Here is a 55771-nt window from a genome sequence, read left to right on the forward strand (position 1 = left end):
GCGTTAGTGCGTTAGTGCGTTAGTGCGTTAGTGCGTTAGTGCGTTAGTGCGTTAGTGCGTTAGTGCGTTAGTGCGTTGGTGCGTTGGTGCGCCGGCTCGACACCGGCGGTTGAAACCGCTGCAACAACGGCGGGAAGCCTGCCTTCGCAGGCTCCGCGGGGGCGGGACCGGTGCGGAGGCGGGCACGGGGTCGGCGGCGCGGTCGCCGGGGGCTAAAGCCCCCGGCTGGAACCACGCGAAGACGGCTGAAGCCAGCTCGAGAAACGCTGGTTCCGCGTAACGACGTACATCGGGCCCCGGCGCGCGTAAAGCGTGTGCCGGGGCTCGTTTCGTTGGCGCGGCGAATCCCTCCACGCTCCCCCGCCGTACCCCATGAAGAGCCCGGGCGCGCATCCGGGTCCGTTGCGTGCACAGAGGCAGTGAACGCACTCACGCACTTACGCACTCACGCACTTACATCCATGGCCAACCCCTTCCGCGATCTCTTCTTCCCCGGCGGCCGTCCCGACGAGCTGGTGGAAGCGCTCGTCCCGCGGCGCACGTTCGCGGACGTGGTGCTGCCGCCGGCTACCCGGCGCGCGCTGGACAACGCGCTCGTGCAGATCCAGAAGCACGACGTGATCTTTGGCGAATGGGGGCTGGGAGAGCGGCACGCTACGGGGCTGGCGCTGGCCTTCAACTTCGCCGGGCCGCCGGGGACGGGAAAGACGATATGCGCGGAGGCGGTGGCGCACGCGCTCGGGAAGCGCCTCCTCGTGGTGCGCCACGCCGAGCTGGAGAGCCAGTGGGCCGGCGCCACGGCCAAGAACGTCGCCGCGGTGTTCCTTTCCGCGCGCGAGCAGGACGCGGTGCTCTTCTTCGACGAGGCGGATGCCATCGCGGGACGCCGCTTCACCTCGGTGGACCAGGGCTACCAGCGCGAGGCCAACGCTGTCGTCAACGTCCTGCTGCGCGAGCTGGAGGAGTTTCCCGGCGTGGTGATCTTTGCCACCAACCTCGCGGCCAACTTCGATCCCGCGTTCGAGCGGCGCATCCGCACGCACATCCTCTTCGAGATGCCAGGGGCGGAGGAGCGCGAGCGGATCTGGCGCGCGCAGATCCACGCCCGCAAGACGCCGCTGGCAGACGACGTGGACTTCCAGGCGCTCGCCAACCTGTACCCCGCCAGCGGCGGCGACATCAAGAACGCCGTCCTCAAGGGCGCGCAGATGGCCATTGGCGAGCCGGGCCCCGACACGGAGAAGAAGATCGCCCAGCGCCACTTCGCGGAGGCGATGCAGGAGGTGGTCGCGGCCAAGCGCGTCATGGAGCAGTCGCTCTTCTCCGACCCCGCCATGGCCGCGATGGCCGGCAGCGCCCTCACCGCATCGGACGGCGTGCGCGACGAGGTAGACGCGCTGGCGGTGCGCCTGGTGGAGGTGGAGGACGCCGTCGTCCCGGTGAGCGAGTCGCTGCGCCGCGTGGAGGCGTCGCAGGCCGAAACGCGCCGCCGCCTGGACGAGGTGCACGCCGCCCTGGCCGCCCAGCGCGAGTCCACCGAGGAGTCACTCCGGCAGACGGGAGTCGTCCTCGGCGGGCGGCTGCGCACCCTCTTCTGGGTCTCCGGCAGCGCCCTCGCCGCCGCCGTCGCCGCGCTTGCGGCCGCGCTCTGGTAGGCGCGGTTCAGGTCGCGTCCATCGACGGGAGATCGCCGGGGCGCGCCAGGTAGCGTCCGTGCACCCAGCCGCGCAGCCCGTCGCGGCCCCCGATGCTGTCCAGCACGTCCACCCGGCGCCAGGCGTCGCTTTCCTCCCGCACCTCCAGGCGCGTCCCGGCCGGCAGCGTGGCGACGAGCGGCTGCTGTGCGCCGGGGCCCTCGCGCAGGTTCAGCTCTTCGCGGTTGATCAAAACGTCCCGCTGCTCTTCGGACGGCGCCAGGTAGCGGCCGTGCACCCAGCCGCGCAGCTCGTTTCGCCCGTGGACGCTGTCCTGCACGACGACGCGGCGCCAGCTCCCGTTTTCCTCGACGACTTCCACGCGCGTCCCCATCGGGAGCGCCTCGACGAGCGGATGCTGCGCGCCGGGGCCGCCGCGGAGGTTGAGCTCCTCGGTGGTGGTGAAGGTGGCGGGCTCTTCATCGCCCCCGCCCATCACCTTCTTGCGAAAGGATGCCATCGGGAAGCACGGCCCCGGGTCCTGCTTGCGGCCGGGGGAGATGTCTTCGTGGCCGACCACGTCCTTGATGCCGTAGGTGCGCACGAGGAGCCTGGACAGCTCCAGCGCGGCGTCGAGCTGCTTCGGCGCGTACTCGTGCCAGCCGCGCGGCGTCTCCTCGTTCTTGTGCTGCGCCTCGCGCACTTCCGCATCCGGGTACGCGCCGCCGAAGCAGGAGATCCACTTTCCGTTGGCCCCGCGCTTCATCCACCCGGCGTTGTCCAGCTCGATCCCCAGCGAGTAGGCGTTCAGCCCCACGAGCCCCTGCCACTTGCTCTTCCCCGCATGCCAGGCCGCGCGATCGAACGGCACCATCTGCGTGATCGCCCCATCCCGCCCGATCACGATGTGCGCCGACGCCTTCGCCTTCAGCGTCGCCAGGAAACTGATCGACTCGCGCGCGTTGCGCCCCGCCGTGTAGTGGATCACCAGATACCGCGGGTCCACCTTCTTGCCCACGTTCGGCGAGCTGACGAACGGGTAAGGTGTGCCGTCGTCTTTGACCAGACGGTGGTTGACGATCTTCATGGGTGGGCCGGTGTGCGGGGAGGTGCGGGGCTCGGAGGGATGCAGATAGATGCCTCACCAGCATCCGAAACGCAACGTGCGCGAAACGGCTCAACCGCGAAGGAGGCGATCCGGGGTATCTCGTTAGGTACGCACGCTCCTAACGGCCCTCACGATCTCCCCTCATGCCCTACTACCCCGACCAGCACCACCGCCGCTCCATACGCCTGCGCGACTATGACTACAGCATGCCCGGCGCCTACTTCGTCACCATCTGCGTCGAAGGGCGGCGGTGTCTCTTCGGCCAGATCCACGACGCCACGCTGATCCCGAATGACGCGGGGCACATGGTTCATTACTGGTGCGACGAGGTGGCGAACCGCTTCAACGGCGTACGCGTGGGAGAACGCGTGATCATGCCGAATCACCTCCACGCGATTCTGTATCTCGGCACCGATGCGGTGGATTGCGTAGGGGCAGACCTGCGTGTCTGCCCACCCTCTCCCCCGCCCCGATGTCCGCCTGACGCACGACAAAATCCGTTGCCACACCCAGGCACCTGTGCGGACGCGGCGGAGGGCGCACACGCAGGTGCGCCCCTACCAAGGGTCGTGCAATGGTTCAAGACGATGACGACGAACGCGTACATACGCGGGGCGCGGGACCACGGGTGGGCGCGGTTCGATGGGCGGCTGTGGCAGCGCAACTACTACGAACGGGTGCTGCGGGACGACGATCGGCTGGCGCGGGCGAGGAGGTATGTGGCGGAGAACCCGGTGCGGTGGAGGGATGACCCGGAGCGGTGATGGGCCGCGCGTGTTCCGCCCCTGGCATCCTTTCTGCGCCCCGTGCCATGTCCCGCGGGGGCTGTGCGTGCCCGGCGGGGAACAAGATGGGACCCCCACGATGGTGGCGAACATGTACACGTCACGAGACGAAAACGACCGGCGCGACGCCCCGCGCGGCGACCGCCCCTACGGTCGGCGGATCGACTGCGCGGAAGACGGCACGCGCGCCGTCGCCGCCACACCCGCGCGTGGCGGCGGCCGACCCGCGCCCGAAGCATGGGCCGCCCACGACTCGCGTAGCTGAGCCCACACACCCCGCCCTGACCGTACAAGCTTAATGGCTGAAGCCCAACTCCAGGCCGCGGCCGTGGACCCGGACCAGCTCCGCGTCTCGCGGCTGCGCGCCGTTCGCGGCCCCAACTTCTGGCGCCTCGCCCCCGTCATCGCGTGCGACGTGCGGCTGGGGACGCTGGAAGACGTACCCTCCAGCCAGTTCCCCGGCTTCGCCGAGCGGCTGGTGGCGGCCCTCCCCACGCTGCGCGAGCACCCGTGCTCCCGCGGCACCGAGGGCGGCTTCGTGGCGCGCCTGGAAGAGGGGACCCACCTCCCCCACATCCTGGAGCACGTGTCGCTCGAGCTGCAGACGCTCGCCGGCTCCGACGTGTCGTTCGGGCGCGTGGTGGCGTCGGGCGACGAGGGGGTGTGGTGGCTGATCGTGGAGTACGAGGAGGAGGACGTGGGGCTGCAGTCCGTGCGCGAGGCCGTGCGGCTGGTGAAGGCGTGCATGACCGGCGAGGAGATCGACGTCGAGGAGATGATCGAGGACCTCCACGACCTGCTGGAGAGCGTCCGCCTGGGGCCCTCCACGGCGGCAATCGTGGAGGAGGCGCGCCGGCGCGGCATCCCCGTGCGGCGCCTCAACTCGTACTCGCTGGTGCAGCTGGGGCTGGGGAAGAACCTGCGCCGCGTGCAGGCCGCCATGTCGGACTACACCAGCGCCATCGCGGTTGAGATCGCGCAGGACAAGGACGACACGCGGCGCGTGCTGGGCAACATCGGCCTTCCCGTGCCGCAGGGCGGGATCGCGAGTAGCGTGGAGCGCGCCATCGAGCTTGCGGAGGAGATCGGCTATCCGCTCATCCTCAAGCCGCTTGACGCGTCGCACGGCCGCGGCATCAGCGGGCGGCTGGACGACCACGATGGGCTGCGCCGCGCCTGGGAGGCCAACAAGGACATGGGGCGCAGGATGGTGATCGAGCGCTTCGTGACCGGCCGCGACCACCGCGTGCTGGTGGTGGACGGCAGGGTGGCGGCGGTGGCCGAGCGCGTCCCCGCCCACGTGATCGGCGACGGCGCCAGCACGGTGCGCGAGCTGATCCGCAAGGCCAACGAGGACCCGCGCCGCGGCCGCGGGCACACCAAGGTCCTCACCCACCTGCCGGACGACCGGCAGACGGACGCCTTCCTGGAGAAGAGCGGGCTGAGCGTGGAGCACGTGCCGGCCGAGGGAGAGCAGGTGCTGCTGCGCGCCACGGCCAACCTCTCCACCGGCGGCACCTCGGTGGACCGGACGGACGAGATGCACCCCGACAACGTGACGGCGTGCGAGATGGCCGCGGGGATCGTCGGGCTGGACATCGCGGGGATCGACGTGCTCTCGCCGGACATCTCGGTGCCGTTCCGCGAGAACGGGGCGGTGATCATCGAGGTCAACGCCGCGCCGGGGCTGCGCATGCACTCGCACCCCAGCGAGGGAACGCCGCGCAACGTGGGCGCGCCCATCATCGACATGCTGTACCCGCCGGGCACGCCGTTCACCATCCCCGTGATCGCCATCACCGGCACGAACGGAAAGACGACGACCACGCGCCTCACCGCGCACCTCTTCCGCCAGACGGGGAAGACGGTCGGCTTCACGACGACGGACGGTGTCTACCTGCAGAACCGGCAGGTGATGGAGGGGGACATGACGGGCCCCTTCTCGGCCAACATCATCCTCAGCAACCCCACCGTGGAGGTGGCGGTGCTGGAGACGGCGCGCGGCGGGCTGCTGCGCGCGGGGCTGGGCTTCGACGAGGCGGACGTGGGCGTGGTCCTCAACGTCTCGGCCGACCACCTGGGGCTGCGCGGCATCCACACCGTGGAGCAGCTCGCCGAGGTGAAGGCGGTGATCGCGGCGGTGGTGAAGCGCGAGGGACACGCCGTGCTCAACGCGGACGAGCCGCTCGTCTACGCCATGCGCGACAAGACGGGGGCGGACATCGTCCTCTTCTCCACGCAGCAGCCGGGGGAGAACCGGCAGTTCGAGGACCACATCACGCGCGGCGGGATCGGGGTGCGGATCGAGGACAGCGAGTTCGTGATCCGGCGCGGGCGGCTGCGCATCCCCATCGCGCGCATCACCGAGGTTCCGCTGATGGTGGGCGGGGCCGCGCGCTTCCAGCAGGGCAACATCCTGGCGGCCATCGCCACGGCGTACGTGCAGGGGGTGCGGTACGACACGATCCGCGCGGGGCTGCTGTCGTTCTTCCCATCGCCGTCCATGACGCCGGGCCGGCTCAACATCATCCGCGTGGGCGAGGCGCGCGTGCTGGTGGACTACGCGCACAACGCCGCGGCGCTCGAAGGGCTGATGGAGATGGTGGCCAACATCCCGGCCCGCCGCCGCATCGGCCTGATCACCGCCCCCGGCGACCGCCGCGACGAGGACATCCGCGCCGTGGGCCGCATCTGCGCCGGCCTGGACCTGGCGGTGGTCAAGGAAGACGAGAATCCGCGCGGCCGCGGCAACCTGGAGATCACCGGCCTCATCGTCGACGGCCTGCGCGAGGGCGGCATGACCCCCGACCGCATCGAGCAGATCGTGGACGAGATGGAGGCCCTGGAGCACGGCCTGGAGATGCTGGAGAAAGACGACCTGATGGTGGTTCTGGCCGACGACGTGCCGGGCGTGCTGGCGGCGGTGCAGGCCCGGGTCGGCGAGCCGGCGGCGGCGTGATGCTGGGTTCGGAGCGCGGGCTGGCGGCGGTGGGTGGGGGAATGGGGACTGGGGAATGGGGAATGGGTGAACTGCCCGCGGTGCCGGGCTTCGCGGCGGAAGGCACGCCCCGGAGCCGCGCGCGCGCGTGCCTGGCCTCCGCCCACGGACCCGGGCCTCTGTCCGCTTCCGTGCGATTCCCCATTCCCCATTCCCCATTCCCCGGCTTCCCGCGGTTCCCCAGTCCCCATTCCTCATTCCCCGCTTTCCCGCGGTTCCCCATTCCCCATTCCCCATTCCCGGCAGTCCCGTGACTCGCCCGGACCCCTATGCCGAGATCCGCCTGGTCTCGCTGCGGTCGCTGCGCGGCGCCAACTTCTGGTCCACGCGCCCGATCACGCGGCTGGACGTGGCGGTGGGCGAGTACGATGAGATCTCCTCCGCCGAAGTCCCCGGCTTCACCGACGCGCTGGTGAAGGCGCTCCCCGGCCTGCGCGAGCACCGCTGCAGCATCGGCGAGCGCGGCGGCTTCATCACGCGCCTGCGCCGGGGTACGTACGCGCCGCACATCGCCGAGCACGTGGGGCTGGAGCTGCAGACGATGGTTGGGCACGACGTCGGCTTCGGCCGCGCCCGCGGCGGCGACCGCGAGGGGGAGTACACCGTCGTCTTCGAGCACCTCCACGCCGAGGTCGGCACGCGCTCCGCCGCCCTCGCGCTGGAGGTGGTGCAGCGCGCCTTCGCCGGCGAGCTGGAGACGGTGGACTACGCCATCGCCGAGCTGGAGTCGCTCACCACGACGCCGGACATCCCCGCGCTCCACCAGTCGGTGCTCTGCGGCATCACCGGCGGCGACGGCCGCGCCGAGGTGCGCGACGAGATGGCCCGCCGCGGCATCGGCGGCGACGAGCTGGTGGTGGACGTGGCCCCCGCCTACATCCTCAACGCCGGCCTCCCGTACGACCGCTCCGAGCTGGCCATCGTGCTCGACTCGGACCCCGTGGACGTCCCCGAGCGCTACCGCGAAAAGGATCGCGCGCGGCAGCTCGTCTCCGTGCTGGCGGACGGGGTGCGGCGCGGCGGCGTGGTGGTGTGCCCCGCGCGCGAGTGGGAGGTGCAGGACCGCGCCCGTGACGCCGGGTGCCTCGTGGCCGTCTTCGCCACCGACGACCGGGTGCGCCCGCGCGACACCCGCGTGGCCCACTCCGTCGCCCTCGTGCGCGACGGCCACATCCTGGTGGACATGGGCGGCGAGACGATGGATGACGGCGAGCTCCTCCCCGACGTGCCCGTCGCGGCGCAGGTGGCGGCGGCGCTGGCCGTGCGCTCGCTGCGGCAGCTCAAAGGGGAAAGCTGATGTCGGTTGAAGTTTCGGAAGACAACGAGAGCTCGCAGCCGGAGATCCCCACCCGCCGGCGCACGGACCGCCACACGGGCGTCCTGGTGCTCATCGGCGGCGCGTGCGATCCCGAGGGAGCGGCGTTCAAGTCGTTCATCGACCTGTGCCGCTCGCGTCCGGGTGGCGGAAGCAAGATCGTCGGCCTCACCACCGCCTCGCACGAGCCGGTGGAGTCTGCCAACGACTGGATACAGGCCTTCGCCACCGCCGGCGTGCGGGACGTGGCCATCCCCATCGTCGACTCCCGCGACCGCGCGCAGGACCGCACCGTCGCGCGCATGATCTCCGAGGCCGACGGCGTCTTCCTGGGCGGCGGCGACCAGGTGCACCTGGTGACGACGCTGGCCGGCTCGCGCGTGGGCCACGCCATCAACGACCTGTACGGGTGCGGCGGCGTCATCTGCGGCACCAGCGCCGGCGCCGCCGCCCTCACCGAGACCATCCTCGCCGGCGGCGAGCCGGACGAGTACGGCCAGATGCAGCAGCTTCACCTGGGCCCCGGCTTCGGGCTGCTGGGCTTCCGCGCCGTCATCGACACGCACTTCACGCAGCGCCGACGCCTGCAGCGCCTCTTCATGGTCATCGCCCGCAACGCCGAGCTCATGGGCCTGGGCATCGACGAGGACACCGGCATCATCATCCGCGGCCACCTGGGCGAAGTCGTCGGCCGCGGCTCCGTGACCTTCGTCGACGGCCGCGGCGTCCGCTTCGACAACGCCGACCAGTGCATGGAGGGCGTCCCCCTCACCCTCAGCTACCTGCGCGTTGGCATCGTCGGCGCCGGCTACACCTTCAACCTCCGCGAGCGCGAGCTGGAAACCCTCCTCGAGGCCCGCACCGCCAACACCGCCACCGAGGTGCTGCGGGGGGACGGGGCGGCGGGGTAGCGGCACAAGAGCGTACAGCGGGGAGAGGACCGCTCGACGGGCCCTTGCCCTGCGGGGCTCGCGCACTTTGAACCATTCGCGTACACCGCGTTTGGCGGGGGATGTCGGTCAGCGCCCATGTTCTCAAGCTTCGTCGCTCGGCGGCGTCCCGGTGGGAAGAAGACGCTGGTGGAGATAGCGCGCACTCGGGGAAAAGAAACCCGGGAGCGCGCAGATGCCGCTGAGGCACTTGCCAAGGGACTCAGAGGCTGGCAGTTGTCTGCCGCCGGTGCAGCGGCTGACAATCGGCTGCACGGGATACGCGCCCATCCGTGCATTCGCCGGACGAGCGACTGCCGTGGCACCGCACTCCTAACCCTTGCTCGGTTAAGCCGTTGTGCGCAGGTATCGCGTTGCCTACTTCTCTCCACGCAAGTACTGCGTAGCGAAGATCTCAGACGCTGCGATTGAATAAAGAAACGGCCGTTGCCGAGTTCCGAGTCCTGCGAGACAAATATGCGAGGCGACTAAAGTTGTTGGTTGCTCAAATAGTGAGCTTGCAATCTGGACGGACCCGTGCGAGATAATCGCGAATATGCCCAATTAGCAGTTTCAGATCTGTGCAGTATACGGACGGTTGGGCAAAGCCCAAGCTAGAACTATACCTATTGATAGGGCTTCCACCCCCACAGACTGGAAAGTATTCGCAGCGGATACATTCTTCACACGCCCCGCTGCCTTTATCGCGGAACGATCTTGCTAATGGAAGTTGTTCAACGCTGCGCACTGGGGAATCGAAGACGCTCATCCCGGTCCTGCTGGCGCCCTCGAAAGTAGTCTTCAGCGCGTCAGCAATGTGGTAAGAGCCGTCCGTTTCAATCGCGAGTGCACCCACGGTGTGGGCGCCAAATTGATCTGTACCCCGCTGCCCCCCAAGAAGGAGGTCGATTAGCAGTAAAAACGTTCTAATGTATATTGAGCCTTCACGCTCGCTCCACGCATTAAACAGTTTAATTAACCACGTTCCTGTCTCGCCAGCTTGAATACCAGAATTGCCCATCGTGTCATGGTTTAGTTCGGGAAGCAAGAAGTCGCCCCGTTCGACGCCGAGTGATTCAATCGCGTCCAGTATCTCGGTGGGGTTAGTTCGGGGATTAATTACAGACAGAATGCTTCCAACCAACTCCGGCGCGCTGTTCCGCATAAGATTCAGCCCCTGAACAACCTTGTCGTAGCTTCCCTCCCCGCTATGCAAAACACGAATGCGGTCGTGAGTTTCACGCGTTCCATCCACGCTGAACCCAACCCCTACATTATATTTTTGAAGGATGGAGATTTTGTCAGATGTCAACAAAGTCCCGTTCGTTTGCAGCGCAAAACCCACATGGCGACTCTTAACACTTCGCGATATCTCGCCAAAAAAGAAATCAAGGTCCGGATGCAATAGCGGTTCACCCCCATGTGCAATTACCAATAGACTTTGCGAGCGCATAGTGCGGGCATGTTCCTCCAACCGGTACGCGACGGCGCGGATCGTGTCGCGGGAGATGAGCTTCGGTTGCTGCCGCCATGATTGATCCGCGTGTTGATACATATAGCAATATGAGCATGCGAGATTGCAGCGGCTCGCAACCTTGATTACGAAGATTTCGGTCCACCCTGGATCTTCAAGTCTGTCGCATGCCTGATCCATTTTAGCTCAATCGACTTAGATACGAGGTGAGGCTAGTGACGCGAGAGTAAACAGAAATGCTCAGGCGCATCCGGTCTGAGGCGCCTGTTCGGTTAGCCTCCGTGATGATGGGGTCAGCGACGGCGGTCTGCCTTCCCCCACGCCTTCCAAGCTTCGAACGCCGATCTTGAATCCGTACAGCCGGCAGCAAACGCGGCAAGGGCTTCGCGCACATGTAAATTAACGACTCTGTCCATGCGCGAACTCGCACGGTCATCGAAGAATGGCCCAGGACCGGGGACATCGATGTCTGTTGAGTTTGGACCAGTCATTTAGGTCTCCAAAAGGTTTCGGGCTTATTCCTCACTCAGCATCTCGCTGGGGGAGATGAGTTCCAGAGTGGGGTACAAGGCTTCCCTCTGCACGACGTGCTCCGGGAGTGTGGCTAGAAACGGAAGAGCCTTAACATACCGATCTCCCATAGTATCTACAACTCGTATCGAGAATGCAAGATATTTGATGAAAATGAGAGCTTCAGGCGCGAAGGCAGCGAATTCAAACCCCTCAGTCGGCTGCTTAACGATTCCCAAGGGGGTACCAGGTGTTATATGCTCTAGGTGAAAATCTAGGTTGCCCCGCAACCGGCATCTACCGAGGAGCGATATCACGTCTTGCAGAGATCCATCAATGATCTCGCCGTCACCCATCGCGCTGTGTACTTGTAACGAATACCAAATGCCATCGACGTAGGCCAAGCCTGGCCCAACATTGGCTATGTGGACACACCACGCGGACTTATCCAGCACACGGCTCCGACATTGTTCCGAAGAGAACAGTAGATTCGGGCGGAGTGCCCTAGCATATTGTTCCCTAGCAATAATTAAGCTGGTGAAGAGTCCGCATAACGCCGCAGTGGGACCCACTCCGAGAAACGTTAGACACCAAGGCCATTCAGTCCCAGAAACATTAATGCGCACTACCTCCCAGATCAGCAACAGCAACAAAATACATAATGCACACATCGGGGCTAGGGAGAACCGCCAGTTCCGGCTTACGCGGCGCTGGCGAGATAGTGTCGCGATCTCGTCGGGGTGTGCTTTCAAGTTTGAACCCAACATCTTCGAGATTCTTGCGGGTATTTGCCTTAATGTATGCCTAGATTCTGCCTGATTGCAAGATTGCCGTAGTTGGCTCGGGTCGGTTAATCGGTTGCGGAGCCGGACACAGGAGTAGAGGACACCAGCCGTTCCGGGTGTTCGGGCACTAGCCTCTAGCGCCCGATGGCTAGCAGAAGGGCATCTCCACGCCGGAACAAAGCGGCTGAAAGCAGACGCGTCCTTCCTATGAGGCGCCGTGGGCGTGTCGTACCTTGGTCCCAAAGGGGCAGACATCGCTGGCTACACGGGTGTGCCGCGAAGCTCTGAGTGTTTACTGGGCTGCGGCGTTTCCACGAAACATTGTGGCCGGCGCAGCAGTGGTGGCGGGGTGCCAATAACCCAATATAGCCCCACGCGTGCAAACCCGGACCCCGCCCACTTAGGAAGTCGTTAGGCAGGTGTCCGGTATCGGCGTAGGGGGCCTTTTAGGTTCAGGTAATCTTAGTTCTCTTGCGCGCATTACTCGAGCGACCCATAGTTTTATCGTCCTCAGACGGCTGCTCACTTCTCCCTGGAGCTGATCATGTCGAAACCCCTCCCTCGTACGATTCTGCTCGGAGCGGCGCTGGCTACACTCGCGCCTAATCCAGGATCTGCACAAGCAATCCACCTGCCGCCTATGTACACCAATCCTATACCGGGCGGTACCCCATTGCTTACCTTTAGGAACATAGATCCCTCAGAGTTCCCCGCTGGGACCCAGATCGTCATCGATGATGACCGACTTGTACTTATGATTCCTAGTAAAGGAGACGAAGTCTATCCGCTCAGTAATACGACTCTCAATCAACTCGCCGACGCGATTCGAGCACGCCACCCTAACAAGATCGAAATCATTGTCGCTTATCCCTTCCGCCCTGCGACTAATCTAACGCCCAATCCCAAGCCAACTGCTATCACAGTACCGTTATCGGCAGCCACGCCAGGGCCTTATGTCGGTTTGGGGTTCGGCGTCGTTTTTGCAATGACCGATGCGGACGATGACTCCGAGGATGATGATGGCCTTCTCGGCCAGACTGGGTTCCAACTTGATTTGATAGGCTCGCACCAACTCTTAGGTCCTCGCAACAACAATAAGCCACTTTCCGGGTTCTTCGGTAATGACATCTATGCGCAGGTTCGTCTTGGCCTGAACTCAGATCAGCGCCTGAACGTCGTCACTTCGCAGACAAATGTTGAAAATCCTGCCTCGGACCAGTTTGAAACTGCCATCGGCCAAGCCGACCAAGTCGCACTCACTGGTCAGCTAGAATTCGTCTGGCCCCTAAAGGGCCAGCCGGTAGAGGTTTCCATAGTACCTGAATATGGAGTTGCGTGGACGCAACTGGAGCCATTCGCGTTCCCCGCACTGCCCCGAGTTCTCGGTGGAGACCCGGAGCCCTCGGAAGGGTTTTTTGACGAGGACATCCGAAGGCCCGTGGTCCGCGCGCTCAATCAGACGCTTCCGCTCGGGGCCGGTGGTGTATCCGCGGTCTTCCGGTTCCGGCGCAGTGATCGGTTATCGTTTTATGTTGGTGGTGGGCCACTCTGGAAAGAAACGGTCGAACGCGGAATCCGCTATCAGCGTCGGCCACCCAACCAGGAGATCGCTCGGACTATTCTAAGCCCCGTGATCAGCACGCCCGTAAGTAAGTTTTGGCGGGCGCAATTCGGAGCGCGTATGGCAGGCACAGTCGACCTGCGGGTAGACGCTGTCGGACCTCTGAGTCGGGACATTGTACCTGGGGAGTCAAACCGCAAGAGCTTTCCCCCTATTCTGCGCCTGGTATTGGTGCGCAATTTTCCGATCACGCGCTGATCCTATGGAATACGGCTACTATCGTATCCCTGTCGCTTGCCGACCAGCTTGCCGACTACGGTTTTTGCCCGCTCCCCGCGGCGGCTCACCGGCAGTTCGAAGCGTGCCCTGGCCCGGTCGATCTCCCGCTGCACCGCCTCCAGATCCCGCGCGGCAACCTCCCGATGTCGAGGTTGTTGACCCAGCCCGGTGCTGAAGGCCATCTTCCACTTCGAGGCACCGAGCTCGAACGCGATGCAGAGCACGAGATCGAGAACGGCAGTGACAGCGTTGGGGGTCGTTGCGGTTGCCATGGGCTCCTCCTGGTTGAGTGATGACCTTCCACGGAGAGCTTAACCGCGGCGGCCCCCTCTTCCATAGGATCTAACAATCGGCTGCAGGGGATGCGGGGCCTTGCATGCTTTCGGGCGGAGGTAAGTCTTGCGAGCGGCCCCGCACCCCTAACCCTTGTGTCGTTAGGCCGCTCGGCAAGCATCGCGGCAGCCGCAGGTGAATCGTCTTCACGAGTCTTGGTTGGGACTTGGGGGCCGTAGACGCTTTCGCGCGACGCACGCGCCCCACACCGGCCTCGCACGCTCACGCTTGGTGCTTATGAATCCGTCGCAGTGGTTGCTTCGCGGACGCCAATTGTTCGGCTTCCTTGTCCCTGGCGCGGTTTGGGTGCTTTCGGGCGTATTACTCATGAACTTCCCTTCTGACCCAGTAGAACTCATCTCAGAGATGCGGCCAAGCTGGGTTGAAGCGACGGCCTTCTTTGGGTTGAGCTACGTTGCCGGATTCGCCATGCGAGAATTCTCATCGAGGTTCGCGGAGTGGACGAGCAAGGCGTTCGCGTGGCTTACTGATGCTTCATTGATCCGACGGACCGAGGATCTCGAAAAACGAGTACTCCAGATCGTTGATCATCGTTACGGAACGATCGCTGAGTACGTCGGCCCGAGCAGTGACCGAGTCTTCGGGTTCTGCAAGCGGATTTTGCGGGGTTCAGCGCCAGAATTGTATCGACATCTAGATATCTACGAAGAAGAGATCAATCTACTTGGGTTGATACCTCTCCCTATGATTGTCTTCTGCGTTGCGTGGCTCGCGAGTTGGTACTACGGCTTGCGGCCCGGTTTTGAAAAATGCAGTGTGTGTCTCATGGTCGCGCTCACGATACCCGCTACTGCTATCTTCTGCCTCGCTCAGTTCCGCCCACTTCGCCAAGCAGAGCGCAAAGAGGTGTTTGAAAGCTTTATTGCATTCCACTTCGAACAGACGGTTGCGTCAATGCTTGCGAAGTCCCGGGTGTTCTAGGCCAGGTGGCTGCGACCGCGGAGACGAGCTATAAGAGGGCGTCGGTGGCGCGGCCTAAAAATCGGCTGCGCGGATGCGGGGCCGTGCCTGCTTTCAGCCGAGGAAAGTCTTGCGCGTCAGCCCCGCAACCCTGACCCTCGTGTTGTTTGACGGCTTACTTCCACGAACATCATGACTCCGATGGCTACTTCGGCGACGCGGCCGCAGCTGACGTCCCTCGCGCCCCAGTTTTTGGTGGATGACCTGGCGCGCTCGATGGCGTACTACCAGAAGCTCGGCTTCGCGTTCGGCGAGCCGTGGAACGGGTTCTACGCGATCGGGGAGCTGGACGGGCTGGAGCTGCACCTGAAGCAGGCGAAGAAGTATGACGCGGAGCGCCGCCACCGGCGTGAGCACGAGCACCTGGACGCCGCGGCGGGTGTGGCTGGCATCGAGGCGTTCTACGCGCGCTGTGTCGCGAACGAAGTGACGGTACTCCGGCCGCTGGCTGCGACGGCGTGGGGCACGAAGGACTTCTACGTCGAGGATCCAGATGGATACGTGATCGCGTTCGGGGGTCGGCCCGCCGAAGGGTGACCGGAGCGCCGGACGCGCCCGGCCGCCATCTAACGCGCGCAGCGTCCCAACCGAGGGCATAGCTCCAGCCCCGCGCGCTTGCAGCTTCGCTCGAGCGTCAGGACTCCCCGCCCGCATCCACCAGTCTCCACCATCCGGTGCTACATCGCGAAGGTGCGTGCCTGGAATCTCGTTATCTTCTCACTTCAGCGACGAATTGTCCCTGCTCGATCCCGCCGCCCTTCTCGCTACTCGCGCTAGATTGCCTACCGGTGCATCCAGGGCATTGCTTCGGCGTGCCGTCCGAAGCGACACGACGACCGATCTCACGCTGACCCGCTCCGCGTCTGGCCGCGAGCTCCTGCGTCTCGAGATCACCGCACCCGTGCAGGTAGTCCTTGCAGTCGCGGCGGGTGCGTTGCTGAGCGCCGGTTACGCCCTTCATCCGGTGTGGTGGGCACCGTGGTTCGCACCTGTCCCGTTGCTCATGGCAGCCTCGGGTTCGCGCCTCTCGGCGCGTTCTATCGGCGCCATTGCCGGGGCGGTGGCGATGACGAGCCTGTTGTCCTACTACGTTGAGTTGATTGGCTGGCCGGGCACACTGCTGACCACCGTCCTCCGAGCAGCCTCGTGGATGCTCGCGATCCGGTTGACGGTCGTAGCCGCCCGGTATCTATCGCTGGCGGGAGCAGTGTTCGTTCTCCCGGCCACCATCGCAGCCTGCGAGCTGATGGCGCTGCAACTGTCGCCGCACGGCGCGGCAGGGAGCCTGGCGTACAGTCAGATGGACGTGCCGGGAGTGGTTCAGATCGCGGCGCTCGGCGGGGTGTGTGCGGTGGTCTTCCTTGTGTTGCTCCCGGGTTCGCTGGTGGGCCTTTGCCTCTCCAGGCGCTTCCCTCGCGCGGAGCATCGTTCGGCGGGCGCTCTGGTAAGCGTGATCATCCTTGCCATCGCGCTATTCTCCGTTGCGCGGCTCCGTACCCCGCATTCGGGAAACACCGTGCCGGTCACTCTCATCTCGACGAACCAGTTCGATCGTGTCCGGGCTGATTGGGAGGATGTGTGGAGGACGTACCGCCCGGCAGTCATCGGGTCTGCCACGTCCGGCGGGCTCGTGGTGCTGCCCGAGAAACTCGTCCTGCTCGATCAGGAGGATGCGGCCCGTGCCGCCCAGGACGTCATCGAGGCAGCCCGCGTGACCGGCGCCGCGATCATCGTGGGTGTCGAGACTCGCGACCGCAGAGTCTACCATAATCGCGCGTTGCTGGCGGCGCCGGATGGGCACGCTACGTGGTATGACAAGCAACGGCTCGTTCCCGGGTGGGAAGATCGCGATACCCCCGGCGAGTCACCGGTTTTTCTTGGGGTGATGGATACGCGGGTGGGCATTGCCATCTGCAAAGACATGCACATCCCGGCGATTGGTCGACAGTACGCGGGAAATGCGGCGATCATGGTCGTACCGGCCTACGACTTTGGCCGGGATGGGTGGATGGGGGCACGAATGACCGCAATGCGAACCGTAGAGAACGGCTACGCAGTCGCGCGCAGCGCGCGGAACGGACTGGTGAGCGCGTACGATCGAACGGGTCGCGTGCTCGTTGAGTTTCCGGTGGGCGATAGCATCACGGTTGCGACGACGACGCTCCCAGCCGATGGATCATCCACCCTCTATGGGCGTGTGGGGAACGTGTTCGGGTGGCTCTGCTTGGGTGGAACCGTGGTGCTGTGGATCTGGCTCTCGCTGGCCCAGCGACGGGAGAACAGCCGCGGTTAACGAACGGTGAAGCGTTCATTCGTCGTGCATCCGGCTCGACGATGTGGCCGATGTATCTGCCGCGCTCAGCCCTGCTCTGCACCGCCACATTGCGAGCCACTTCCTCTCAGGCGCCGGGGCTCGGGTGCCCCTCGGTCCACCTTCTATCCGTGTCAGCTCAAAGGCCGATCACCTCATGCGCGTAGTTGCCCGTTGGGCGAGTCCAAGGGAAGCGCGGAGCGAGGTACCCCATCTAACAACAGTCGGCCATCCGAGCCCAACCGGCAGCAGCGAGGGCCCTCGCACCCGCGCGTGCGCTGCCACGCAGCCCCTACCTGCTCACGAAGCCTGAGCGTGCCCACCTTCAGGATGGCGCCCGCCGGCGGCGTGCCGTCTCCAGGTACTTCCAGAACTCGACGAGGAGCTTCCTCGCCAGCGCGACGATGCCGATCTCGCGCAGCTGTGTGCCGCCATGTCCGAATCGTCGCTCATACCATCGGCTGAGCGCGCCCTGCGGCTGGTAGCGCAACCAGCCCCACGCGATCTCGATGGTGATCAGGCGGATCCAGCGGTTGCCGGCCTTGCAGATCCCCTGCTCGCGTGAGTCGTTACCGCTCTGATACGGCGTGGGCGTGAAGCCCGCCAGTACACCGACCTCCCTTCGGTTGCAGAACTTCCGCCAGGAGTAGAACTCGAGCGCGAAGAGCCAGGCCGACTCGGGGCCGATGGCACTAAGGCGGCCACCTCCCCAAAGCTTGAGTGCGAATCGTCGCGCCCGAGTCCGACTAGAAGGACAGTTCACTGTACGTGGTGCCTACTTCAGATCTGGAGGTGCTGGATGGCTACGGAGAAAAAGAGCTATTACGTGAACGACAACGCGCAGACGAACGGAGATCATGAAGTGCATCGGGAAGGGTGTCAGTACCTCCCGACACCCGCGAATAGGACATACCTCGGCTCGTTCGACAATTGTAGCGACGCAGTTACCGCCGCTAAGAAGCACTACAAGCAGGTGAACGGTTGCTACACCTGCTCGCGTGCGTGTCACACGTCATAGAACGACCGAACCTCGGGGAGAACGCCCCCGGTATCGGTGTGATCAAGATCAGACGCCGCGGCAGCACGGTTTGGATCTACACGAACACTGAAGCGATCCGACGCTGACGAGAAAGGCCGCGCCGTCAGTCTGACAATCGGCTGCTGGGATGCGGGCCTTCGTCTGCTTTCAGCGGAACGGCCCCGCACCCTTGCCCATGTGTAGTGATTCGGGCTCTCCAGGCAGTCGATTCCTACACGCGAGATTGGAGCAGAAACGCATGGCGATGACGCGCTGCAAAGAGTGCGGTACCGAAATCGGCACCAAAGCGGAGGCGTGTCCCAATTGTGGGGCGAAGGTCGCACGGACGAGTGTGGCAAGCTTGGGATGCCTGGGGATCGTCGCGCTCATCCTTGTATCGGCGGTAATTGGCGGGAGTGATCGCGGCGGATCTTCTCCTTCCCGAGCTTCTTCAGCGATGTCGACTGCGCCGACAGGGGGTACGGAGGCAACCGCCGGTGCTGCGGCTGCCCCTTCAGCCTCCGACCGGGACGGCAACCTTACAGCGGCCCAGCGGAATGCCCTCCGTTCAGCAAAGTCCTACTTGGCGATGTCCGGATTCTCACGTCAAGGTCTGATCGACCAACTATCCTCGGAATACGGCGAGAAGTTCAGCGTGGCGGACGCGACCGCCGCCGTCGACAACCTGAACGTCGACTGGAAAGCTCAGGCAGCGAGGTCTGCCGCAGCGTATCTGGAGATGTCCGGGTTCTCATGCCGGGGCTTGATCGACCAACTTTCGTCGCCGAGTGGAGAGCAGTTCACCGTCGAACAAGCGACCTATGGCGCGGGCCGCGCGGGCATCTGCTGAGCAAACGTCACGTCTGGCCGACGATCTACGCCGCCCTGCACCGGCCCGTCGCGACTGAGCTGGTAGCGCTCACATCGGTTCCGCATCGCCTTGCGCAGCACTCCCGTAATCAGATCCCGCCACCGCGCTTGCGCGTGATGGCGGGATCTGATTACGCTTAGGTTATCCCCCGACCGCGGTCCCCCACCCCCCGAGCTCTTTCGATGCGCGTAGACGGTACGCCGTACCAGACCGTCTGGATGGACGGCGCGACGGTCTGGATGATCGAGCAGAACCGCCTCCCGTTCGAGTTCGCCGTGATCTCCTGCCCGGACCACCGCGCCACGGCCGAGGCGATCCGGGTGATGACCGTGCGCGGCGCCCCCGCCATCGGCGCGGCGGCGGGGTTCGCGCTGGCGCAGGCGTTCACCGAGGCGCCGGCGGGCGATCCCTGGGGCTACGCCCGCGCCGCCCGCGCCTTTATCGAAGGCACGCGCCCCACCGCCCGCGACCTCTTCCACGCCACCGAGCGCGTCTGGGCCGCCGCCGAGACCGCCGTGCACCCCACCGGCGCCGCGGACGCGGCGGTGGAGGCGGCGCGCGCGCTGGCGGCGGAGAGCGTGTCCAGCTGCCGCGCGCTGGGCGGCCACGGCGCGGCGCTGGTAGGCGACGGCGCGCGGGTGCTGACGCACTGCAACGCCGGGTGGCTGGCGACGGTGGACTACGGGACGGCGCTGGCGCCCGTCTACGTGGCCGCGGGCGCGGGGAAGCGGGTGCACGTGTGGGTGGACGAGACGCGCCCCCGCGCGCAGGGCGCCCGCCTGACGGCCTGGGAGCTGGGCCGCGAGGGCATCCCCCACGCCGTCATCGCGGACAACGCCGCCGCCTATCTGATGAGCCGCGGCGAGGTGGACCTGGTCATCGTGGGGGCGGACCGCGTGGCGGCCAACGGCGACGTGGTCAACAAGGTGGGGACGCTCGCCAAGGCCGTGTGCGCCAGGGAGTTCGGCATCCCGTTCTACGTCGCCGTCCCGCCCTCCACCTTCGACGCGGCGGTGCCGGACGGCCCCAGCATCCCCATCGAGGAGCGCTCGGCGGACGAGGTGCATTACCAGACGGGCCCGGACGAGGCGGGGGTGATGCGCCGCGTGCGCGTCACCGCCCCGGGCTCCGCCGCCCGCAACCCCGCGTTCGACGTCACCCCCGCGCGCTTCGTCACCGGCTACGTCACCGAGCGCGGCGTCTTCGGCCCCGGCGACCTCCCGGCGTGCGTCTTTCCCGCCCAGGCCGTCATGACCCAATGAGCATCGCCACACCCGGATCCGTGCGCGCGTCGAGTCCGTCCGCAGCCGACCCGATCGACGAGCTGGTGCGCTTCTCCCGGATGGTGGGGGCGGACCCGTCGCTGGTGCTGCGCGGCGGCGGCAACACCTCGGTGAAGGTGGAGGAGCCCGACGTGCTGGGGCGGCCGACGCGCGTCCTCCGAGTGAAGGGGAGCGGATCGGACCTGGCGTCCATGAAGCGCTCCGACTTCTCGGGCGTGCGGCTGGACGACGTGCTCCCGCTCTTCGACCGCGCGGACATGACGGACGAGGAGATGGTGGCGTACCTGGCGCGCTGCCTCACCGATCCGGCCTCGCCCCGGCCGTCGATCGAGACGCTGCTGCACGCCTTCATCCCCGCCGCGTCCGTCTTCCACTCGCACGCGGACGCGGTGCTGGCGCTGGTCAACACGCCCGATCCGAACCGCGTGCTGGACGAGGCGTTCGGCGACTCCGTGCTGCGCATCCCCTACCATCGCCCGGGCTTCCTCCTCTCGCGCGAGGTGGGCGAGGCGGTGCGGGCGCGGCCGGACGCGCTCGGCCTCGTCCTCCTCAACCACGGCGCCGTCACCTGGGGCGCGACGCCGGCGGAGGCGTACGAACGGCACCTGGAGATGGTGGAGCGCGCCCGCGAGTTCGTCGCGGCGCGCTCGGGGGCGGCGGTGTTCGTCTCGGAGCCGCGGCTGCGGCTGGATGGCGATGCGCGCCGCCGCGTGGCCGCCGCGCTGGCGCCGGCGATTCGCGGAGCGCTCTCGGGCGAGCGGCGAGTGATCGCGAGGTACACGGACTCGCCGGAGGTGCTGGAGTTCGTGGGATCGGAGCGCGCGCGCGCCGCCTCGGCCGCGGGCGCGGCGACGCCTGACCACATCCTGACCACCAAGCGGCTCCCGCTCTGGGTGGACGTCCGCGATCCGTCGGACGTGGAGGAGGTGGCGGCGCGATTCGGCGAGGCGCTGGACCGCTGGCGCGCGGACTACCTCGCCTACGTGGAGCGCTGGCGCACGGACGAGCCGGTGCTGGAGGCCGCGCCGCGCGTCGTCCTGGTGCCGGGGATCGGGATGTGGACCGCCGGCCCGAACCCGCGCGCGGCCACGCTGGCGCGCGACATCTATCTCCACACCATGGGGATCATGGCGGGGGCGGAGTCGCTGGGGGGCTACCGCTCGCTGGATGAGGGGGAGGGTTTCCGCGCGGAATACTGGCCGCTGGAGCTGTACAAGCTCACCCTGGCGCCTCCGCCACGCGAGCTGGCCGGCCGCGTCGCGGTGGTGACGGGCGGCGCGCGCGGGCTTGGACGCGAAACCGCGCTCCGGCTCGCGGCCGCGGGCGCGCAGGTGGTGGCGGCGGACCTGGACGGCGCGGGCGCCGAGGAGACGGCCGCCTCCATCCTGGAGCGAGAGGGTGCGGGCGCGGCGATGGCGTTTCCGCTGGACGTGACGCGCGAGGCGGAGGTGGACGCGGCGATGGAGCACGCGTGCCTGGAGTTCGGTGGTGTGGACGTCGTCGTCTCCAACGCGGGAATCGCGCACTGCGCGGCCATCGAGCGGCTGGAGCTGCGCGACTGGGAGCGCAGCCTGGCGGTGAACGCCACGGGACACTTCCTGGTGACGCGCGCGGCGCTGCGGCTCTTCCGGCGGCAGGGGATCGGCGGAAGCATGGTGTTCGTGGCCACCAAGAACGTGACGTCGCCGGGAAAGGACTTCGCCGCGTACAGCGCGTCCAAGGCGGCGGAGGCGCAGCTGGCGCGGGTGGCGGCCATCGAGGGGGCCGAGATGGGGGTGCGGGTGAACGTGGTGAACCCGGACGCCATCTTCGGCACCGGCCTCTGGTCGCCTGAGATCCGCGAACAGCGCGCCCGCGCGCACGGCATCGATCCCGCGCAGGTGGAGGAGTTCTACCGCAAGCGCAATCTGCTGGGCGTGGAGGTCCGCGCCGAGGACGTCGCCGAGGCCGTCCTGTTTCTCGCCTCCGACCGCTCCTCGCGCACCACCGGCGCCATGATCGCCGTAGACGGCGGCATCCGCGACGCCTTCGTGCGGTAGCCGGGCCGGTTCGATTCGCCGGAACGACTCTGGGATCGGCAGATGCGACAGGTAGCGCCGCGAATCCTCCTCCACCCTCGGCTAGTCTCGTCAGGTCGCCCCATGAGCAAACTCCAGGAGATTCTGGTGCGTGCGACGACGGATCTCGCGCCGTGCCAATCGATTCCGCGTGACCGCTGGAAGGGGATTGCCGCGGAGTGTGGGCCAGACGAAGTCAACGAGATTCACGAGCGAATGGAGGCGCTCCGTTCAGAGTTGAACTCCGTGGAGTCGTGGGATGGCGATACAAGCGACGACATCCATCGAGCTTTGGAGTTCTTTGCAGAGCTTCTCGCGCTGAAACAAGGCACAAGCGGGCACTCACCCTCCTGAACAATCGACTGGAGGGAATGCGGGGCCTCGCATGCTTTCGGGCGAACTAGAGCCTTGCGTACCGGCCCCGCACCCCTGACCCTTGTGTTCGGTAGGTCGCTGGACAAGAATTGCGGCAGCCGCAGATCATCTCTCCTCGAGTGCCTTAGCCAAGCTTAGGCGGCTTGCCGCCTCACCACCGTTTCCGCGCCACGACGAGCTGGTCCGCTCGGGTCCAGAGTCCCCTCCGCCAAGGCATTCCATGCCTCTGATTGAGTTAATCGTCACGGGATTGCTGTTCGTACTCTCCTCCGGAATCCTTTTCAACGACCAACATCGCCGCAACAAGTTGCTGGTGGGGATTGCCGCCGTTCTCACCATCGGCTCCACGATCTCACTCCTTGCGGCGCTTAGCAACCGCCGGTCCAACGACACGTCCACTGACAGTGTCAGCGTGAACACTGATACCACTGCTCCGCGACTGATCTCCTCCACGCACGCCCCTGAGGTACGAGCCCTCGCCAACGGCGACTACACGCTGGCTCTTCCACAGCCGCTCTGGGACGCCGTGAATGCCTACTTGCGACCGCGAGACGCCATCCGGCTCGCGACCTGGTCAGACGCGAGCAAGGATGGGAAGGCCGCGATGCGGCAAGGACAGCTACAATATCCGTTCGCGCTCTGGCGAGACCTGGATGGCGACGGTGACCTGGATATCGCACTCGTCTTCGTCTCGGAGAAACGTACGAATTCGTTCGCGTGGCGCGACTGGAACGTTGTGGTGTTCCGCCAGTGGCCTGACGGGAGGTTCCAGGACTTGCCGGTTACGACTATGAATGGCTCGTGTTTCGATGGGATGATCTATGTCCCGGAGTTTGACCACGTCGAATACGGATGCTTCGAGGTAGCCGTCGGTTCGTTCCGATGGGCCGGGCATGGGTTCTTCATCGACGGCGGGATCGGCGACTGAAGAGTTGCACAAGTAGCATAGCCCTTTGCCTTGTCATGGCGCGGGCTAACAATCGCCTTCAGGGAGTGCGGGACCGTCCATGATTTCGCCGTCAGGCCGCTCGCGGACGATCAGCCGTCCCTCGTGGTCACCGGAGACGATCCTCGATCCGGCGAAAAGGCGGGGGCTTGATCCATCCACCGTGTCCACCTACAGTCTCGCCCTGAACGATGCGCATCGCGTCTCCAGAGGTGTGGTCCATGCCGGCGTCTCACCGATGTTCATCCCCGCACTCCCCGCCGGAGCGCCCGTCCACCGAACGCCCCGGCGTGTGCAAGCTCACTCGGCAGGCAGTTCCGCCACCGCCGCCGAACCAGCTTTGCAGCGGACAAGGGGCCTGGGCTACAGTATCTTCACGAGTACCATCGCGGCCCCCTGCGGCTGAACCGGGTGCTCCGCCGCTCTCTCGGACGTGCGGCCAGTCACCTCGTAAAGTACGATATGTGCCGGGCCGCACGCGTCTGGACCCTGGTTGTACAGGTGGCAATCACCCTCCCGATGGATGTGGAATGGCACGAATGATCGTGATCTACCGGACGCCGAAAGATCCGGCGGCGTTCGACGCCCACTATTTCGGAGTGCATGTGCCGCTCGCCAAGCGACTGCCCGGCCTTCGGAAGTACGAGGTAAGTCGACGGCCGATCCTCACGCCTGCCGGTGATCCCGAACCATACCTCGTGGGGACGCTCTACTTCGACGACCTGGAGGCCATCCGCCACGCCTTCACGACGCCCGAGGGGCAGGCTTGTGCGGCAGATCGGCGCGCGCTGGCGCCCGAGGATGACGATGTGCAGATGTATCTGTTCGACGTTGCCGAGGTGTAGCATGCGGCGCAGCCGCGTGAACGAGAGCGATTCGGCGCGGAGCGCGGCCCGCAGGTTCTTGTCTCGCGCGCAGGGCGGCCTAACAATCGTCCGCAGGGGGTGCGAGGCAACGCATGCTTTCGCGCGGATGAAAGTCTTGCGCGGCGGCCCCGCACCCCAAACCCTTGTGTCGTTCGCCGGCTGCCTGCAGACTATCGGGTGTCTTCGTCACGCTGCTGGTCCTCCGCCGCAAACTGTCCATCCCTATTCGCGCCTCCTCGATAGCTCCGGGTATGCTGCTTCGCGCTTTGGCGCCGCTCGCGCTGATCCTGCTGCACACACACTCTGTGGAGGCGCAACGAGGTGGACGCTTCCGCATTTCGGGGGATGGGTACGCCACCACGGCTCGCCTGCTGCCCGACAATGGCGACCCAGCCGGCGAGCTGAGCTGGTACTGCAGCAGCGGCCAGGAGGTGGAGGTGCGGCTCGGACCGGAGGGCGACCGCCGTCCACTGGTGTCCTACGTGATCTGGCGATTCGACGGGCTGAAGGCGGATACCGCCTTCCTGATCCGCTCCACCCTGCGCCGCGGAGACCGCCTCCACTTCACCTCGCGCGCGGCGACCGCTGCGCGACTCACGATCCGGCTGCTGGGCACCGATCCGGGTCAGCCAGGCGTGGAGTACGGCTACGGCCTGGCCTCGGCGGGAAAAGTGCTCAGCCGGCTGCCCTGCGCCCCTGGCCTGGACTCTCCTCCCCGCGAGCGTAGCGCAAACTGGCCGCCTCCGGAGGGGCTGGTGCCCAATCCGCCTGACTCAATCTCGCGGGGGACCGCCAGGAACTCGTCAACGGGGGGCGTTGAGCTGAGCCAGGTGGAGGAAGCGCCCGCGGTGATCAACGCGGCAGAGATGCTGCGGCAGCTGTCGCGGCTCTACCCGGTGGCGCTGCGCGATGCGGGGGTGACCGGGCAGGTCGTGGCGCGGTTCCTGATCCTGGAAGACGGGCGGGTGGATCCGGCCAGCATCACCATCAGGTCCGCGCCCCACGAGGGGTTCAGGTCGCCTGTCCTCGAGCTGCTCCCGGTCCTCCACTTCCGCCCGGCGCGGATCAAGGGACGCCCCGTGAAGGTCTGGGTCGAGCAGCCCATCATCTTCGCCCTCCCGGTGTAGAGCAAGCCGGGGCAACCGCAGTGGTCGACTCTCGCGTCTACGGTTCGGATCGAATCGCGGGTGTTGACTTGTGGCACCGTTAGGAGAGGCGCCAGTCTGGCCGAGACGATCCGGATTGCCACAGTGACAAGCGATGAGCACACTCGAACGGGCGATCGCGATCGCGGCCGAGGCGCACATGGGGCAGGTGGACAAGGCGGGCGCGCCGTACATCCTGCATCCGATGCGCGTGATGCTGCGCGTCGAGACGCCGGTCGAGCGGATCGCCGCGGTGCTCCACGACGTGGTAGAGGACACGGCGTGGACGCTGGAGGGGCTCGCGACCGAGGGGTTCGCGCCGGAGGTGGTGGCCGCCGTGGATGCGCTCACGCGACGCGAAGGGGAGAGCTACGAGGCGTTTGTCGCGCGCGCCGGCGCGGACCCGGTAGCCCGTGTGGTGAAGCTGGCCGACCTCGCGGAGAACATGGACCTGGGGCGGATCGCGTCGCCCACGGCGCCGGACATCGCTCGCCTCGACCGCTATCGCCGCGCCGTCGCGCAACTGACGGGCGAGCCCGCGTGACGGAGCAAACCTCCTCTACGGCCGTGTAGCAGCGGGTGGCGATCGGCTGCAGAGGATGCGGGTCCGAGCACCTTTCGGCCCAACGAAAGTCTTGCACTCAGGCCCCGCACCCTGACCTTTGAGACGTTTGGCCGCTCCCGTTGGTCCGACCAGAGGTGGGGATGAATCCAGCGCGACGCACAGACTGGAAGACACTGGAGATGCCCGCGGAAAGGGGGCACCTCGAGATCGACCGCGTGTTCTCGAACGACGACTTTGCCAGGCTCTGCTTCGGGGTCGTGCCCGGCTCGATGGAAGACAAGTGGTTCGTCTTTTACGAGCGCCCGTGGCTGAACCTCCACCGCAGCTGGACCGGGGAGTGCATTTACCGAGTCCGGTTCGAGCGCCGCGGCGGGGGTGTGGCGATCGTCGAGACGGTCGTCAGCCGTGCAGGCGATCCGCGGGCAGTACCCGATCCGGGCGGCGACGCACGGCGACTGCTCGACCTGTTCGAGAGCATCGTGCGCCGGAATTTCCGGTATGGCAACGTGCGCCTGTTTCCCGTCCTTCCCGTGCCCCCTGAGTGATGCGGCGGCCGCGAGCTCTCCTCCAGCTCAGGGGCGATGCGGGCGCTTCGCGGCCTGGATGCTCCAGTCTTCCAATTGAGCGTGTCACGCATTCCCACAGGACTGCATCCTAACTTGAGCGATTCAACGTCGGATCAACCTGCGGGTGCCGTCCTCCATAGCGAGAGACTGCGCGGCCTGCGCAGCGAATGTCCCGCCTGCGGTGAATGGGAGCACAGCACCGGTTGGCTCCTGTCCCGGGAGGGTGATCCTCACCGCTGGTACGTCGAGTTGAAATGCACCGGCTGCCTTGCCCGCGGGGCGACGTGGAAGCGCGAGTGGATGCCACTGATCGAAGAAGTCCTCGAGGCCGAGCGGGGATCGTTCACGGCGGCTGCGGCAAAACCCTGCACCGATTGCGAAGGCGCGGGTACATGCAGTGCATGTGGCGGGTCAGGGATCGACGTCGGTGTGGCGGTGCTGTCCGGGTACGAAGGGAATTGCGAGAAGTGCGGCGGGACGGGCGCGTGTCCGGCTTGTGGTGGATCAGGTGAAGTTCGGTGAGATCTTACGAGGCCGGGTATCCTGGCGCGCGGGGGATGCCTCTGCTGTTGTAGGGGTGTGACGAACGCCCCTGGTCCTCGATGAAACGTCGAGGGCCAGGGGCGCTTACTGGAAGGACGGGCGCTACTTCTTCTTGCTGCCGGTTTTCTGCGAAAGGGCGCTGCCTGCCGCGGACTTGGATGCCGCGCTCGTGCGGCCGTCCCGGAGCGTCTTCGACGCGGCGGTCGCGGCTTTGCTCGACGTCGTCTCTGCCGGAGAGTTGCGCTGCGTGAGCGCGCTTCCCGCGGCCGACTTGGACGCCTTGCTGGTGGATTCGCTAGACAGCGTCTTTGAAGCCTTCGATGCGGCGGCTTTGCCAGTCTGCTTACCAGCCATATACGCCTCCTGTAAGGGTTCACCGAGGATCGTCGAAAATCCCGTGCCGGTGGCTTACCCAGAGGACAGATGAACCTTTTCGGTTGGTTGTGGCGGCCAGCGCGCGTGCCCGCCCGGACCGACCCGCCGATCCCTGAAGGCTGGACGGCCGATATGTCCATCAGCCTTGCGCCTCACCATAGCATCGAGGATGTAGTCGACTTCATCCTCCGCGCAGAGGTTCGCCATGTTGGCTCGGAATCGATCACCGGCGAGCTGACGACTCGCTTTGGATTATCTGACGAGGATGCTGCGCTCGCCTGGGATCGTACCCTTGGCGGTCTTACGCGAGCAGCAACGGGCAATCCAGCGAACTGCCCCGTCCGCGACAAGGATCCTGTAGCGTGGGCAAGCTACCGGCGATGTTCTGACGATCCGGCTCTGATCGCGGCGATCAGGCCGCAATACGAAGCCGGGGGCACGTCCTTTGACTTGCTTCAACACGCGTATGGCTTGGCCGATGACATTCCGGCTCTTCTTGAGCGCGCCCGCAACGCACCGGCGCCCGAGACGTACCGTGACGAGCCGTGGTTCAGCCTCTGGAGTTCGTTGTGCCACCAGGGCAACGTATACACGGCGTCGTACGCTGCAGTCCCGGAACTCATCGAGATCGCCGTTGCGCGCGCGGCTGAAACGCGGGTAGCTTGGGCGTGCCTTCTGCTGGCGGGCACCATCGAGTTGGAACGTGCGCTGCCCGAGGGTGCAGCTCCGCCAGCGATGCCGTCAGACCTGGCGCGGGAGTATGCCGCCGCGCTTCACCGAGGGGCAGAGCTGGCTTCAAGGCAACTCGCGGGGACATCGGACCGGGAGCTTCAGCGCGGGTTTGCGATCAGTTACGCCGCCTTTCGTGGCGACGTCGCGGAGGCAAGGCGCCTCACGAACGACGCGGAGGACGCAGAGAACACGGAGTAGCAGCGACTCTCCACTGCTGAATAACCGCTGCGCCCGACAATTCGCTGCAAGGGGTGCGCTGCCATCCATGGTTCGCGAGATGAAAACTCTTGCGCGCCAGCCCCGCACCCTGACGCTTGTGTCGTTAGCATCCACTCTTTTGAGAGGCATTATGGCCGGAAAGCGAGTCGTGGTGTTGGCCAACAAGTGGTGGGAAGCGGACCCCCTGTGTGCCGTACTGATTCACGACAGAGCGCGGCCTCGCGGCTTTGCCAACTTCACCTACCCACACTATCCAGCGGCCCGACCCGTCAAGCCGGCTCAAGGTGCCCCTCGCCCTGCTGATCCTACTCCGACTCCGAGACTCACGTTTGACTGTAATGGGGACACCATCGAGGTATGGTGCCTCGAGGAACTCATGAACCCGGCCGAAAGCTCATCGTCTTCGCTGGAGAAATCGCGCGTCCTGCCGGGTGTTATCGCCTACGGTGCCGCGCCTGCCCTCGTGATCGCATTTGGAACGGCGGGGATCCGTGAGGGGGTGAGCGCGAACGGCGGCGTGGTGGTCGGCCGGCGCACCTTTGTTCATGACCCGCTCGCATCAAAGTCGAATCGCCAAGGCTTGTGGAGCCCGCCCAGCCCAGACCAGCTGGTCGACTCTGCTTTCCAGTGGCGAAGCTCGGACAGCTCGATGAACAGGCGAGACATGCCGCTGAATCCCGATTCCTCAGAGCACCTGTCGCACCCTCTGAACCACCGATGTTATACATAGGGAACGGCTTTGCTTCGCTCGGCGTGGTCAACATCACCAATTATGACGATTACGTTTGGGCGGATCGGAGTGCCGTGGAGGCTTTTAGCAAATCAGGCGCACCGGCCCAGATCGCCTCGATCGAAACGACCCACGGTATCATTCGGAGTGCTTCAAACTCCCCGTTCCTATACATCTCAGGGATCACCGACACAGAAGGTCAGTTTGACTTTCAGGTCACGCCGCGAGTGTATGCTCAGAATACTGTGGCCGCCCACAACGCTGGAGTAGCGATTGCGTGGCTGCTCCCGAGCATTCTCGCCGCGCTGTGACCAGTGCGCCAGCTTCGGCTCAGGTGCAACTTGCAGTAGGACTTGGACTTCGCACCGCCCAACACCCGCTGCGGGATGCGGGGCCGCCCAGGCTTTCGGGAGAGCCTCGTGCCCGCCCGCACCCCTGACCATTGTCTCGTTCGGCGGCTTACCGCTCCTACGAGCACCGGAGCACTTTGATCTTTGTGACGCCCTCAGCGTGCTGTCGGCGCCCTCGGCACTTGCCAGCACCGGACACTACAGGGCGCCGAACCGGCGCGGCAGCGTACGCTACTGAACGAGGCTGGATGACACGACCCCACGCACCCGAAAGCCCTGCCGTGGCCGCCTTGCTCAAAGCTGGCGAACCGAGGGATTGCCGATGATCCCGCGCTGGGTGGAGCGCCTCGCCGGGCTCGGGATGATCGTGCTCGGGGCGTGGCTCGTCACCGCCTCGTGGCGCGCGGCTCATACCGCCGAGCGCTTCCTGGTTGTCGGCCCGGCGTTTGGTCCTTTCGCGGTCGGTGTCGGGCTCGGACTCCTTCTCTTCCCGAGCCCGCGTTCCATGGTCGCCTCGCGCGGGGGAGATCCCTCGAAGATCGGGTGGTCCGACCTGACGCTGGGGTGGAAGATCCTCGCCGGCGGTGGGGGCGCGCTGGGCATCGCGTACCTCCTCATGCTCATGAGCGGCCTCGTCTGAGGCTGGAGCCCCGGCGTCCATTCGGTCCCCACCAGCGACCAACGCCGCCGGGCCACCTACGTGACTGGCTGAATGCAGATCCCCGGTCCATTCTGGCCCTTCTACCTTCGAGCCGGCGTCGCGCTCGTCGTCCTGGTCCTGCTGATTCGGGCCGGGTGGATCGCGGGGAGACGAACGAGATCGGGCGCGCAAGCCGCGGCTGCTATTGCGGCGCTCGTCACGGTTACGGCAGCGTTCTGGTTGCTGGTTCCACACACGTGTACCCTTGGCTGGAGACTGGGCATAGAGCTCCCGGGCTGCGACTGGGAGTACTCCCCGCCTCCTGATGGTGCCGGAGCGCTCACGACGTGGATTCTGGCCGGCGGGGTTTTTCAGGTGGTCACATTGGGCTTGCCTCTCGTAACCGCTGCCGTGGCGGCGGGAGCTGCTCGAGCCGCGTGGATGAGGCGGAGGGAAGCAGTCGCCGCGGTTGGACCGTGAAGCCGAGGCAGATCCGCAGCCCGGATCGCGAGCAGCTCTGGCAGCGTCTATCCGCCACGTGGGGTGTGGGCGGCGGATACTGGCACCCTCTCGCTGAAGCGCCGCGGCGGGACGTCCTGGCTTTCCAGGCGCCCTACTTCAATCAGGCCCTGGTAGCGGGCGGGAGACTGCACGCCATCCTCGATGCTCGCAAAGTTGAGCGCGTCTTTGAGCTCCGGGAAGACGGTAGTGCGTACGAGACTCGCCTCGCTGATCTGGACCCTGTGTACACGGGTGACGAAGGCTTCTGGTGCTCGGAGGTGATGGACTGGGTGCTGTACGCCTCGCACGAGAACTCGCTCACCGTGGGAGGAGAATGGCTCATCGTCGCGGTGAAGTCCGCATGGCCTGAATGGGCCCAGCATGTATGGACCAATCCATTCTTCGAGTAGCGCCAGGGCGGCGGGTCTCCGCCAAATGCAGGTGGGTGCGGCCGCGCCCTCGCCACCCAGGATGGGCATGAGGTCAGCTTCAGAGTTCCTGCTGGCGCCTCTAACCTTCGCGGTCCTCGCGGTGCTCACGCACCGCGTGCTGGGCCGGCGTGGGGTCGTCGCGCTCGCGGTGGCGTGGACCGCGGCTCTCTCTGCCTACATCTGCGCCTCGGTACCGGGCCCGGAGGTTGCGCTCCATTCCTTCGAACGCACGCTGCTTCCGGCGATCATCGCGACGATCAGCGGCACTCTCGCCGCAACGACCCTGCTGCTTCGCGGCCCAAGCAGCAGGCCCTGGCCTGCTTCCCTGGCTGCCATGACGGGCGTTTATCTGCTCGTAGCCGTACCGGTGAGCGCCCTGGTACTCCTCTGGGAAATGAGCTAGAGGGCACGCATGCAACGCTTCGCATGGTGCCGCACACGTTCTGGCTCGCCATTCTCGCCGCTGCCCTCCTCTCGTCGTGGTTCCGGTGCTCCGCAGCGTGCTGCGCGCCAACTCGGTCCGCGCTCAGCTGGAGAGCACGGACCTCTGCCACATCTTACTTGAGAGAACGGTAAAGAATGATCTGGCTCGGCGAATCACGCGGGCATCTGAGCGATTACGTCACCCAGCGCTGGGTCGAGGTGACCGGCAGGTCCGTCGATCTCGGCGAGCATCCATGGCTCGCGGGGCCGGTCGGGGACGTGCGCGGGATCGGGCGCGAGTTCTTTGCGGAGCTCGCGCGTCGCGAGGGTCTCGAGCTTCGGCAGGGCGCGGATTCCGGCGAACGGGGGCTCATCGTCGACTTCGCGGCGCTCGCCGCTCCCGACTTCGATCCCGGGCAGGTCGATCCGTCGGTCATCGACTTCTACGCGCGCACGTCCGCCTACGAGCTCGATGCATGGGCGGAGTGGCACGGCGCCTTTCGGCCCTTTGGGCGCCTGCTCGGGCATCTCTTCAGCCGAAGACTTCAGCAGCTCAACGTGCCGCTTTCGTCGCTGGATACCAGCCGCGGGGTCACCAGCGACGTGATTCAGCTCGTGGAGCCGGCCACCGGCAAGGTGCGCCGCACGGCGTGGGTGCGCGTGCTGCTCGGCACGGGCAACGTCCTGTACGCGGGCGAGTATTCGCTCGCGGCGGCGCCGGGGCGGCGGGGGCAGTGCTTGAAGGTGGTCTTCCCGCTGCCCAACGGGAACGCCATCTTGCTGATGCGCCCCGAGGCACACGCGGACGGTTCGCTCTCGGTGGTCTCGGAAGGTGAGGGGTTCGGGGAGTCCGGCTTCTACTTCACCGTCCACGACCGTCGCGGGCGGGTCCGCGCGCGCTACGTGCGCGCGATGCAGGAGCGCATCCGGGTGTACCCGGCCGAGCACGGCGCAGTGCGGGCGGACCACGTGCTGACGCTCTGGGGCGCGACGTTCCTGCGCCTGCATTACCGGCTGCGCAGAAAGGCGCCCGCAGCGGAGGTGCTTGCGGCATCCTGAGGTGCGGCATCCCGCCGGAAACCTTCTCCGGAGAAACATCCCTCGCCGTTTTGTCGTTGCGGGAAATGGATCAGGCTTGCGCGTATCGAGGTTTGTTTAAATTTTTGGCGTACACTCCAGATGTTTCGCGGACGCTTCGAACGCGTCCGTTGCCGCACGTGGGGGCGCGAGGTATCCGTACTCGCCGCCCACCGGAAGCTCCCTTCATCTGATTCTCCCGCTTATCCCTGTGCAATTCGTTACGATGCGAATGAAGAGCCTCGCGCGCCTGCTGATCCCCATCTCCATACTCCTCGCGGCCGGGTGCGGAAAGGATGGAACCGGAACGGGGGGCGGCCAACAAAAGCCGGTCGAGCCCAGCTTCGTGGAGATCGCCAGCGACCCGGGCGACTTCATCGGGGGAGGGCGATCGTACCGCTACACCAAGGCGGACGCCGAGCTGACGGTGCAGGCCACCGGCGGCCACATCTCGGTGCGGATCACGGGGGACCAGCGGTGGGAGGGAGATTTCGTGCTCCCCAGCAGCCACGCAAAGGTCGTCGCGGGCAGCTACACCGGCCTGCGCCGCTATCCGTTCCACGATCCGGTCGCCGGCGGGCTGAGCTGGTCGGGAGAGGGGCGTGGCTGCAACGCGCTCTCGGCCACCTTCACGGTGGAGCGCGCCACGTACGAGGCGGCCCAGCTCACCGCGCTCGACCTGCGCTTCGAGCAGCATTGCGAGGGGGGTGCGCCCGCCCTGCGCGGCAGGATCCAGTGGTCGGCCGCGGACCCGACCCTCCCGCCCGGTCCCGTGAACCCGCCTCCGGGCACGCTCTGGCGCGCGAACGCCGGCTCGCTCCCCGCCACCGGCAACTACGCGGTTCTGCAGAGCGATGCCGGGGACTACATCGCGGGGGGGAGGTCGTACACGTACACGGGCAGCGCGCTGTCCGTGACCGCCGCGGGGGGCATGCTGACGGTGGGCGTCGCCGCCAACGAATCGTGGCGCGGCGATTTCAAGGCGATGAGCAGCCTCGGCGAGCTGAAGCCCGGCTACTACGGAGACCTTCGCCGCTACCCCTTCCACAACCCGTTGAAGGGCGGCCTGTCGTGGAGCGGGCAGGGGCGCGGGTGCAACTCGCTCACCGGCTGGTTCGTCGTGGACCGGGTCACCTACACCGGCGGGAACCTCAGCGCGATCGAGCTGCGGTTCGAGCAGCACTGCGAGGGTGGCGGCCCCGCGCTTCGCGGCCAGATCCGCTGGTCCGCGGCGGACGTCCCCCCGCTCCCCGAGCCGGTGAACCCGCCGCCCAGCACGCTCTGGCGCGCGGACGCCGGCGCCGTGCCGGCCAGCGGCAGCTACGTGTACCTGAAGAGCGACGCGGGCGACTTCATCGGAGGAGGGAGGACGCACCTCTACCAGACCGGCGCGTTCTCCACGAGCGCCAACGGCGGCCTCCTGACCGTCAACGTCGCCGCGGACGAGAACTGGCGGGGCGAGTTCAAGGCGATGAACCACCTGACCGAGCTGAAGCCGGGGTACTACGGCGACCTCCGCCGCTATCCCTTCCACACCTCGCTGGCGGGCGGCCTGTCGTGGAGCGGAGAGGGGCGCGGGTGCAACACGCTCGCGGGCTGGTTCGTCGTCGATCGCGTGGTTTACACCGGCGGCAGCCTGACCGAGATCGAGCTTCGGTTCGAGCAGCACTGCGAAGGCGGCGGTCCCGCGTTGCGCGGCCAGATCCGCTGGTCCGCGGCCGACGTCGCCACGCCGCCCGAGCCCGTGAACCCGCCGCCGGGCACGCTCTGGCGCGCGGATGCCGGCGCGGTCCCGGCCAGCGGCAGCTACGTGTATCTCAAGAGCGACGCGGGCGACTTCATCGGCGCGGGAAGGACGTACCTGTACCAGACGGGTGCCTTCACCGCCACCGGCAACGGCGGCCTCCTGAGCGTCAACGTCACCGCGGACGAGAACTGGCGGGGCGACTTCAAGGCGATGAACAACCTGGGCGAGCTGAAGCCCGGCTACTATGGCGACCTCCGCCGCTACCCCTTCCACAATCCGCTGAAGGGGGGCCTATCGTGGGGTGGCCAGGGCCGCGGGTGCAACTCGCTCACCGGCTGGTTCGTCGTCGATCGGGTCACCTACACCAGCGGGGCTCTGACCGCGATCGAGCTGCGGTTCGAGCAGCACTGCGAGGGTGGCGGCCCCGCGCTGCGCGGCCAGATCCGCTGGTCCGCATCGGACGTCGCCACGCAGCCGGAGCCGGTGAACCCGCCGCCGGGCACGCTATGGCGCGCGGATCCGGGCGCCGTCCCAGCCAGCGGCAGCTACGTGTATCTCAAGAGCGACGCGGGCGACTACATCGGCGCCGGAAAGACGTACCTCTACCAGGGCGGCGCAATCTCCGTCAGCGGCAACGGCGGGCTCCTGACCGTCAACGTCAACTCGACCGAGAGCTGGTGGGGCGACTTCAAGGCGATGAACAACCTGGGGGAGCTGAAGCCCGGCTACTATGGCGACCTCCGCCGCTACCCGTTCCACAACCCGCTGAAGGGCGGCCTGTCGTGGAGCGGGCAGGGGAGTGGGTGCAACACCCTCGCGGGCTGGTTCGTCGTAGACCGCGTCGTCTACACAGCGGGCAAGGTGAGCGAGATCGAGCTGCGCTTCGAGCAGCACTGCGAGGGGGGCGAGCCCGCCCTGCGCGGCCAGATCCGCTGGACCGCCCCGGCCGCGATACGCACTTCCCGCAGCGCCGCCGCCAAGCGGGGGTGATAGGCCTCGGCATCGACGAGACACCGGCGCCATCATCCGCGGCCCGCCACGCTAAGTGGTGGGCCGCAGCCCTTTTCACCTTCGTCGAGGCCGCGGCGTCTTCTTGGACAGCGCCGACGCGCACACGGGAGGCGTCCCCGTTGCGCTCAGACCACCTGCGCGTAGGGATCGTCACGCCCACTACGCCCAACCTCCGCGAGCCCGGATCTAGACACTCCTCGGAGCCTCCGCAAACACGGCCAACTAGACGCCGCGGGCAAACCGGGCGGCGGGATAGCGTGCAAGGAGGGAGGGCTCACCCGATAAGAAAACTCTTGTAGAATGCGCTCCGATGGAGCAGCTTCTTCATGCATCGTTCTGCCCGCCGTACACCCTTCCAGACGCCGACATCGCTATAAGCATTCTCGCCACAGCAGTGGACGCCGGAATCCATCCGGCGGTAGCGTCGTTGGACTTCACCAAGCTCGATGGAAGCTGACGCGCGCAAGGAGAGCGGATTCCTTTATTGGGAGCTCGTAATCTCACCCTCGCCAAAGGAGGTTGTCATGCCGACTCTGGGCTTCGGTAATACGAACTGGCAAAAGGCAGATTGGGCGAATCACAACGTATTCAACGTAGGTTTTCGTCCGGACCATGTGAGACTGGATCAACAGCGAATCACTCTGACGTTGGATGATCAGGATTCACACGGTTATCCGTTTACCTCTGGAGAGTACCGTACTCTCAAGGTATTTGGTTATGGTCGGTACCAGGTTCGGATGAAGGTCCCTCGCGGGTCCGGTATCGTCTCCAGCTTTTTTGTCTACACCGGTCCGTCCGAGGGTACGCCGCATGACGAGATTGATATCGAGTTCCTTGGACGTGACACCACCAAGGTCCAATTCAACTATTGGACGAACGGCAAAGGCGGCAACGAGAAGATGCACAAACTTGGCTTTGATGCCGCAGCCGACTTCCATGAGTACGGGTTCGAGTGGCGACCCGATTACATCGCCTGGTTCGTTGACGGCGTCGAGGTTCATCGGCTTACCAAGGCGATCACGGGTGTCCCGATCCCGACGCACCAGGGTAAGATCATGATGAACCTCTGGACGGGCACCCCGGAAGTTGAGGATTGGCTTGGACCGTTCAAGTTCGAGAAGCCTTTGAAGGCCCATTACGAAGACGTTCGGTTCACCTCGTAGCCACAAGGGCTGACGAGATCCCGCCGCCGTCCTTCTGTTCGATTTGCGCAAGGGAGGGGTACTCCTCCGCGGCGATACCGCTCGGCAGACAAACTTCCAGTGCGCCCGACGATTCCATTGGCAGCCTGGCGCATAGCGGTCGATCTGGGGGCCGTGCGCTTACTCGCATCCCACGTCCCGGACCCGCCCTGCGGCCGCGGGTGTCCGATGTGCCGCAACTGGACAGCGGCGGCCGACGAGACGCTCCCGCCCGAACTGCAGGGGCAACTGGCGCGGCTCGGAATCGATCCCGCGGCGCCTTCCGATCTGTACGGCAGTGGAAGCGCCCCAGGCGTCTACCGGTACCGCATCACCTACCACACGGCGGGCCGCATCCTGAGTGGTCCACACAGCATCTTCCGTATCCCGCGCGGCATCCATCGGCACTACCACACGATTCGTGAGACCCCCTGGCTCGGCCTCTCCGTCGCGTACGAGCATCTCGTCCACGGGCAGGTGGACTGGAGGCCGACGGGGACGTCATCGGTCGTGCAAGTAGACCTTCGCCTGGATGTGCCGTGGTGCCTGTCCGAAGCCGGTCCAGCGGACTTCATAGCGTCCGATGCGCCGACGTGGCGCGACACTCCCTGGGCGCGTGCATACCGCCGAGCCGGGCGCCGCGGGTGACACCGGGCCGTGCTGTGGTGCGACCGCTGCGAAAGGAACAGGAATGCGTCACCAATACGTACATCTGCTCCATCGCTCCCCTGACCCGGTCCGCCGCACTCCCCCGGTCTTCGCCGTGCGGCTGCGGCAGCTGCTCTTCATCGGAGTCCTTGCCGCCGCCGGATGCAGCGACGACGACGGATCGGTGGGTGCGCCGGAGCACTTCAGCCCGATGGTTGTCGATTCGCCGGTCGGGCCGCTGCGCCTGCAGCTCTCCATCTGGCCGAAGAACGTGGTGTTCCGCCGTCCGAACTTGATCATGATCCACTACCGGATGGTCAACCCGGGTCCGGGCGATCATGCCTATCGGGACGCCGCGGAATACTACCACTTCCGCGTGGTCCGCCCGAATGGGCAGCGGCTCTATCCCAGAGTCGTGTCGGCGACGGAGGGTATGGGCGAGGCACAACGAATCTTGCTATACCCTGGTGAAGCAGGGGAAACGCATACGATCAACCTTGCCTGCATGCCGTACCACGCATACTCCTTTGAGCCCCTCTTCCGGGCACCCGACCGATACGGCTGCGAAGCCTCCTTTCAGTTTCGGGAAGCAGGAGTGTACCAGGTAATCGGCCAGCGAGTCCCGCCGCCCGCTTTTGGGCCGGAGGATGATTGGACGCCCGAGGCTCGCCGCGCCAAAGGCGAGGATACGCTGCCCTCCCGCGCGGATACGCTCGAAATCAATTTCCAGCCCTCAAGCCGCTGGTGGCCATGGTAGTCTCCTCGCGAGCCTGCGCACGTCCCTCCTGGCACAGCGCCCCATGAGACCTCCGCCTGAGATGGACACTCCAGGCAAATCCTCGAATCGGTTCGGCCGCGGGCTTGGCGTGCTCCTGGTGCTGATCGGCATCGGGATACTGGCGGGTGGGATCGTGTTCCGAGCCCTCAACACCGCCCTCCTCGGCGGCGCGGTGGTAATGAGCGGGCTCATGACCGCCACGGATCCGAAGCGCAACCTGCCTCGCCGCCTCGCTTTCGCCGCCGTGGGCGTGCTGCTGATGGGCCTGTACATGCTCAACCGCTAGAGCCGCGGAATGGACATTGATTCGATCGCTGAGATCACCATCGACGGGGACGGGCGCCTCTGTGTCAGGCCGGCGACCGTGGTCCTGCCGTACATCTGGCGGGAGGCGATGCAGGTCCAGTGGGACGATCAGAAGGGCTGCCTCTACTCTCCCAAGCCGCGTGAATGGAGCTACGCAGACTGGTACCGGCAGATCCTGGCCGCGGCTCGTGAGCAGGGCTGCGATCTGCGCATCACGAGCGACACGGTCTGGACCGACGTTCCGGAGGGTGTACGGGAGGCGATTCTCACGGCGGGCCGGCTGACAATCGGTGGACCGGCCTTGCTCTCGCGCGACGAAAGTCTTGCGTGGCGGCCCCGCAGGTCCAACCCTGGTGCCGCTCGGCGGTCTGTCGTCAGAACCCCGCCGGGCACCGCCTCCCCCTCCTCCGCTGGCCTGGCCCGGCCTCGCCGCTTCCCTTCACCGCGTACCCTCATGACCCGCATCGCATCCTGGCGTCCCCTCCTGTTCGCAGCCGGCGTCCTGATGATCGCGGGCTCCGCGACGCACCCGCGCGATCCGTCCATGCAGCAGATGCTGATGAACCCGATCTGGGTGCCGTCGCACGCGCTGATGCTCGCCGGCTACGTGTCGCTGCTGGCGAGCCTGTGGCTGCTGCACCGCTCCGGCGGCGGGCCCGCGGGACGGTGGATGCAGATCGCCCTCGCGGGGACGGCGCTGCAGACGCTGGAGGCGTTCTTCCACCTGATCGCGGTGGTGGATGCGGATCGCATGCAGGCGGGGCACGCCACTCCCGTGTACACGGTGCACATGCTGCTGGGCGCGGTGGGGTACCCCGTGTTCGCGCTGGTGGCGATGGCGCTGGTCGTCGCCGGTGCCCGCACCCGTACGCTGGGCAGGTGGTGGATCGCGCCGCTGGGCGTGTTGGGCGCGCTGCTCCCCGGCCTCGCGGCCGTCTTCGTGATCTGGATGGGGGCCGATGTGGGGGTGCTGTTCGCGGGGATCGCCTTCTTTGGGCTGTGGGAGATCGTGGCCTCGCTGCTCCCCATACGGGTCGCGGCGGAGTCCTCGGCGGCGCCGCGGAGCGCCGCGCTGGCCGGCGCCTGACCACTTTCGGCGGGAGAAAAGCATCACACAGAGACACGGAGGGGAACGGAAAGGGCGCAGAAAACCCTTCTGCTGTTCTCTCCGTTGCCTCTGTGGCTCTGTGTGATGCCATCTGTTCAGCGTCTGCGTCAGAGGACCACGACGACCTTTCCTCGGGTCCGCCCGGTTTCCACCTGCTGGTGAGCGGCCGCCAGATCGTCAAAGGAAAATTCCCGCGCGATTTCGGGGCGGATCACGCCGCTCTCGAGCAGCCCCGCCAGGTGCCGCATGTCCGTCCCGCTCGATTGCACCAGGTACGTCGATGCGGAGACGCCTCTGGCCGAGGCTTCCGCTTTCACTTCGTCCGTGACGCCGCCGGCGATCGCCACGAGCCGGCCGCCGCTTTTCAGCACGTCCAGCGCCCGCCGGGGCAGGTCGCCACCCACGGCGTCGAATACCACGTCCACGTCCTTGATCACCGTCTCAAAGGGCGCCGCATGGTAATCGACGTACATGGACGCGCCCAGACCTCTGACGAATTCCTCGTTGGCCGCCGAGCCGGTGCCGATGACCACGGCACCCAGGTGCCTCGCCACCTGAACGCCGAAGTGGCCCACGCCTCCGGCGGCCGCCTGCATCAACACCGTCTCGCCTTCGCGAACGTTCGCCGGCCCCACGAGCACCTGCCAGGCGGTCAGGAGCGCGAGAGTCGAGGCGGCGGCCGCGCTGTGGGACAGCCCCGCCGGCTTGTGCGCCAGGTGCGTGGCCGGGGCAGTCACGTATTCCGCGTAGGCCTTTCCGTGCCCGGGAAAGCGGACCATGCCGAATACCGCATCGCCCACATTGAACTCCGTCACACCATCGCCGACCCCCGTGACCACGCCGGATACGTCCCAGCCCAGGACAACCGGCGGCTGCTCATTCAGGCTGTTGTAGAGGGCGAGGCCTTTTCTGGTTTTGACGTCCACCGGGTTGATGCTGATCGCGCTCACCCGCACCAACACCTCGCCCGGCTGCGGCTCGGGGACGGGCAGCTCCTCCATCACCAGTTGCTCAGTACCGCCCGCTGCTTTCAGGATGATTGCTTTCATCGTTCGATCCCTGTTCGACGTTCGTTTGTCCGAGGCAAGGTACGCGGCCCGGTGAAATTCGCCAGTTGCTCGCGCTGGCGATGTGCGGCCTGCATTGCTCCAGGGTAGATTACGGCTCCCGCTCCCAGACCGCGACGTACGGGTTAGGTTTCCAGACAATGAGCGACTCGACCACGGACGCGGCTCCACCATCTCACGAAGACCCGGACGCGCTGGACCGCGCTGCCGCGCTACGGCTGCTCGTGGTGATGAGCCGGGCGCTGCGGGCGGTCACCGAGCCGGCGCGCCACCAAGCGAAGCAGTGGGACCTCTCGTCTACCGAGCTGGGGGTGATGGAGGCGCTGTACCACAAGGGGCCGCTCCCCCTGAGCGCGCTGGCCGAGCGCATCCTCCTGACGGGCGCCAGCACCACGTACACGGTGAAGCGCCTGGAGCAACGCGGACTCATGCGCCGCCGGACGTCCACCGAGGACCAGCGGTTCGTCTTCGGCGAGCTGACGGAGGCCGGGCGGGCGCTCATCGAGGAGATCTTTCCCATACACGCGGAGCAGATCCGGCGCACCATGCAGGGGCTCACGCTCGAGGAGAAGCACCAGGCGGCCGAGCTGCTCAAGAGGCTCGGACGCGCCGCGGTGGCCGGCGACGAGCATCGGGATCGCTAGGCGCGCCGTCCGGCAGATCGAAGGCGGGAGTACTTCCATTTCTAAGTATCTACGCTTAGAATTCAAAGTACCTCTTGACGATCTGTAAGATCGCCGATCCATCGCCCCGGAGACGCCATGTCGAGCCACGCCACCGCCATCCCCGCCCTTCCCGCCCCAGCGCGCGGACGCGCGGCCACCGTCGCACTGTGGGCGCTCCAGATCGCTCTCGCCGCCGCAATCGGAGCGGCCGGGGCGGCCAAGCTCGCGGGGGCACCGGAGATGGTGCAGCTCTTCGACGCCATCGGAATCGGGCAGTGGTTCCGCTATGTTACCGGAGCGCTCGAAGTGCCCGGCGCCCTCCTGCTGCTCGTGCCGGCCCTCGCCGGGCGCGGCGCGCTGCTCCTGGCGGGCGTGATGTGCGGCGCCGTTGTGGCGCACCTGCTCGTGCTCCACACCTCCCCCGCGGCGCCACTCTCGCTCCTCGCGGGGCTCGCCGTCGTCATCTATGCCCGCCGTGCGGAGATCGCGCGCGTCCGTGGGTGAATCGTGCGCTGAACGCGATCCCACGCCATCCAAGGCACACATGACCGCGCACCTGGACCGCGACAACGACACCGCTGGCGCCGTACGATGCCGGTGAGCCTCGGCTGGATCCATACCGTCGCGGCGGTCGGCGCGCTGGTGGCCGGCGCGGCGGTGCTCCTGACCCGCAAGGGCACGCGGCGCCATCGGCAGCTCGGGTGGGCCTACGTCGTGAGCATGCTCCTGCTGAATGGCACGGCGCTCCTGATCTACCGCCTGCTGGGGCGCTTCGGGCCCTTTCACGTGGGCGCCGTCTTCAGCTTCGTGACGGTCGTGGCGGGCACCGCCGCGGCGATCGGGGCACGCCGGGCGCGAGCGCGGCGCGACGCGGTGGAGCGTGCGCGTGCTCTCCATCGCCACTACCAGTGGATGACGTGGTCGTACGTCGGGCTCGCCGCGGCGGCCGTGTCGGAGACGGCGACCCGGGTCCCCGCGCTGCGGCCGCGGCCGGACCAGGTGCTGGCGTTCGGGGTCACGGTGGCCGTGGCTACGCTCCTGGTCCTCGTGGTTGGGGCGCGGCTGATCCGGCGTTACCGATCCGCGCTCCTTGCGCCCTATCGGACGGCGGCGGAGCGAACTCCGCGCGGCTCCGCTGTCTGACCTGGACGTCGCACGTTATCTACCGCAATCGCTCAACAGCCTTGCGCGGCGGCCCCGCGCCTCTGACCTTGGTGCCGTTCGGCGACCCCGGTCTGCTTGCGGATCCGTGCTCCAGAGGCGCCATGCGGCTTCCGTGCATCCTCGCGTTCGTGGTGCCGCTGTTCGCCGCGGATGCCGCACACGCTCAGCATTGCTGGCCCATCGAGGTGCGGGTAGAGGTGAGAGACTCGGCCGGCCGCCGCATCAGCCCGGTCGTTCTCGACAGCGTCGTCGCAGTCGTAGCTCGAGGCTCCAACGAGGTCCCGGTTCGATCGCGCATGGACCTTCCGCGCGACGGGACGGCATCCGATACGAGCGGCACGCTCCAGTGGCTGACCGCCGCGTGCCGCCTGCGGCTGCAGCGGGCGACGCTCTACGCCTCCGGGCGCGCGCTGCACCTGGACTTCAACATCGACATCAACACCTTTGAGAGGCCGGGTCCCTCCGCCTTTCTGATCGAAGCACCTCCCCTCCAGTCCGCCGCATTCAGATTGCGCTTCGATCCTGAGCTACGAGGCGGCCATTCATCCGCTCCACGCCGGCTCGACGCGAGCTGGTGGGAGCGCGCCTCGAACGCGAAAGGCGCCGCCCCAGACGCGCCACGGAGCCGTTGCACCCGGCACCGGCCAGGTTGTTCGCGGGCCTGAAAAACCACTCGGCGTGGCGTACGCCGGGCTCACAATCCAATGGAGAACCCAGGATGGCGAAGCCGGCAAAAAACACGATCTGCCTATGGTACGATGGCGGCGCGGAGGAAGCGGCGCGGTTCTACGCCGAAACCTTTCCCGATTCATCGGTCGACGCGGTGCACCGCGCCCCGGGCGACTTCCCGTCCGGGAAGGAGGGCGACGTGTTGACGGTCGAGTTCACCGTCATGGGCATTCCCTGCCTGGGGCTGAACGGCGGCCCCGCGTTCAAGCACGATGAAGCCTTCTCGTTCCAGGTCGCGACCGAGGACCAGGCCGAGACGGATCGGTACTGGAACGCGATCGTCGGCAATGGCGGGCAGGAGAGCGCCTGCGGGTGGTGCAAGGACAGGTGGGGACTGTCGTGGCAGATCACGCCCGTCGCCCTGACGCAGGCGATCACCAACCCGGATCCCGCCGTCGCCAAACGGGCGTTCAATGCGATGATGCAGATGCACAAGATCGACGTCGCGGCGATCGAGGCGGCGGTCCGCGGCTGAATCCCGCACGGCCTCACACAGAGCCACAGAGGAACCCGCGAGAACGACGAAGAAGGTTCTCTCTGGTGACATCCACACGCGGAGATCCAGTGAAGCTCGACGTTTACCTGAACTACGCCGGCACCTGCGAAGAGGCGTTCCGCTTCTACGAGCAGCACCTGGGAGGCAGGATCACGGGCATGCGCCGCCACGGCGACCAGCCGAACGGCAGGATGCCGGAAGGGTGGAAGGACGCGATCCTCCACGCGCGCATCGAGATCGGGAACACGGTGATCATGGGTGCGGACATCCCGGGCGCCGAGCCCATGCGGAGCGCGTACCTGGCACTGACGCTGGACAGCGCCGAGGAGGCGGAGCGCGTCTACGCTCTGCTCTCCGAGGGCGGGCAGATCTTCATGAAGATGGAGGAGACCTTTTTCGCCTCCCGCTTCGCCCAGCTGCGAGACCGGTTCGGCACTTCGTGGATGCTGCTGCACGAGCGTGGCGCCGCCTGACCCAGCGCCGCGGACGAAGCAGGTCGCTGGGCCCGGAGCTGGGATCGAGCAGGCTGACACGCAAACCGCTGAGGAGGCAAACGATGAACACCCTGTTGTGGGTGCTGCAGGGCCTCGCCGCTCTCGTTTACGGGGCGTCCGGCATCATGAAGGTCTTCATGTTCGACAAGATCAAGGAAGGGGTGCCGTCCTTTGGCGCGCTGCCGCGGGGGGCCTGGCTGGCGCTCGGCATCGTCGAGCTCGTCTGCGTGGTGGGGCTGATCGTCCCGGGCGCAACGGGGTGGCGGCCGGGGCTCACGGCGGTGGCCGCGGCGGTGCTGGCGGTCGAGAGCCTCGTGTTCATCGGGGTGCACGTCACGTACAACGAGGTGGGGTCCATCGTCATGAGCGCCGTGCTCGGCCTCCTCATGGCGTTCATCGCGTACGGCCGCATGGTGCTGAAGCCGTTCGTCTGACCTGTCCTGGCCGGTCCTCCTCGAACTCGCGCGCAACCGTTGATCTCTTCCATCGTCACGCGCACCAGTGCCGCGGCCCTGCTGGCCGGCGGGCTGGCGCTGCTCTTCGCCTCGGACGTGTTGCTGCCCGTCCTTGTGCCCGGGTTCCCGGCGGCGGGCGCGTGGCTCGGGCAGCTGCTGGGCGCCGCGTGGCTCGGGGTGGCCGCGCTCAACTGGCTGCATCGCGGCGCGCTGCTGGGCGGGATCTACGGGCGGCCGGTGGTGCTCGCCAACCTCGTGCTGTACTTCGTAGGCGCGCTGTCGCTGCTGCGGGCGCTCGTGGGGCCTGGCGTGCCCCGCGCGCTATGGGGACTCGCGGTACCGCTCGCGCTGCTGGCGGTGGTATACGGCGTGCTGCTCCTGCGCGGGCCGCTCGACCCACTGGACCCCGAGCGGGTGCGCGGCGCGTCCGGCACTTCGAGATAAGTCCACGTGCATCAACAGCTCGCGCACGTCGCGCTGGTCGTCCGCGACTACGACGAAGCCATCGACTTCTACACGAAGAAGCTCGGCTTCACGCTGGTCGAAGACACGTATCAGCCGGAGCAGGACAAGCGCTGGGTGCTCGTGGCGCCTCCCGGACCGCCCGGAACCTCGCTCCTGCTCGCGCGGGCTTCCACGCCGGAGCAGGCGCGCTTCATCGGCGACCAGGCCGGCGGGCGGGTGTTCCTCTTCCTGAGCACGGACGACTTCTGGCGCGACTACGACCGCATGCTCGCCGCGGGCATCCGCTTCGTTCGCGACCCGGCCGTGCAGCCGTACGGCACCGTCGCCGTGTTCGAGGACCTGTACGGCAACCGGTGGGACCTGGTCCAGTTCGCCGCCGCCTCCGTCGCGGCGACCGCGCAGCCTGTCGAACTGCGCGTCCCCAGAGCCATTCTCGACCAGCGCGACCCCGCAAAGCTGGCCTGGGCCGCGATCGAACCGGTGTGGGATGCCGTCGATCTGAGCGCCGAGCCAGGTGCAGTCGACGACCAGCTCTCGAGGCTTTCCAGGGGCCAGAAAGCGTTGCTGGCGATCCACTGGTGCGTGGCGGAGGTGTCGAACGGCGGGTTTGAGCAGTTCTTCGCGAACCCGGCCGGGGTGCTCACGCGCGAAGCACGGGAAGGGTTCGCGCTGGTCGGTGACCAGGCACTCGCGTCCGTTGTCGACCAGGTCGCCGCCCTCTTCCCCGACGAGTGGCCCGCACGTGAGCGCAGCGTGCGCAACTTCCAGCTTCGGCGGCTCCGCGGGCCCGATGCGGAGCGTGTAGCCGCCTTCGAGCCCTACGACAGAGCCTTCGGCGATTGCCTGGGCTTGGAGGGGCTGCCTGGCCGCTGTGCTGCCTACGTGATCGAAAACCCCACTGACTTCGTCCGTGACTGAACGGGCGAGGTCGTGGCAGACGGTTGGCGATGGGGCCGGCTGTTTGTCTCGAAGGTTGTAGCTCGGCGGCTCACCCTTCGGTTCACCCCAGCGTCCGAATCTTTTCGTAGCCAACCGATGGAGCCGGTCACGATCTTGCGCGATCCCGCCGCCCTGAGGGCACAGCCTACATCGAGCTGCTGCCGGGCGGGTACCGCGACTCCTGCTGGAACGAGGGCTCGGTGTTCCTCACCGAGGAGGTGTTTGGGTACTTCGAGCGAATCATCGCGCGGCACGAGCCAAGGTTCGACCACTTCGCCTTCATGGACGTGGAGCGCGCGACGTGGAACGCGATCCTAGATGACATGGCCGGCGTCGCGCGGGCACTTCGCGCAGCCGCCACCATCGACGACGTTCCGCCGATCGTAGGCTTCTACTACCTGGGGACGAAGCGGGAATTCGCGGCCTCGTTCCGCGAAAATGCGGACGCGCTGGCTGCGCTGCTCGATGAGCTCGGCGCATGGCTGCGGGAGCAGCTGTCCCGCGAAGAGGTGGTAGCGGTACTGGGCATGTAGCCGCAGCCGAAATCCAGGCACACTCAACCCATCTGAGGCCGCATGAGCGAGGCGACTGGGACCAGCGAGGGCGTGTTCACCCAGGCGTGGCTCCTGAAGGGGCTCACCCGAAACGTGCCGGGAGTTCTCGGCCTGGACCAGGGCCACCTCCTCTTCGTCACGCACGACGAGGAGACGATCTTCGACGCGCCGCTCTCCCGCGTCGGCGACGTAAAGGTGCCGTGGTACTACTTCGGCGGCGGCCTCAAGCTCAGAGTCGGCGACGAGCGCTACCGTCTCTCCTTCGTTCCCCCGACCGCGGTCGGCGGCGGCATCGCGGACATTCCCGAAGGACGCGCGAACTGCAAGATGTGGCTGTCGCTGCTCGCGGGAACCGCCTGAGCAGCGCGCGGGAGCACTGCACCGACCGCTCACTCTCAACGATCCCCGCGCCTTGTACCTGCTCAACCCGCTCGCCTTCGCCCGGGACCTGAGGGACGACCGTGTACCCGAAAGCGTGAAGGCGCAGTACATGGTGCTCGGCGGAATCGTGCAGTACGCTCATTACGCGTGGCGCTCGCATTACCCCGCAGAACCCGCGTCATCATTCGGCTTCGCGATGCTCGTGGCGGTCTGGATCGCGGGCGTGTACGTGTGCTATCGCGCGAACGCCGCCGGCGACGACAGGCGTTTCATCGAGCGGTTCATCTGCCTGGCGGTACCGCTCACCGTCTGGACGTCCCTCGCGGGAATCGCCGTTGCCGCCGCGATGTACTACGGGCTCGGTCTTCGGGGTGAGGAGTACGGCGCCATGCGAGGTGGCATCACGCTTCTGATGTGGATCGCCTACGTCGCGGCCCTGCGCTGGCTGATCATCCACGCGTCGAAGCGCGACGGTCCACCGCCCCTGCCCCGAGCCCCCTGACCCCCACCTGCGTTGCAAGTTGGTGGGGCGCCAGTCGTGAAGAGGTTCCCAGGATGAGCAAAGAGTACACGCTGGAGAAGTGGGTCTGGACCGACGCTGATTTCGAGCAGATGGGCTGGCACGATGCGCCGATCCACGCCATGGCGTACCTCTCCGAGACGTTCGAGATCGCCTTCGACATCGACTACATCCTGAAGTGGGTGCATCCTGGTCCGGACGAGACTCACTTCAGCTTCTGGATCGCTCCAGCTACGATCATCTTCCAGAACGTCACCGACCTCCAACTCGATCTGGAATCGTTCGGAGGCATCACCGTGCAGGACCTCGACAGAACAGACCCGCAGCCCTCACGTCCAGGCTTCGAAGGACCGGAAGCGAGCTGGCTCTGGACTTTCAACTGCCTGGAAGGGGCGATCCAATTCCGCGCGACGGGTTTCCGCCAGACGATCCGCCGTGCTCCGACGCACCAGGCCGAGCAGACGATTCCTCTGAGGGCCCGAGGCGGAATCTCCTTCAGCGAGAGTCGCTGACACCCGCCGCCAACCATGCACCGCACCAGCGCGCGTGCGCCCTGTCGAGGCATCGAAGCTGGCGGAGCGCACCGGCGTCGCACCGCCGTGAGGGCAAGATCGTGCGCATCGTCTCTACCGTACCCGCGGGGCCGGGCTTAGCTTAGCGGCTGCCCAGGCATCCCGGTTGGGCTCTCAACCCCGTTCGGAGGAACGATGCGAATCCTGATCGCCACTGCCGCCCTGCTTTTCACCGCCGCCTCGGCCAGCGCCCAGAGCGCGCCCATCTTGCGGGTCGACTCTCTCGAACAGGCCGCGCGTCGCGCGCGGAACGACAACGACCGTGCCGCCGCCGCCAGTGCCCTGGGGTTGGCCTATGCGGATCTGGCCGCCGACTCCGCCGCCTCGCGGCTCTTCGTTGGGGTGACGGTCGCGGGATTCGTCGATCAGCGCGACCGTGCACAGGGTGCGGTGCAGGTCTCGCAGCTGGCGGATGAGGCCCTCCTTCGCCTCGCGGCGATCGAGGCGGCCCAGCGTGCCATCATCGTCCAGCAGAACGCCCGTATCATCGAGCTCCTCGGCCAGCTGGTGAGACAGCCGAGGTAAGCCGGCGGGTGAAATCGCACGGCTCGCTGCCGCCGCAGGGGTTGTTCCGAGGCACATCTTGAGCGGCCGAGCATCTGAGTTGATGCTCGGCCGCTCGCCGATTCACCTTCGTGGCGAAGTGCGAATTTGCGCCTCGTTCCTGATCCCGCCGGCTGGCGCCTCAGCGATCAGCGTGCGGACGTGCATTGGGGCTTGCATCGTTTTCAGACTTTAAATAGGATAGATGTCAGGGTGGGCGTGCGGCGGGAGCCTGGTCGATCCCCCTCGTACACTTGTAAAACAACCGACCATCAGGAGGATGGCACGATGTGGAATCGCAGTCTGTTTGTGGCCATCGGGTGCAGCACGCTGCTGGTGGCGGCGTGCGGTGACAATCCCACCGAGCAGCGGGCGGAAACGCCGGACGCGGTGGTGGAGGCGGTCCGTGCGATGGGCTTCCGCACCGACATGATCGAGGATCACGGGAGCTACCTGCTGGTGGAGGGCGACATCTACCTCCCCAAGGCGGAAATCGGCGCAGGGGGCCCGCTCGCTCCCGGGAAGCCGCGCTACCAGTACACCACCACCAACCTCGTTTCGTCCACCAAGATCAACCAGATCACGGTCGATCTCTCCGGGCTCAACTCGCAGCCGGCGTGGCAGACCGCGGCGCGCACCGCGATGTCGCACTGGAGCGGGATCACCGACGCCAACGTGACAATGGTGGAGGGCTCCCCGGCAGACATCACCGTGAGCACCACCTGCACGTCGTCGAACGTGGCCGCGTCCGCCTCGTTCCCGGGTAGCGGCAATCCGGGGAGCACCGTCTACGTGAACACCTGCTTCGGGTATTCCACCAGCAGCGCCCAGAAAGTGCACAACATGGTGCACGAGCTCGGGCACACGATCGGCTTCCGGCACAGCAACTACGCGCAGCTGGGCGAGAGCGCCGGGACGGTGGGCGCCAACCACGTCTACGGCACGCCGACCAGCGGCAACGCCACCGGCTCGGTGATGAACGGCGGAACGGCGCTCAACTCGTGGGCGGGCTTCGCTTCGTCCGACCTGACGGCGGTTCGTTCGCGCTATCCGCTGCCGGGGCCGTCGGGGCTCTCCGTCACCGATTCCAACGGGACTCCGCTGGTCAGCTGGAACGCGGCGAGCGGCGCCACCAGCTACACCGTGTCGCTGATCACCTTCAATACACAGAACGGGAGCTACACGAACCACTACTACACTACGCTCGGCACCACGACCGGCACGTCGTACCTGGATTCCGGCAACACGTACACGGGCGTGTACGAGTGCAACTACGACTGGGGATGGGACGGTGGAACGCAGGGCGCCTGGTACGAGTACGCCGTCCAGGCCACGTACGCCAAGGGTACCAGCCCCATCCTGTACTCGCGCATCTACGCACCGGTCGCGCAGTGCTAGGCTGAGCGGGGCTTTGAAGGTGAAGCAAAGGGCCGGTCTCCCCGCGCGCGAGACCGGCCCTTTCATACGTGTGGCTTGCGTCCATACCGAAAACCCATCTACTTGCGGGGTGTTCGGCGGCGCACCTTTCGATGCTCACGCGCGCGGCAGCAGGGCGCACGCGATGAGCGGAATCGCCACGCCCGCCCTTGCTTGCAGGCATGCTCTAGCGAGTTCGCTTCGTACCCCTGCTATCCTCGCCGCTTAACGTCTTCCGGGCGCGCTGTCCAACACTGAGCGCGCGGTGAGGGACTACGTACCGGGCGTCCACCTGGACACCCCCATTTCGCCGGTGTACCAACGCTAAGACTCCCCCAGCGCCCTCTGCCCAGCGTACCCATTGGGCTGAGCCCGGGAATGACAGCCATCGGAGGAGACGCATGACTGACGAAGAGATCATGAAGGAGTGGCGATCGCGCGCCCAAGATCAGAGGTCGAGTGTCATTAACCATTTCTTGAGTTACGCGGTCGCACTCCTCGGACTCCTTTCGTCGGTTCTACTTGGCTCTGACCGTGCTCCAGTTGGATCACCGGTATTCTTCTGCGCGTCTGGACTTTGTGCCTTGCTTTCGGTGACAGTCGGCTGCGGTCTAGTACTGATCCGGCTCAGAGAGGCGCGTCTTCGTGCTCGGATCCCACGCCTCCGGACGGAAACGCGCGCCAAGCGGGAGATCGCGTTGATTGATGATGAAGTTAATGGACTGAAATCGTGGACCGAGAGGTTGATCACGGCTCAGGTAGTATTGTTCACTCTCGCTCTAGTTGCATTGCTGGCCTGGCTGATCATAGCTCATGGGGAGAAACTCAGTTTGAGTAGCGGCTGAATCGGGTCAGCTGAAGGTCTACCCGCAAACGGGAGCGCACGAGAACTCCTGCGCGTTTGGCCACCTCCTGCGAGAGACGCCACGCGTCGAACCGGAGACCTTCTTCAGGCGCGATTGCCTTATGCGTTATCGTAGGGGCATGATGTACGAACAATCCTGCCCAAATCCCCCCGGCCAGACCGGGTAAAGTATGGTTTGTTTAGAAGGTGATGCCAGCTCGCCAACAGACTCCAAGGCTTTATAGGATCTGCGATGTTCGAGAGAATGCCCAGTGCGGAAACAGAGTGGCTGATCCAGTACACACCGCCTGTATCTCGCTCAAGTCTGGATCGTGTGCAGGCCATCCTTCGTACGCATCAGCCTTTCGTGCCGGGTCCGTTCCTGGCAGATCCGTACGATGTCGTCACCTACCTACCCCGACAGCTGATCCATCGTGAGGAGTACTGCCTCTTAGTCGACCGCAACATAGTCACACGATGGATTGGAGCAGTCCGCGGGGGCAAGATTACACCAGCCCATCGCGCCGCGGCGGCCGTGATGGCCTTTGCCCAATGTGCCGACCTTCTGATCGAACCTACGATTGCATTCCATGAAGTCGTCGGCCGCATGAGTGACGCGGAAATTGGCCAGGAAATCGAGTTATTCTACACTGCCGAAGAAATCTTGCCGACCGCTTGGACCAAGCTCGCGCTGGGCCAAGAGAACTCACTTCCCGAGCCTGCACCCGAGACCCGACGCGAGCGAATATCCCATGATTTGAGCATGCCGCTTTATCGCTGGCGCCGCAGCTATGTCCTAGCTCTCAAGATCGCGGATCTTCAACTCGCCGGCGGTAAACCCGAGGCCCTCATGCGCCTCCTCATTGAGTGGATGTACTCCGATTTTCTAATTGGTGCGGCCGCTGTGCAGTTAGCCTCCCACTACTTCGCTCCTGGAGCGCCGCGATCTGGGTTGCTGAAAGCACTCTACTCGCCGGATCGTCAGAGGGCTATCGAGGGAGTACGGAATGCTGCTTGGGATCTCACGCTAATCGGAGAGTGGCTCCGTCGAGCACGGCAACAACTTGAAAACCCCGGAGAGAATCGTCGATGGATTCTGTGCACCCTTGATAGATCAGTGAGGAATATGGCCGATGGCATGCTATCATACGACGAATCAGAGGACGATCTATCTGATTTGATAGTGCTCTTTTCACGGGTTTGGCGCCCAGAGGTGGCACAAAGACTGGCAACTTTTTTGTACAAATGCCAGTTGGATGCGGCGAACCCGAGCCGGTACCTGAATCAAGATCCAAAGGCGGAGGCCATCGACGCGTTGATTTTGGAAGGCGAGGAGCGCGTCAGAAGTTGGACCTCAAGCGGGCACCGTTCCTAAATCCTACCGCGGTTAGGTTTGAAATACTCAGCAGCCGCGGACGACGTAGTCCGCGGCTGCTGAGTATTTTCATCACCCCAAGCCGCGCCTCAGTGGGCGGCGTGCGGCGGCGCGCTGGTGAACATCGCGTTGCACTTCTGGCGGCCGTTGGGGTCCGCGGGGTCGTAGACGCAGACGTTGTGCATCATCCCCTCGTCCTCGTGCTGCAGGACGTGGCAGTGGAAGACGAACGGGCCCGCCGCGATCGGCTCGAACACGAAGCGGATCACCACCGTGTCGCCCACCGTGTTCCCAGACGCGTCGCGGTGCACGCCGATGGGGATGTTGTCGCGCAGGCGCCCCTCGTTGGCCGGCCGCCCGTTCACCGTCATCACCGCGAAGTCGGTCTGGTGGATGTGAAAGGTGTGGAGGTTCTTCGTCTGGTTGATGATGGTCCACTCCTGCACCTGGTGCCACGGCATGGCCACCGGCGGGTGGTTCGGGGCGTAGATGGTGTCGTTCACCCCCGCGCTGTCGCCCACGAACTGGTAGGTGAAGGTGTGCCGGTTCACCTCGCGCGCCTCGGTGAGGAAGCGCAGCGTGTCCATGACGGCGTCGTCGCGCCCGGCGGGCACGGGGCGTTCCACCCGGCGCGCCGAGCGCGAGGGCATGCCCACCAGGTACCCCAGCCTGGCGGGGCGCGCGTTGGGGAAGATGGTGTCCGTGTACAGCTCCACCCGCCTCCCCACCGGGGGCCCGGTGACGATCACCTCGGCGCGGCTCCCGGGCGGCAGGTACAGCGAGTCGACCGTCTCGGCGCGTGCCAGCGGGTTGCCGTCGAGCGCCAGGAGCGTCCACTGCATCCCGCGCAGCTTGAGGTTCAGGAAGTGGTTCGCGCCGAAGTTGCCGATGTGCCACAGCTGCTTCTCGCCGGGGGCCACCGGGAGCAGCGCGCAGGTGCTGCCGTTGATGTTGAACACCGTCCGCGACGCGAAGGTGAACGACATGTCGCGTACGAGCAGCGTCCTTTCCCGCACGCCGCGGTACTGCGGGAAGTACTTGAGGATGGAGCCGATCATCAGCGCCCCGCTCAGCCCGCCGGCCACCTGCGATCCCGTAAGCCCGTGCGGGTGGGGATGATACCAGAACATCCCCTCGGTGTGGTAGCTGGGAATGGGAAAGTCGTAGCGCCGGGCCGGCGCGCCGGTGGGGATGGCCACGTGCGTGACGTTGTCGCCGCCGTTCGGCCGGGGGGTCACCACGAGGCCGTGGTAGTGGTAGTTGGTGAACGCCACGTCCGCCGCCGTCTGGTCCTTGGTGGGGCGCATCGCGTTCACCACCGACATGTCCACCGTGTGCCCTGGCGAGATGAGGAGCGTGGGCGCCACGAACTGCCCGTTGTAGACGTTCGTGGTGTACGTGGTGTCGCCGATCCGGTAAGTCGCCGGCGCCATCCGCATGATGGTGCCCTGCAGGTCCCTCTGCACGGGGTCCTTCACCGGCCCGCACTGCTGTGCGGCGGCGTACTGCGCGGAAAGCCCCACCGCGAGCAGCGGGGGGATGATACGGGGGAGTAGCGGGCGCATGTTCGTCCGGTGGATCAAAAGGTGTGACTGCGGGACCCGCGGGAAGGGTGGACGTGGAGGAATTTCGGCGCTGAAAGCCGGCGGGGGACACCGGCCCAATCCACGAACCGTCGCATAATACGAAGCACGATCGCGCCGTGCAATGACTCCGCGCCGCCGCGTGGGAAGGCGCTACCGCAGCTCCAGCCGCATCAGCACGCGCGGAAATCCGTTGATCACCGACGTGGTGTCCGCCGCCTTGCGAAACCCGGCCTTCTCAAAGAGCGCGCGCGTCCCGACGTACGCCATCGTGAGATCCACCTTGCCGCCCTGGTTGTCGACCGGGTATCCCTCGATGGCCGGCGCGCCCCGCGACCGCGCGTACTCGACCGCGCCCGCGAGCAGCGAATGCGAGATCCCTCGCCCGCGGTGTCCCGGCCTCACGCGGATGCACCACACCGCCCACACGTCCGCGTCATCGACGTGCGGGATGGCGCGGGCGCGCGCAAAGGTGGTCTCCGCGCGCGGCGCGACCGCCGCCCACCCCACGACCTCGTCGCCATCGTACGCGAGCACGCCGATGGGCCCGCGCTCCATGAGCTCGGCCACCCTGGCGCCGCGCGCGGGACCCTGCAGCGAAACGTTCTCCTTCGATGGGATGCGGTAGCTCAGGCACCAGCACACGTTCGCGTCCGGCCGCTTCGGCCCCACCATCGTCCTGACGTCTTCGAACACCGTCGCCGGCCGAACCTCGATCGCCATGCGTTAGGATCCCAGAGGAGGGGGAGAAGATCAGCCCCTGTAAGAGACACGCGAGGCCAGGACGGCGTCAAGTTCGCTGCCCGCGGGCCGAACGAACGCTTGCAGGCGCCGCGCGGGCGGGCAACATTGCGGGTGTCCAGCTCGCCTCGCCCGCACATCCTTCAGACCAGGGCGACCCCTCGTGACTCCGTTCGCGCGAGTCGTTCTCTTCGCGGCGGCTACCGTGCTCCTGTACGACGCCGTGGCCGCGACTGCATCCCGCGCTCTTGGCTTTCCGTACGGGTCGGCGAGCGTAGGTTCGTGGCTCATCTATGCAGGCGCGGCATTCTTTGCCACGCGCGCGACCGGGAGCCCGTGGATGGGGGTCCTGGCGGCGGCCGCCGCGGGACTGGTGGACTCCACGGCCGGCTGGCTGATCTCTGCCTGGATCGGTCCAGGGCGGCCGGCGCCGGGTACGTCGCCAGGTGCCATCGCGACCACCGTCGTCCTCGTCCCGCTGATGGCCGGCGCGGTCGGGTTGGTGGGGGCCTTTGCCGCTCGCCTGCTCGGGCAACGCCCCCTTTGACCGAACGGTTCGACCCAGTCGATCATGGAGCCGCGCGAGCTGCCCAACGAACGCGGCCTCACCAGGTCGCCGGCGTGCACTGTGTCGGCGGCAACTACGGATCTCGTGTCCCCACTTAGCACCATGCCGAGGAGATTCCGCGCCGCGCGCCCGGGGGCGCTGCTGGGATTGTACCCGGCCGGGATTTTTGTCGGCGGGCTGCTGGGGACTGCGAGCTTCGGTGCGGATTGGTCCTTTGACCGCCTCGGGGTCGCCGCAGCCGTCGCGTTGCTGAGCGCCGCCCTGTACTTGTACGAGCAGCGGTTGGCGGCCATCGGGATTCTCGCGGGAATCACAGTCGGCACGGTTGAAGTGGTTGGAAACGCGGTGAGTATACCGGAGGCAATCGCGTATGTACTCTGGGATGACCTCGTCGCGTTCGACCGCCACTTCTACCTCTACCTGGCTTCGGCAGTCGTAGCGCTGATCACCGGGATCTGTGCGTTGTGGTCGGCCGCGGTGTTGTTAGGACGGTATCGCCGCGATCCATCGGTGCGTCCTCTTTTCCTTATGCTCCGTGTAGCGGGTGCAGTAGAGTGCGGGATCATGCTGCTCATTGCACACTTCGGCCTGGGCGGCTTTCAGCAGAGCCGAATTCAGCTTGCTCTACTTCTCACCCAGTTCCCCTCGGCCTGGTTGCTTGGGTGGATGGGGTGGTGCTGTGGAATCGAAGGCGGGCTGGTTTTT

The 55771-nt window shown here is 66.1% G+C and carries 60 protein-coding genes (1 of these 60 cut by a window edge); 51 read left to right on the top strand and 9 right to left on the bottom strand.

Features of this window, described 5'->3' with window-relative positions:
* The first annotated feature begins 461 nt into the window (after positions 1–461).
* Positions 462–1655, top strand: coding sequence for an ATP-binding protein (locus tag VF647_17810; protein ID HEX8453946.1), 1194 nt, complete (start codon positions 462–464; stop codon positions 1653–1655).
* 7 nt (positions 1656–1662) lie between these two features.
* Here VF647_17810 and VF647_17815 read toward each other — a convergent pair whose 3' ends face one another.
* Positions 1663–2721, bottom strand: coding sequence for an N-acetylmuramoyl-L-alanine amidase (locus VF647_17815; GenBank protein HEX8453947.1), 1059 nt, complete (start codon positions 2719–2721; stop codon positions 1663–1665).
* A gap of 164 nt (positions 2722–2885) precedes the next feature.
* Here VF647_17815 and VF647_17820 point away from each other — a divergent pair, with 164 nt between their 5' ends.
* The 5 genes from VF647_17820 to VF647_17840 all read left to right on the top strand — a co-directional run bounded on the left by VF647_17820 (position 2886) and on the right by VF647_17840 (position 8751).
* Positions 2886–3506: a transposase gene (locus VF647_17820; protein HEX8453948.1), complete on the top strand. Its 621-nt coding sequence runs from the start codon at positions 2886–2888 to the stop codon at positions 3504–3506.
* A 112-nt stretch (positions 3507–3618) separates the two neighbouring features.
* Positions 3619–3792 carry a hypothetical protein gene (locus tag VF647_17825; GenBank protein HEX8453949.1) on the top strand — a complete coding sequence of 58 codons (174 nt, stop codon included), beginning with the start codon at positions 3619–3621 and terminating at the stop codon, positions 3790–3792.
* 33 nt (positions 3793–3825) lie between these two features.
* Positions 3826–6486 carry a cyanophycin synthetase gene (cphA, locus tag VF647_17830; GenBank protein HEX8453950.1) on the top strand — a complete coding sequence of 887 codons (2661 nt, stop codon included), beginning with the start codon at positions 3826–3828 and terminating at the stop codon, positions 6484–6486.
* Positions 6487–6775: 289 nt separating this feature from the next.
* On the top strand, positions 6776–7822 hold the full coding sequence (locus VF647_17835) for a hypothetical protein (GenBank protein ID HEX8453951.1): 1047 nt from the start codon (positions 6776–6778) through the stop codon (positions 7820–7822).
* A complete protein-coding gene (locus VF647_17840; GenBank protein HEX8453952.1) occupies positions 7822–8751 on the top strand; it encodes a cyanophycinase in 930 nt (309 codons plus the stop codon). The genes VF647_17835 and VF647_17840 overlap by 1 nt, the downstream gene beginning before the upstream one ends.
* 523 nt (positions 8752–9274) lie before the next feature.
* On the opposite strand, the gene VF647_17845 is transcribed toward VF647_17840, so the two are convergent.
* Both VF647_17845 and VF647_17850 read right to left on the bottom strand, forming a co-directional pair.
* Complete coding sequence (locus VF647_17845; protein ID HEX8453953.1) at positions 9275–10423, bottom strand: radical SAM protein; 1149 nt, start codon at positions 10421–10423, stop codon at positions 9275–9277.
* 335 nt (positions 10424–10758) lie between these two features.
* Positions 10759–11208, bottom strand: coding sequence for a hypothetical protein (locus VF647_17850; protein ID HEX8453954.1), 450 nt, complete (start codon positions 11206–11208; stop codon positions 10759–10761).
* A gap of 874 nt (positions 11209–12082) precedes the next feature.
* Here VF647_17850 and VF647_17855 point away from each other — a divergent pair.
* Positions 12083–13357 (top strand): hypothetical protein, encoded by a 1275-nt coding sequence (locus VF647_17855; GenBank protein HEX8453955.1) that lies wholly within the window; start codon positions 12083–12085, stop codon positions 13355–13357.
* Between the two features lie 2 nt (positions 13358–13359).
* On the opposite strand, the gene VF647_17860 is transcribed toward VF647_17855, so the two are convergent.
* Positions 13360–13650 (bottom strand): hypothetical protein, encoded by a 291-nt coding sequence (locus tag VF647_17860; GenBank protein ID HEX8453956.1) that lies wholly within the window; start codon positions 13648–13650, stop codon positions 13360–13362.
* 298 nt (positions 13651–13948) lie between these two features.
* Here VF647_17860 and VF647_17865 point away from each other — a divergent pair, with 298 nt between their 5' ends.
* From VF647_17865 to VF647_17875, 3 genes are all read left to right on the top strand, one after another.
* Positions 13949–14653, top strand: a complete 705-nt coding sequence (locus VF647_17865) for a hypothetical protein (protein HEX8453957.1) — start codon at positions 13949–13951, stop codon at positions 14651–14653.
* 180 nt (positions 14654–14833) lie between these two features.
* Positions 14834–15229, top strand: a complete 396-nt coding sequence (locus VF647_17870) for a VOC family protein (GenBank protein ID HEX8453958.1) — start codon at positions 14834–14836, stop codon at positions 15227–15229.
* 196 nt (positions 15230–15425) lie between these two features.
* Positions 15426–16985 carry a nitrilase-related carbon-nitrogen hydrolase gene (locus VF647_17875; protein ID HEX8453959.1) on the top strand — a complete coding sequence of 520 codons (1560 nt, stop codon included), beginning with the start codon at positions 15426–15428 and terminating at the stop codon, positions 16983–16985.
* Positions 16986–17328: 343 nt separating this feature from the next.
* Here VF647_17875 and VF647_17880 read toward each other — a convergent pair whose 3' ends face one another.
* Positions 17329–17766 carry a transposase gene (locus VF647_17880; GenBank protein HEX8453960.1) on the bottom strand — a complete coding sequence of 146 codons (438 nt, stop codon included), beginning with the start codon at positions 17764–17766 and terminating at the stop codon, positions 17329–17331.
* Positions 17767–18478: 712 nt separating this feature from the next.
* Between VF647_17880 and VF647_17885 the strand changes: the two genes are divergently transcribed.
* The 9 genes from VF647_17885 (at position 18479) to VF647_17925 (ending at position 26674) form a co-directional block, all read left to right on the top strand.
* Positions 18479–18871: an Ltp family lipoprotein gene (locus tag VF647_17885; protein ID HEX8453961.1), complete on the top strand. Its 393-nt coding sequence runs from the start codon at positions 18479–18481 to the stop codon at positions 18869–18871.
* Between the two features lie 203 nt (positions 18872–19074).
* A complete protein-coding gene (mtnA, locus tag VF647_17890) occupies positions 19075–20154 on the top strand; it encodes an S-methyl-5-thioribose-1-phosphate isomerase (GenBank protein HEX8453962.1) in 1080 nt (359 codons plus the stop codon).
* Entirely contained in the window at positions 20151–22214 is a 2064-nt protein-coding gene (rhaD, locus tag VF647_17895) for a bifunctional rhamnulose-1-phosphate aldolase/short-chain dehydrogenase (GenBank protein ID HEX8453963.1), read from the top strand. The genes mtnA and rhaD overlap by 4 nt, the downstream gene beginning before the upstream one ends.
* A 102-nt stretch (positions 22215–22316) precedes the next feature.
* Positions 22317–22586, top strand: a complete 270-nt coding sequence (locus VF647_17900) for a hypothetical protein (GenBank protein HEX8453964.1) — start codon at positions 22317–22319, stop codon at positions 22584–22586.
* Between the two features lie 241 nt (positions 22587–22827).
* Complete coding sequence (locus VF647_17905; protein HEX8453965.1) at positions 22828–23535, top strand: hypothetical protein; 708 nt, start codon at positions 22828–22830, stop codon at positions 23533–23535.
* A 557-nt stretch (positions 23536–24092) separates the two neighbouring features.
* Positions 24093–24398, top strand: coding sequence for an EthD family reductase (locus VF647_17910; GenBank protein HEX8453966.1), 306 nt, complete (start codon positions 24093–24095; stop codon positions 24396–24398).
* 272 nt (positions 24399–24670) lie between these two features.
* Positions 24671–25546 (top strand): energy transducer TonB, encoded by an 876-nt coding sequence (locus VF647_17915; protein HEX8453967.1) that lies wholly within the window; start codon positions 24671–24673, stop codon positions 25544–25546.
* A gap of 133 nt (positions 25547–25679) precedes the next feature.
* Entirely contained in the window at positions 25680–26108 is a 429-nt protein-coding gene (locus tag VF647_17920; GenBank protein HEX8453968.1) for an HD domain-containing protein, read from the top strand.
* A 161-nt stretch (positions 26109–26269) separates the two neighbouring features.
* The gene (locus VF647_17925) at positions 26270–26674 is read left to right on the top strand and encodes a hypothetical protein (GenBank protein ID HEX8453969.1); all 405 of its coding nucleotides are present in this window, start codon (positions 26270–26272) and stop codon (positions 26672–26674) included.
* A gap of 666 nt (positions 26675–27340) precedes the next feature.
* Here the strand turns inward: VF647_17925 and VF647_17930 are convergent.
* The gene (locus tag VF647_17930; GenBank protein HEX8453970.1) at positions 27341–27592 is read right to left on the bottom strand and encodes a hypothetical protein; all 252 of its coding nucleotides are present in this window, start codon (positions 27590–27592) and stop codon (positions 27341–27343) included.
* A 69-nt stretch (positions 27593–27661) separates the two neighbouring features.
* Between VF647_17930 and VF647_17935 the strand changes: the two genes are divergently transcribed.
* From VF647_17935 to VF647_17995, 13 genes are all read left to right on the top strand, one after another.
* Positions 27662–28543: a hypothetical protein gene (locus tag VF647_17935; protein HEX8453971.1), complete on the top strand. Its 882-nt coding sequence runs from the start codon at positions 27662–27664 to the stop codon at positions 28541–28543.
* Between the two features lie 397 nt (positions 28544–28940).
* Positions 28941–29294, top strand: a complete 354-nt coding sequence (locus tag VF647_17940; protein HEX8453972.1) for a hypothetical protein — start codon at positions 28941–28943, stop codon at positions 29292–29294.
* A complete protein-coding gene (locus VF647_17945) occupies positions 29282–29605 on the top strand; it encodes a hypothetical protein (GenBank protein HEX8453973.1) in 324 nt (107 codons plus the stop codon). The genes VF647_17940 and VF647_17945 overlap by 13 nt, the downstream gene beginning before the upstream one ends.
* Positions 29606–29966: 361 nt before the next feature.
* Positions 29967–30284: a hypothetical protein gene (locus VF647_17950; protein ID HEX8453974.1), complete on the top strand. Its 318-nt coding sequence runs from the start codon at positions 29967–29969 to the stop codon at positions 30282–30284.
* 476 nt (positions 30285–30760) lie between these two features.
* A complete protein-coding gene (locus tag VF647_17955) occupies positions 30761–31195 on the top strand; it encodes a hypothetical protein (protein ID HEX8453975.1) in 435 nt (144 codons plus the stop codon).
* A 67-nt stretch (positions 31196–31262) separates the two neighbouring features.
* Positions 31263–31619 carry a hypothetical protein gene (locus tag VF647_17960; protein HEX8453976.1) on the top strand — a complete coding sequence of 119 codons (357 nt, stop codon included), beginning with the start codon at positions 31263–31265 and terminating at the stop codon, positions 31617–31619.
* A 176-nt stretch (positions 31620–31795) separates the two neighbouring features.
* A complete protein-coding gene (locus VF647_17965) occupies positions 31796–32698 on the top strand; it encodes a hypothetical protein (protein HEX8453977.1) in 903 nt (300 codons plus the stop codon).
* A 250-nt stretch (positions 32699–32948) separates the two neighbouring features.
* Complete coding sequence (locus VF647_17970; protein ID HEX8453978.1) at positions 32949–35453, top strand: hypothetical protein; 2505 nt, start codon at positions 32949–32951, stop codon at positions 35451–35453.
* A 545-nt stretch (positions 35454–35998) separates the two neighbouring features.
* Positions 35999–36637, top strand: a complete 639-nt coding sequence (locus VF647_17975) for a family 16 glycosylhydrolase (GenBank protein HEX8453979.1) — start codon at positions 35999–36001, stop codon at positions 36635–36637.
* A gap of 207 nt (positions 36638–36844) precedes the next feature.
* Entirely contained in the window at positions 36845–37303 is a 459-nt protein-coding gene (locus VF647_17980) for a hypothetical protein (GenBank protein HEX8453980.1), read from the top strand.
* A 43-nt stretch (positions 37304–37346) separates the two neighbouring features.
* The gene (locus tag VF647_17985) at positions 37347–38060 is read left to right on the top strand and encodes a hypothetical protein (protein ID HEX8453981.1); all 714 of its coding nucleotides are present in this window, start codon (positions 37347–37349) and stop codon (positions 38058–38060) included.
* Between the two features lie 61 nt (positions 38061–38121).
* Positions 38122–38367 (top strand): hypothetical protein, encoded by a 246-nt coding sequence (locus tag VF647_17990; protein ID HEX8453982.1) that lies wholly within the window; start codon positions 38122–38124, stop codon positions 38365–38367.
* 474 nt (positions 38368–38841) lie between these two features.
* Positions 38842–39474: a hypothetical protein gene (locus tag VF647_17995; GenBank protein ID HEX8453983.1), complete on the top strand. Its 633-nt coding sequence runs from the start codon at positions 38842–38844 to the stop codon at positions 39472–39474.
* A 128-nt stretch (positions 39475–39602) separates the two neighbouring features.
* On the opposite strand, the gene VF647_18000 is transcribed toward VF647_17995, so the two are convergent.
* Positions 39603–40544 carry an NADP-dependent oxidoreductase gene (locus tag VF647_18000; GenBank protein HEX8453984.1) on the bottom strand — a complete coding sequence of 314 codons (942 nt, stop codon included), beginning with the start codon at positions 40542–40544 and terminating at the stop codon, positions 39603–39605.
* Positions 40545–40702: 158 nt separating this feature from the next.
* Here VF647_18000 and VF647_18005 point away from each other — a divergent pair, with 158 nt between their 5' ends.
* From VF647_18005 to VF647_18085, 17 genes are all read left to right on the top strand, one after another.
* Positions 40703–41206: a MarR family transcriptional regulator gene (locus VF647_18005; protein ID HEX8453985.1), complete on the top strand. Its 504-nt coding sequence runs from the start codon at positions 40703–40705 to the stop codon at positions 41204–41206.
* 117 nt (positions 41207–41323) lie between these two features.
* Positions 41324–41731 carry a DoxX family protein gene (locus VF647_18010; protein ID HEX8453986.1) on the top strand — a complete coding sequence of 136 codons (408 nt, stop codon included), beginning with the start codon at positions 41324–41326 and terminating at the stop codon, positions 41729–41731.
* 87 nt (positions 41732–41818) lie between these two features.
* A complete protein-coding gene (locus VF647_18015) occupies positions 41819–42370 on the top strand; it encodes a DUF2306 domain-containing protein (GenBank protein HEX8453987.1) in 552 nt (183 codons plus the stop codon).
* A gap of 122 nt (positions 42371–42492) precedes the next feature.
* Positions 42493–43056, top strand: coding sequence for a hypothetical protein (locus tag VF647_18020; GenBank protein ID HEX8453988.1), 564 nt, complete (start codon positions 42493–42495; stop codon positions 43054–43056).
* 53 nt (positions 43057–43109) lie between these two features.
* Complete coding sequence (locus tag VF647_18025; protein ID HEX8453989.1) at positions 43110–43595, top strand: VOC family protein; 486 nt, start codon at positions 43110–43112, stop codon at positions 43593–43595.
* Between the two features lie 89 nt (positions 43596–43684).
* Entirely contained in the window at positions 43685–44089 is a 405-nt protein-coding gene (locus tag VF647_18030; GenBank protein HEX8453990.1) for a VOC family protein, read from the top strand.
* 83 nt (positions 44090–44172) lie between these two features.
* The gene (locus tag VF647_18035; GenBank protein ID HEX8453991.1) at positions 44173–44544 is read left to right on the top strand and encodes a DoxX family protein; all 372 of its coding nucleotides are present in this window, start codon (positions 44173–44175) and stop codon (positions 44542–44544) included.
* Between the two features lie 39 nt (positions 44545–44583).
* A complete protein-coding gene (locus tag VF647_18040) occupies positions 44584–45009 on the top strand; it encodes a hypothetical protein (protein HEX8453992.1) in 426 nt (141 codons plus the stop codon).
* Between the two features lie 6 nt (positions 45010–45015).
* Positions 45016–45948 (top strand): VOC family protein, encoded by a 933-nt coding sequence (locus VF647_18045; GenBank protein ID HEX8453993.1) that lies wholly within the window; start codon positions 45016–45018, stop codon positions 45946–45948.
* 221 nt (positions 45949–46169) lie between these two features.
* A complete protein-coding gene (locus VF647_18050) occupies positions 46170–46502 on the top strand; it encodes a hypothetical protein (GenBank protein ID HEX8453994.1) in 333 nt (110 codons plus the stop codon).
* A 42-nt stretch (positions 46503–46544) separates the two neighbouring features.
* The gene (locus VF647_18055; GenBank protein ID HEX8453995.1) at positions 46545–46883 is read left to right on the top strand and encodes a hypothetical protein; all 339 of its coding nucleotides are present in this window, start codon (positions 46545–46547) and stop codon (positions 46881–46883) included.
* Positions 46884–46935: 52 nt separating this feature from the next.
* Complete coding sequence (locus VF647_18060; GenBank protein HEX8453996.1) at positions 46936–47406, top strand: hypothetical protein; 471 nt, start codon at positions 46936–46938, stop codon at positions 47404–47406.
* A gap of 53 nt (positions 47407–47459) precedes the next feature.
* Positions 47460–47936 carry a hypothetical protein gene (locus VF647_18065; protein ID HEX8453997.1) on the top strand — a complete coding sequence of 159 codons (477 nt, stop codon included), beginning with the start codon at positions 47460–47462 and terminating at the stop codon, positions 47934–47936.
* 195 nt (positions 47937–48131) lie between these two features.
* Positions 48132–48521 (top strand): hypothetical protein, encoded by a 390-nt coding sequence (locus tag VF647_18070; GenBank protein HEX8453998.1) that lies wholly within the window; start codon positions 48132–48134, stop codon positions 48519–48521.
* Between the two features lie 306 nt (positions 48522–48827).
* Positions 48828–49937: a M57 family metalloprotease gene (locus VF647_18075; protein ID HEX8453999.1), complete on the top strand. Its 1110-nt coding sequence runs from the start codon at positions 48828–48830 to the stop codon at positions 49935–49937.
* Positions 49938–50356: 419 nt separating this feature from the next.
* Complete coding sequence (locus VF647_18080) at positions 50357–50800, top strand: hypothetical protein (protein ID HEX8454000.1); 444 nt, start codon at positions 50357–50359, stop codon at positions 50798–50800.
* 252 nt (positions 50801–51052) lie between these two features.
* A complete protein-coding gene (locus VF647_18085; protein HEX8454001.1) occupies positions 51053–52174 on the top strand; it encodes a hypothetical protein in 1122 nt (373 codons plus the stop codon).
* Positions 52175–52263: 89 nt separating this feature from the next.
* Here the strand turns inward: VF647_18085 and VF647_18090 are convergent, their stop codons facing one another.
* Positions 52264–53739 (bottom strand): multicopper oxidase family protein, encoded by a 1476-nt coding sequence (locus VF647_18090; GenBank protein ID HEX8454002.1) that lies wholly within the window; start codon positions 53737–53739, stop codon positions 52264–52266.
* 171 nt (positions 53740–53910) lie between these two features.
* Positions 53911–54480 carry a GNAT family N-acetyltransferase gene (locus tag VF647_18095; protein ID HEX8454003.1) on the bottom strand — a complete coding sequence of 190 codons (570 nt, stop codon included), beginning with the start codon at positions 54478–54480 and terminating at the stop codon, positions 53911–53913.
* Between the two features lie 223 nt (positions 54481–54703).
* Here VF647_18095 and VF647_18100 point away from each other — a divergent pair, with 223 nt between their 5' ends.
* Both VF647_18100 and VF647_18105 read left to right on the top strand, forming a co-directional pair.
* Entirely contained in the window at positions 54704–55045 is a 342-nt protein-coding gene (locus tag VF647_18100) for a hypothetical protein (GenBank protein ID HEX8454004.1), read from the top strand.
* Between the two features lie 123 nt (positions 55046–55168).
* Positions 55169–55771: the 5' portion of a hypothetical protein gene (locus VF647_18105; GenBank protein HEX8454005.1), read on the top strand. The gene runs 168 nt beyond the window's last position; only the first 603 of its 771 coding nucleotides appear in the window; its start codon is at positions 55169–55171; its stop codon lies off the right edge, out of view.

Source organism: Longimicrobium sp., assembly GCA_036387335.1.
In the GTDB taxonomy this organism is placed as follows: Bacteria; Gemmatimonadota; Gemmatimonadetes; order Longimicrobiales; family Longimicrobiaceae; genus Longimicrobium.

What these genes read in the sequence shown, in the direction of transcription:
- VF647_17810 (HEX8453946.1), top strand. Translation starts at nt 462, where the DNA reads ATGGCCAACCCCTTCCGCGATCTCTTCTTCCCCGGCGGCCGTCCCGAC.
- VF647_17815 (HEX8453947.1), bottom strand. Translation starts at nt 2,721, where the DNA reads ATGAAGATCGTCAACCACCGTCTGGTCAAAGACGACGGCACACCTTAC.
- VF647_17820 (HEX8453948.1), top strand. Translation starts at nt 2,886, where the DNA reads ATGCCCTACTACCCCGACCAGCACCACCGCCGCTCCATACGCCTGCGC.
- VF647_17825 (HEX8453949.1), top strand. Translation starts at nt 3,619, where the DNA reads ATGTACACGTCACGAGACGAAAACGACCGGCGCGACGCCCCGCGCGGC.
- cphA (HEX8453950.1), top strand. Translation starts at nt 3,826, where the DNA reads ATGGCTGAAGCCCAACTCCAGGCCGCGGCCGTGGACCCGGACCAGCTC.
- VF647_17840 (HEX8453952.1), top strand. Translation starts at nt 7,822, where the DNA reads ATGTCGGTTGAAGTTTCGGAAGACAACGAGAGCTCGCAGCCGGAGATC.
- VF647_17845 (HEX8453953.1), bottom strand. Translation starts at nt 10,423, where the DNA reads ATGGATCAGGCATGCGACAGACTTGAAGATCCAGGGTGGACCGAAATC.
- VF647_17855 (HEX8453955.1), top strand. Translation starts at nt 12,083, where the DNA reads ATGTCGAAACCCCTCCCTCGTACGATTCTGCTCGGAGCGGCGCTGGCT.
- VF647_17860 (HEX8453956.1), bottom strand. Translation starts at nt 13,650, where the DNA reads ATGGCAACCGCAACGACCCCCAACGCTGTCACTGCCGTTCTCGATCTC.
- VF647_17865 (HEX8453957.1), top strand. Translation starts at nt 13,949, where the DNA reads ATGAATCCGTCGCAGTGGTTGCTTCGCGGACGCCAATTGTTCGGCTTC.
- VF647_17870 (HEX8453958.1), top strand. Translation starts at nt 14,834, where the DNA reads ATGGCTACTTCGGCGACGCGGCCGCAGCTGACGTCCCTCGCGCCCCAG.
- VF647_17885 (HEX8453961.1), top strand. Translation starts at nt 18,479, where the DNA reads ATGTCGACTGCGCCGACAGGGGGTACGGAGGCAACCGCCGGTGCTGCG.
- mtnA (HEX8453962.1), top strand. Translation starts at nt 19,075, where the DNA reads ATGCGCGTAGACGGTACGCCGTACCAGACCGTCTGGATGGACGGCGCG.
- rhaD (HEX8453963.1), top strand. Translation starts at nt 20,151, where the DNA reads ATGAGCATCGCCACACCCGGATCCGTGCGCGCGTCGAGTCCGTCCGCA.
- VF647_17900 (HEX8453964.1), top strand. Translation starts at nt 22,317, where the DNA reads ATGAGCAAACTCCAGGAGATTCTGGTGCGTGCGACGACGGATCTCGCG.
- VF647_17905 (HEX8453965.1), top strand. Translation starts at nt 22,828, where the DNA reads ATGCCTCTGATTGAGTTAATCGTCACGGGATTGCTGTTCGTACTCTCC.
- VF647_17910 (HEX8453966.1), top strand. Translation starts at nt 24,093, where the DNA reads ATGATCGTGATCTACCGGACGCCGAAAGATCCGGCGGCGTTCGACGCC.
- VF647_17915 (HEX8453967.1), top strand. Translation starts at nt 24,671, where the DNA reads ATGCTGCTTCGCGCTTTGGCGCCGCTCGCGCTGATCCTGCTGCACACA.
- VF647_17920 (HEX8453968.1), top strand. Translation starts at nt 25,680, where the DNA reads ATGAGCACACTCGAACGGGCGATCGCGATCGCGGCCGAGGCGCACATG.
- VF647_17925 (HEX8453969.1), top strand. Translation starts at nt 26,270, where the DNA reads ATGAATCCAGCGCGACGCACAGACTGGAAGACACTGGAGATGCCCGCG.
- VF647_17930 (HEX8453970.1), bottom strand. Translation starts at nt 27,592, where the DNA reads ATGGCTGGTAAGCAGACTGGCAAAGCCGCCGCATCGAAGGCTTCAAAG.
- VF647_17935 (HEX8453971.1), top strand. Translation starts at nt 27,662, where the DNA reads ATGAACCTTTTCGGTTGGTTGTGGCGGCCAGCGCGCGTGCCCGCCCGG.
- VF647_17940 (HEX8453972.1), top strand. Translation starts at nt 28,941, where the DNA reads ATGAACCCGGCCGAAAGCTCATCGTCTTCGCTGGAGAAATCGCGCGTC.
- VF647_17945 (HEX8453973.1), top strand. Translation starts at nt 29,282, where the DNA reads ATGTTATACATAGGGAACGGCTTTGCTTCGCTCGGCGTGGTCAACATC.
- VF647_17950 (HEX8453974.1), top strand. Translation starts at nt 29,967, where the DNA reads ATGATCCCGCGCTGGGTGGAGCGCCTCGCCGGGCTCGGGATGATCGTG.
- VF647_17960 (HEX8453976.1), top strand. Translation starts at nt 31,263, where the DNA reads ATGAGGTCAGCTTCAGAGTTCCTGCTGGCGCCTCTAACCTTCGCGGTC.
- VF647_17965 (HEX8453977.1), top strand. Translation starts at nt 31,796, where the DNA reads ATGATCTGGCTCGGCGAATCACGCGGGCATCTGAGCGATTACGTCACC.
- VF647_17970 (HEX8453978.1), top strand. Translation starts at nt 32,949, where the DNA reads ATGAAGAGCCTCGCGCGCCTGCTGATCCCCATCTCCATACTCCTCGCG.
- VF647_17975 (HEX8453979.1), top strand. Translation starts at nt 35,999, where the DNA reads ATGCCGACTCTGGGCTTCGGTAATACGAACTGGCAAAAGGCAGATTGG.
- VF647_17980 (HEX8453980.1), top strand. Translation starts at nt 36,845, where the DNA reads ATGTGCCGCAACTGGACAGCGGCGGCCGACGAGACGCTCCCGCCCGAA.
- VF647_17985 (HEX8453981.1), top strand. Translation starts at nt 37,347, where the DNA reads ATGCGTCACCAATACGTACATCTGCTCCATCGCTCCCCTGACCCGGTC.
- VF647_17990 (HEX8453982.1), top strand. Translation starts at nt 38,122, where the DNA reads ATGGACACTCCAGGCAAATCCTCGAATCGGTTCGGCCGCGGGCTTGGC.
- VF647_17995 (HEX8453983.1), top strand. Translation starts at nt 38,842, where the DNA reads ATGACCCGCATCGCATCCTGGCGTCCCCTCCTGTTCGCAGCCGGCGTC.
- VF647_18000 (HEX8453984.1), bottom strand. Translation starts at nt 40,544, where the DNA reads ATGAAAGCAATCATCCTGAAAGCAGCGGGCGGTACTGAGCAACTGGTG.
- VF647_18005 (HEX8453985.1), top strand. Translation starts at nt 40,703, where the DNA reads ATGAGCGACTCGACCACGGACGCGGCTCCACCATCTCACGAAGACCCG.
- VF647_18010 (HEX8453986.1), top strand. Translation starts at nt 41,324, where the DNA reads ATGTCGAGCCACGCCACCGCCATCCCCGCCCTTCCCGCCCCAGCGCGC.
- VF647_18015 (HEX8453987.1), top strand. Translation starts at nt 41,819, where the DNA reads ATGCCGGTGAGCCTCGGCTGGATCCATACCGTCGCGGCGGTCGGCGCG.
- VF647_18020 (HEX8453988.1), top strand. Translation starts at nt 42,493, where the DNA reads ATGCGGCTTCCGTGCATCCTCGCGTTCGTGGTGCCGCTGTTCGCCGCG.
- VF647_18025 (HEX8453989.1), top strand. Translation starts at nt 43,110, where the DNA reads ATGGCGAAGCCGGCAAAAAACACGATCTGCCTATGGTACGATGGCGGC.
- VF647_18035 (HEX8453991.1), top strand. Translation starts at nt 44,173, where the DNA reads ATGAACACCCTGTTGTGGGTGCTGCAGGGCCTCGCCGCTCTCGTTTAC.
- VF647_18055 (HEX8453995.1), top strand. Translation starts at nt 46,545, where the DNA reads ATGAGCGAGGCGACTGGGACCAGCGAGGGCGTGTTCACCCAGGCGTGG.
- VF647_18065 (HEX8453997.1), top strand. Translation starts at nt 47,460, where the DNA reads ATGAGCAAAGAGTACACGCTGGAGAAGTGGGTCTGGACCGACGCTGAT.
- VF647_18070 (HEX8453998.1), top strand. Translation starts at nt 48,132, where the DNA reads ATGCGAATCCTGATCGCCACTGCCGCCCTGCTTTTCACCGCCGCCTCG.
- VF647_18075 (HEX8453999.1), top strand. Translation starts at nt 48,828, where the DNA reads ATGTGGAATCGCAGTCTGTTTGTGGCCATCGGGTGCAGCACGCTGCTG.
- VF647_18080 (HEX8454000.1), top strand. Translation starts at nt 50,357, where the DNA reads ATGACTGACGAAGAGATCATGAAGGAGTGGCGATCGCGCGCCCAAGAT.
- VF647_18085 (HEX8454001.1), top strand. Translation starts at nt 51,053, where the DNA reads ATGTTCGAGAGAATGCCCAGTGCGGAAACAGAGTGGCTGATCCAGTAC.
- VF647_18090 (HEX8454002.1), bottom strand. Translation starts at nt 53,739, where the DNA reads ATGCGCCCGCTACTCCCCCGTATCATCCCCCCGCTGCTCGCGGTGGGG.
- VF647_18095 (HEX8454003.1), bottom strand. Translation starts at nt 54,480, where the DNA reads ATGGCGATCGAGGTTCGGCCGGCGACGGTGTTCGAAGACGTCAGGACG.